Origin of the sequence: Riemerella columbipharyngis (assembly GCF_900101995.1) — a bacterium.
In the GTDB taxonomy this organism is placed as follows: domain Bacteria; phylum Bacteroidota; class Bacteroidia; order Flavobacteriales; family Weeksellaceae; genus Riemerella; species Riemerella columbipharyngis.
The window spans coordinates 1-57,671 of the sequence record NZ_FNAS01000012.1 but is presented as its reverse complement, the minus strand read 5'-3'; the positions used below and the strand labels follow the sequence as shown (position 1 = coordinate 57,671).

The 57,671-nt window shown below is 36.9% G+C and carries 43 protein-coding genes, 1 tRNA gene, 1 pseudogene and 1 CRISPR repeat array (1 of these 46 running past the window's edge); of the genes and pseudogenes, 16 read left to right on the top strand and 29 right to left on the bottom strand.

Annotated elements, in window-relative coordinates; translation table 11 throughout:
• Positions 1-712, top strand: the 3' portion of a protein-coding gene (gene pfkA, locus BLS89_RS07330) for a 6-phosphofructokinase (RefSeq protein WP_092737051.1). It extends 275 nt beyond the left edge of the window; only the last 712 of its 987 coding nucleotides appear in the window; its start codon lies off the left edge, out of view; it ends in the stop codon at positions 710-712.
• 217 nt (positions 713-929) lie between these two features.
• On the opposite strand, the gene BLS89_RS07325 is transcribed toward pfkA, so the two are convergent.
• Positions 930-2,294, bottom strand: coding sequence for a peptidylprolyl isomerase (locus BLS89_RS07325; RefSeq protein ID WP_092737077.1), 1,365 nt, complete (start codon positions 2,292-2,294; stop codon positions 930-932).
• A gap of 99 nt (positions 2,295-2,393) precedes the next feature.
• Positions 2,394-3,314, bottom strand: a complete 921-nt coding sequence (locus BLS89_RS07320) for a PfkB family carbohydrate kinase (protein WP_092737049.1) — start codon at positions 3,312-3,314, stop codon at positions 2,394-2,396.
• 432 nt (positions 3,315-3,746) lie between these two features.
• Between BLS89_RS07320 and BLS89_RS07315 the strand changes: the two genes are divergently transcribed.
• Together BLS89_RS07315 and hemH are read left to right on the top strand one after the other, a co-directional pair.
• Positions 3,747-4,625 carry a NifU family protein gene (locus BLS89_RS07315; protein ID WP_092737047.1) on the top strand — a complete coding sequence of 293 codons (879 nt, stop codon included), beginning with the start codon at positions 3,747-3,749 and terminating at the stop codon, positions 4,623-4,625.
• Between the two features lie 35 nt (positions 4,626-4,660).
• A complete protein-coding gene (gene hemH, locus BLS89_RS07310) occupies positions 4,661-5,671 on the top strand; it encodes a ferrochelatase (protein WP_245688921.1) in 1,011 nt (336 codons plus the stop codon).
• A gap of 138 nt (positions 5,672-5,809) precedes the next feature.
• On the opposite strand, the gene kbl is transcribed toward hemH, so the two are convergent.
• The 9 genes from kbl to fbp all read right to left on the bottom strand — a co-directional run bounded on the left by kbl (position 5,810) and on the right by fbp (position 14,648).
• Positions 5,810-7,003: a glycine C-acetyltransferase gene (gene kbl / locus BLS89_RS07305; protein WP_092737043.1), complete on the bottom strand. Its 1,194-nt coding sequence runs from the start codon at positions 7,001-7,003 to the stop codon at positions 5,810-5,812.
• Between the two features lie 63 nt (positions 7,004-7,066).
• Positions 7,067-8,641, bottom strand: coding sequence for a ribonuclease Y (gene rny, locus BLS89_RS07300; protein WP_394330517.1), 1,575 nt, complete (start codon positions 8,639-8,641; stop codon positions 7,067-7,069).
• Between the two features lie 236 nt (positions 8,642-8,877).
• On the bottom strand, positions 8,878-9,156 hold the full coding sequence (locus tag BLS89_RS07295; protein ID WP_092737039.1) for a cell division protein ZapA: 279 nt from the start codon (positions 9,154-9,156) through the stop codon (positions 8,878-8,880).
• Positions 9,153-9,455 (bottom strand): V-type ATPase subunit a family protein, encoded by a 303-nt coding sequence (locus tag BLS89_RS07290; protein WP_092737037.1) that lies wholly within the window; start codon positions 9,453-9,455, stop codon positions 9,153-9,155. The genes BLS89_RS07295 and BLS89_RS07290 overlap by 4 nt, the downstream gene beginning before the upstream one ends.
• 161 nt (positions 9,456-9,616) lie before the next feature.
• Positions 9,617-10,858, bottom strand: a complete 1,242-nt coding sequence (locus tag BLS89_RS07285) for a DUF1015 domain-containing protein (protein WP_092737035.1) — start codon at positions 10,856-10,858, stop codon at positions 9,617-9,619.
• 4 nt (positions 10,859-10,862) lie between these two features.
• Positions 10,863-11,813 (bottom strand): D-2-hydroxyacid dehydrogenase, encoded by a 951-nt coding sequence (locus BLS89_RS07280; RefSeq protein ID WP_092737034.1) that lies wholly within the window; start codon positions 11,811-11,813, stop codon positions 10,863-10,865.
• 169 nt (positions 11,814-11,982) lie between these two features.
• Positions 11,983-12,501 (bottom strand): TlpA family protein disulfide reductase, encoded by a 519-nt coding sequence (locus tag BLS89_RS07275; RefSeq protein ID WP_092737032.1) that lies wholly within the window; start codon positions 12,499-12,501, stop codon positions 11,983-11,985.
• Positions 12,502-12,594: 93 nt separating this feature from the next.
• Positions 12,595-13,626, bottom strand: a complete 1,032-nt coding sequence (locus BLS89_RS07270) for an o-succinylbenzoate synthase (RefSeq protein WP_176763272.1) — start codon at positions 13,624-13,626, stop codon at positions 12,595-12,597.
• 5 nt (positions 13,627-13,631) lie between these two features.
• The gene (gene fbp, locus BLS89_RS07265; protein ID WP_092737028.1) at positions 13,632-14,648 is read right to left on the bottom strand and encodes a class 1 fructose-bisphosphatase; all 1,017 of its coding nucleotides are present in this window, start codon (positions 14,646-14,648) and stop codon (positions 13,632-13,634) included.
• Between the two features lie 139 nt (positions 14,649-14,787).
• Between fbp and tyrS the strand changes: the two genes are divergently transcribed.
• Positions 14,788-16,083 carry a tyrosine--tRNA ligase gene (gene tyrS / locus BLS89_RS07260; protein WP_092737026.1) on the top strand — a complete coding sequence of 432 codons (1,296 nt, stop codon included), beginning with the start codon at positions 14,788-14,790 and terminating at the stop codon, positions 16,081-16,083.
• Positions 16,084-16,107: 24 nt separating this feature from the next.
• Complete coding sequence (locus BLS89_RS07255) at positions 16,108-17,457, top strand: DEAD/DEAH box helicase (RefSeq protein WP_092737024.1); 1,350 nt, start codon at positions 16,108-16,110, stop codon at positions 17,455-17,457.
• A 2-nt stretch (positions 17,458-17,459) separates the two neighbouring features.
• On the opposite strand, the gene BLS89_RS07250 is transcribed toward BLS89_RS07255, so the two are convergent.
• The 8 genes from BLS89_RS07250 to BLS89_RS07215 all read right to left on the bottom strand — a co-directional run bounded on the left by BLS89_RS07250 (position 17,460) and on the right by BLS89_RS07215 (position 28,645).
• The gene (locus tag BLS89_RS07250; RefSeq protein WP_245688919.1) at positions 17,460-19,811 is read right to left on the bottom strand and encodes an ATP-dependent helicase; all 2,352 of its coding nucleotides are present in this window, start codon (positions 19,809-19,811) and stop codon (positions 17,460-17,462) included.
• A gap of 199 nt (positions 19,812-20,010) precedes the next feature.
• Positions 20,011-23,190 carry a carbamoyl-phosphate synthase large subunit gene (gene carB / locus BLS89_RS07245; RefSeq protein WP_092737020.1) on the bottom strand — a complete coding sequence of 1,060 codons (3,180 nt, stop codon included), beginning with the start codon at positions 23,188-23,190 and terminating at the stop codon, positions 20,011-20,013.
• Positions 23,191-23,203: 13 nt separating this feature from the next.
• On the bottom strand, positions 23,204-23,881 hold the full coding sequence (locus BLS89_RS07240) for a DUF6261 family protein (RefSeq protein ID WP_092737018.1): 678 nt from the start codon (positions 23,879-23,881) through the stop codon (positions 23,204-23,206).
• A 309-nt stretch (positions 23,882-24,190) separates the two neighbouring features.
• Entirely contained in the window at positions 24,191-24,655 is a 465-nt protein-coding gene (locus BLS89_RS07235; protein WP_176763269.1) for a hypothetical protein, read from the bottom strand.
• Between the two features lie 28 nt (positions 24,656-24,683).
• Positions 24,684-25,757 carry a glutamine-hydrolyzing carbamoyl-phosphate synthase small subunit gene (gene carA / locus BLS89_RS07230; RefSeq protein WP_092737014.1) on the bottom strand — a complete coding sequence of 358 codons (1,074 nt, stop codon included), beginning with the start codon at positions 25,755-25,757 and terminating at the stop codon, positions 24,684-24,686.
• A 57-nt stretch (positions 25,758-25,814) separates the two neighbouring features.
• On the bottom strand, positions 25,815-26,717 hold the full coding sequence (locus BLS89_RS07225; protein WP_092737012.1) for an aspartate carbamoyltransferase catalytic subunit: 903 nt from the start codon (positions 26,715-26,717) through the stop codon (positions 25,815-25,817).
• Positions 26,718-26,937: 220 nt separating this feature from the next.
• Complete coding sequence (locus BLS89_RS07220; RefSeq protein ID WP_092737010.1) at positions 26,938-27,663, bottom strand: SDR family NAD(P)-dependent oxidoreductase; 726 nt, start codon at positions 27,661-27,663, stop codon at positions 26,938-26,940.
• Positions 27,664-27,673: 10 nt separating this feature from the next.
• A complete protein-coding gene (locus BLS89_RS07215; RefSeq protein WP_092737009.1) occupies positions 27,674-28,645 on the bottom strand; it encodes a polyprenyl synthetase family protein in 972 nt (323 codons plus the stop codon).
• A gap of 176 nt (positions 28,646-28,821) precedes the next feature.
• Between BLS89_RS07215 and pncA the strand changes: the two genes are divergently transcribed.
• On the top strand, positions 28,822-29,427 hold the full coding sequence (gene pncA, locus BLS89_RS07210) for a bifunctional nicotinamidase/pyrazinamidase (protein ID WP_092737075.1): 606 nt from the start codon (positions 28,822-28,824) through the stop codon (positions 29,425-29,427).
• 77 nt (positions 29,428-29,504) lie between these two features.
• On the opposite strand, the gene BLS89_RS07205 is transcribed toward pncA, so the two are convergent.
• Together BLS89_RS07205 and purB are read right to left on the bottom strand one after the other, a co-directional pair.
• A complete protein-coding gene (locus tag BLS89_RS07205) occupies positions 29,505-33,197 on the bottom strand; it encodes a phosphoribosylformylglycinamidine synthase (RefSeq protein ID WP_092737007.1) in 3,693 nt (1,230 codons plus the stop codon).
• An 85-nt stretch (positions 33,198-33,282) separates the two neighbouring features.
• Positions 33,283-34,710: an adenylosuccinate lyase gene (gene purB, locus BLS89_RS07200; protein WP_092737005.1), complete on the bottom strand. Its 1,428-nt coding sequence runs from the start codon at positions 34,708-34,710 to the stop codon at positions 33,283-33,285.
• Between the two features lie 200 nt (positions 34,711-34,910).
• Between purB and BLS89_RS07195 the strand changes: the two genes are divergently transcribed.
• Positions 34,911-34,984, top strand: a tRNA-Arg gene (locus tag BLS89_RS07195).
• A gap of 813 nt (positions 34,985-35,797) precedes the next feature.
• Here BLS89_RS07195 and BLS89_RS11215 read toward each other — a convergent pair.
• The 5 genes from BLS89_RS11215 to gldD form a co-directional block, all read right to left on the bottom strand.
• A complete protein-coding gene (locus BLS89_RS11215) occupies positions 35,798-35,926 on the bottom strand; it encodes a hypothetical protein (RefSeq protein WP_262501484.1) in 129 nt (42 codons plus the stop codon).
• A gap of 222 nt (positions 35,927-36,148) precedes the next feature.
• The gene (locus BLS89_RS07190; protein ID WP_092737003.1) at positions 36,149-36,688 is read right to left on the bottom strand and encodes a phage virion morphogenesis family protein; all 540 of its coding nucleotides are present in this window, start codon (positions 36,686-36,688) and stop codon (positions 36,149-36,151) included.
• A gap of 115 nt (positions 36,689-36,803) precedes the next feature.
• Positions 36,804-38,021 (bottom strand): phage minor head protein, encoded by a 1,218-nt coding sequence (locus BLS89_RS07185; protein ID WP_092737001.1) that lies wholly within the window; start codon positions 38,019-38,021, stop codon positions 36,804-36,806.
• Positions 38,022-38,134: 113 nt separating this feature from the next.
• The gene (locus BLS89_RS07180; protein ID WP_176763268.1) at positions 38,135-38,782 is read right to left on the bottom strand and encodes a phage portal protein family protein; all 648 of its coding nucleotides are present in this window, start codon (positions 38,780-38,782) and stop codon (positions 38,135-38,137) included.
• Positions 38,783-39,142: 360 nt separating this feature from the next.
• Positions 39,143-39,763, bottom strand: coding sequence for a gliding motility lipoprotein GldD (gene gldD, locus BLS89_RS07170; RefSeq protein ID WP_262501483.1), 621 nt, complete (start codon positions 39,761-39,763; stop codon positions 39,143-39,145).
• Positions 39,764-39,848: 85 nt separating this feature from the next.
• Here gldD and BLS89_RS07165 point away from each other — a divergent pair, with 85 nt between their 5' ends.
• Complete coding sequence (locus BLS89_RS07165) at positions 39,849-40,757, top strand: CorA family divalent cation transporter (protein ID WP_092736995.1); 909 nt, start codon at positions 39,849-39,851, stop codon at positions 40,755-40,757.
• A gap of 576 nt (positions 40,758-41,333) precedes the next feature.
• Here the strand turns inward: BLS89_RS07165 and BLS89_RS07160 are convergent.
• Positions 41,334-42,398, bottom strand: coding sequence for a 3-oxoacyl-ACP synthase III family protein (locus BLS89_RS07160; protein WP_092737073.1), 1,065 nt, complete (start codon positions 42,396-42,398; stop codon positions 41,334-41,336).
• Positions 42,399-42,512: 114 nt separating this feature from the next.
• On the opposite strand from BLS89_RS07160, the gene BLS89_RS07155 reads away from it, so the two are divergent.
• From BLS89_RS07155 to BLS89_RS07140, 4 genes are all read left to right on the top strand, one after another.
• Entirely contained in the window at positions 42,513-43,082 is a 570-nt protein-coding gene (locus tag BLS89_RS07155; protein ID WP_092736993.1) for a hypothetical protein, read from the top strand.
• 18 nt (positions 43,083-43,100) lie between these two features.
• On the top strand, positions 43,101-43,823 hold the full coding sequence (gene ubiE / locus BLS89_RS07150) for a bifunctional demethylmenaquinone methyltransferase/2-methoxy-6-polyprenyl-1,4-benzoquinol methylase UbiE (RefSeq protein ID WP_092736991.1): 723 nt from the start codon (positions 43,101-43,103) through the stop codon (positions 43,821-43,823).
• A 40-nt stretch (positions 43,824-43,863) separates the two neighbouring features.
• Positions 43,864-44,628 carry a type IX secretion/gliding motility protein PorT/SprT gene (gene porT, locus BLS89_RS07145; RefSeq protein WP_092736989.1) on the top strand — a complete coding sequence of 255 codons (765 nt, stop codon included), beginning with the start codon at positions 43,864-43,866 and terminating at the stop codon, positions 44,626-44,628.
• A gap of 573 nt (positions 44,629-45,201) precedes the next feature.
• Positions 45,202-45,558: a hypothetical protein gene (locus BLS89_RS07140; RefSeq protein WP_092736987.1), complete on the top strand. Its 357-nt coding sequence runs from the start codon at positions 45,202-45,204 to the stop codon at positions 45,556-45,558.
• A 139-nt stretch (positions 45,559-45,697) separates the two neighbouring features.
• Here the strand turns inward: BLS89_RS07140 and BLS89_RS07135 are convergent, their stop codons facing one another.
• Entirely contained in the window at positions 45,698-47,680 is a 1,983-nt protein-coding gene (locus BLS89_RS07135) for a heavy metal translocating P-type ATPase (RefSeq protein WP_092736985.1), read from the bottom strand.
• A 47-nt stretch (positions 47,681-47,727) separates the two neighbouring features.
• A complete protein-coding gene (locus BLS89_RS07130; protein ID WP_092736983.1) occupies positions 47,728-48,051 on the bottom strand; it encodes a zinc ribbon domain-containing protein YjdM in 324 nt (107 codons plus the stop codon).
• 255 nt (positions 48,052-48,306) lie between these two features.
• Here BLS89_RS07130 and cas9 point away from each other — a divergent pair, with 255 nt between their 5' ends.
• The 4 genes and pseudogenes from cas9 to BLS89_RS07110 all read left to right on the top strand — a co-directional run.
• A complete protein-coding gene (gene cas9, locus BLS89_RS07125; protein WP_092736981.1) occupies positions 48,307-52,464 on the top strand; it encodes a type II CRISPR RNA-guided endonuclease Cas9 in 4,158 nt (1,385 codons plus the stop codon).
• Between the two features lie 11 nt (positions 52,465-52,475).
• Entirely contained in the window at positions 52,476-53,369 is an 894-nt protein-coding gene (gene cas1, locus BLS89_RS07120; protein ID WP_092736979.1) for a type II CRISPR-associated endonuclease Cas1, read from the top strand.
• Positions 53,366-53,704, top strand: coding sequence for a CRISPR-associated endonuclease Cas2 (gene cas2, locus BLS89_RS07115; RefSeq protein ID WP_092736977.1), 339 nt, complete (start codon positions 53,366-53,368; stop codon positions 53,702-53,704). The genes cas1 and cas2 overlap by 4 nt, the downstream gene beginning before the upstream one ends.
• Positions 53,705-53,823: 119 nt before the next feature.
• A CRISPR array of direct repeats spans positions 53,824-57,332; the repeat unit is 47 nt; unit sequence GTTGCGAACTATCGCAAAGATAGTAAAAATTGAAAGCAATTCACAAC.
• Between the two features lie 76 nt (positions 57,333-57,408).
• Positions 57,409-57,671: pseudogene (locus BLS89_RS07110) on the top strand (hypothetical protein); the annotation flags it as partial.

Here is a 57,671-nt window from a genome sequence, read left to right as displayed (position 1 = left end):
ACAATGTCGGGCACACGGCATCAATGCACTGGTATGTATAGGTGGAGATGGAACTTTTACTGGTGCAAAAGTATTTAGTGAAGAGTATGGTGTACAAGTCATAGGAGTACCTGGAACCATAGACAACGATATTTTTGGAACAGACTTTACCATAGGATACGATACAGCACTTAACACAGCTGTAGAAGCCATTGATAAAATAAGAGATACAGCTACCTCTCACAATCGTGTGTTTTTCGTAGAAGTAATGGGGCGTGATGCCGGATTTATAGCACTAAACAGCGGTATAGCTTCCGGTGCTTTGGATATACTTATTCCCGAACAAAAAGATTCTATCAAAGATTTATTCCAAGTTTTCAGAGATGCCGCAAAAAGAGGCAAAACTTCATCTATTGTAGTAGTGGCAGAGGGCGAGAAAATGGCAACGACTTATGAACTTGCAGAACAAACAAAGAAAGAATTTCCGGATTTCGACATCCGCGTAGCCATATTAGGACATATACAGAGAGGGGGAACACCGAGTTGTGCCGACAGAGTACTTGCCAGCCGTTTGGGGTACGGAGCAGTAGAAGGTCTAAGAAAAGGCTTAACTAATGTAATGGCAGGAATACAAGCTAATCAACTAGTTTTTACTCCTATAGAAGATGCTATCAAAAAGCATAATGAAATTAACCAAGACTTATTGAAAATAGCAGAAATATTAGCTTTATAAAATTTTATTTTGAGAATATAAAAAAGCCACTAAAATATACAGAATAATGAGTAAATAAAATATTAGTCTTCTTAATTAAGCGGCTAAATCTTAAAATAGTTCTATTGCTTAAGTCCTTTATATAAAACATTCGGTAAAAAAGTGTTTTACGCATTTTTTTTACCGAATGTGTATTTTCAATTATTTTGGATATCCACTCAAATAATTATTAAATTGATTATCTCTTATTCCAATTAGTCTTAAACTTACAATCTTGATACCTTTTATTGATAGATATAAAAGTATTAGGAATGGTATTATTAACCCATTTTTCTAACATTTCATTTTTCTTTTGATTGGTAGCATATTGCTTTATTGTTTCATAATCTGTGGTAAGATCCAACTGGTGTGCCGGTATTTCATCAAGGATTTTCACGATTTCTACAGACTTATTATCTTTGTCTGCGGGATCGTCCGAAGTTTCAAAAGGATCTGTGATATCTCCTTTTTTTAGCCCTGCTATTTGGTAGCTGATATCAGCCGGAAGGTTTAATTTTTCTATTTTATCAGATCCTGATGATGCTGTGATAACACCTGCATTATACTTTGTAGTTTTATCATCGGAGTACTTATATGCAGCTTCTTTAAATGTCATTTTATCATCTGTAATTTGTTTCTTAATATCTGCCATTTTTTTTCTTGCTTCCCTTATTTCCTCCGCATTTGGTATAGATTTTAGCAGTATATGTCTTACATCATAGATATTTCCGTTTCTTCTAATCAGCTGAATGAGATGGAAGCCATATTGTGTCTCTACTGGATCCGAAATTTCTCCTTCCTGGAGGTTGAGTGCTGCCGCTTCGAAAGGTTTTACCATAGTTCCTTTAGCTATATTTTTATATACTCCTCCGTTAGATGCAGAGCCAGTATCTTCCGAATATATCCTAGCCATATCTTCAAAACTCTTTCCTGCTTCTATTCCTTTTTTTATCCCTAATAATTTATCGATAAGTTGTTTTTTGTGAGCTTCCGTAAGCTTCGGGTGAATAACAATCCTTGCCAAAGAAACTTCATCTTTTACCATAGGAAGCTGGCTTTTGTAAGCATTGAAAAAATCGGTCACTTCGTTTGGCGAAACATTAGCCCCATCTGTTACCCTTTGGAATTTGGCTTGTCCGTAATATTGGTCTATATCCCTTTGAGCGATAGCGGCTTTCATTTCGTAAGGCGTACGAAATTTGTAAGCATCAAGCATCGCTTTCTCAGAAGGAAACTGAGATGCCATCTGTGTATATTTTTTATCCGCATCTTCCTTTATAGCAGTTGTTCTATTCTCGATAAGGGTATCTTTTTTAGCTTCGTATATCAAGAGTTTATTATTCAGAATATTTTCCAATATTTCACACTTATCTACATCATCAGCCCCCTGTTGTCTGGCATAGTTTACCTCCTGTTCTATATCGGAATCCAAGACAATCTCGTTCCCTACCACCGCTGCTATACCATCTACCAAATCGCCATTTTTAAGCTGTGCTTTTGCTACGCTAATTACCGACAATAGCAATGTCGAAACCAAAAAGGTGAGTTTATAAAATCTATTCATATTCATTACTTATATTTTATACTTATTCTGCAAAGATAAAATTATCTATTCATTTCTTTTGCAAAAAGAATTATAATTATTTCTTAATTTTTTGAAATTTTATAGTTTTATACTGAAAGAAGTAAGGCTACGGAATTGTTGTATTCTGTCTTTCAGCATTGTTTCCGTCACATTTTCCAATTGCCTTGTTCCAAATTTTTCTACTGTAAAAGATGCCATAGCAGAGCCTACTATCAATGCTGTTTTCAAATTATCAAAACTAAAATCCTCTGTTTTTGCAAGGTACGATGCAAAACCTCCGGCAAAAGAATCTCCGGCTCCCGTAGGATCAAAAACTTCTTCTAACGGCAAAGCAGGAATAGCAAAAACCTGATTGTCATTAAATAACAACGCTCCATGCTCTCCTTTCTTTATGATAACAAATTGCGGCCCCATCTCGTGTATTTTCTGTGCTGCCTTTACCAGAGAATACTCGCCTGAAAGCTGTCTTGCTTCCTCGTCATTTATACTGATGATATCTGTTTTTGATATTATTTTCGTTAATAAATCCCAAGTATGATTTATCCAGAAATTCATTGTATCGAGAATGATTACTTCAGGTTTTTTCGCCATTTGCTCTAATACAGAAAGCTGTACCGAAGGATGGAGATTTCCTAATAAAAGAACCTCTGCATTTCGACAATTCTTTGGAATCTTAGGTTCAAAATGCTCTAATACATTAAGCTCTGTGGCAAGGGTATCTCTGCAATTCAAGTCATTATGGTATTTACCGGACCAAAAAAAAGTTTTCTCATTATCAATAATTTCTATTCCCTCAATATTGATGTTTTTCTTCTTCATCATATCAAGATATTCTTTGGGAAAATCCCCTCCTACTACTGAAACGAGATTCACATCTGCATTCATCACAGAAGCCGCAAGCCCTATGTAAGAAGCTGCTCCTCCCAATACTTTATCCGTTTTTCCAAACGGCGTTTCTATAGCATCAAACGCCACAGTTCCTACTGCAAGTAGTTTCATTTTTCAGATTTTATTTTTTCGTTTTTGCAAATTTATGATAATATTTTATTAAGCCATTCGTAGTTCATTGTAAAAAGGCAACCCCATTGTTTATGTTTTACATATTACAATGATTTTCAGATAGGTAAAATCAGTATTATCCTTAAAACAAATTACAAACTAATAAAAAACTATACAAAGTTGGTATTTCTATTGGATAAAATCATATATCGTTCATACTATTTATTCTATGTTTTAATATTTTTTGATTCCGTTCAGTATTTATAAAAAGATATAAAAGTCTAATTTATTAAAAATTTTGAAACTAAAATGATAATGCCTTCTATCAATCACTTTTCGAATATATAATCAACTTGAAGATTACCTACTTTGACAATGAGAGTTAAAAACAATAATTTTTCATAATTTTGCAACTTAAAACAAAACATTAAAATGCAAGAAATCCTTATAGAAACTACAGAAAATCCAAAGGTAATGAAGTTTGTAGCTGGCTACAACCTTATCCCTGGTTCTTTGGAATTGGATAGAGATTCTGATATTTCGGAAATTCCTTTGGCTCAAGAGCTTTTTAATTATCCTTTCGTAGATAAGATTTTCATCACTGCTAATTTTATTGCAGTAGCCAAACAAGATACCGTAGAATGGGAACATGTATCGCAAGGATTAAAAAATGTAATAGAGGATGAGCTATTGGCAAATCCTAGAATTTATCGTCAAAAAAAGAAACAAGTCTATCAAATTTATGCTGAAATGACGCCTAATCCCGCTACAATGAAATTTGTTTCTTCTCAACTGTTAATCAACGGTTTTGTAGAGGTAAAAACAAAAGAAGAGGCAGAAGATGTTCCTTTGGCTAAAACGATTTTTGAACAATATCTTTTTGCTAAGGAAGTTTTTATTTCAGACAATTTTGTTGCCGTTACTAAAGATGATTCGGTACAATGGTACGAGGTAATGGTAGAGATGAGGGCTTTCATCGCCGAGTACTTGCAAGAAGGGAAATCCGTATCTGAAAGAGAGCCGCAAAAACACGAAAATCCGGTAGAAAAAATCATCAAAAGAAATTACACTGATAAAGAAGAAAAAATAAGTGCCATTTTAGCCGAATATATAGCACCGGCAGTAGAAAATGATGGCGGGAAAATTTCCCTGATAGAATACGATGAAGAAACAAAAACCGCAAAAATGCTTCTACAAGGGGCTTGCAGCGGATGTCCAAGCTCTACGGCAACCTTGAAAGGAGGGATAGAAAATGTGCTAAAACAGTTTATCCCGGAATTGGTTCAAAATGTGGAAGCGGTAAATGGATAGAACTAAATATAGTAACAACTTAAATACAAAATAAATTGAAAAATAATACCTCGAAGAAAGGAATCCTATTAGTGAATCTCGGTTCTCCGAAATCTACGGAAGTAAAAGATGTAAGGACCTATTTGGACGAGTTTCTAATGGACGAATATGTCATTGATTACCGTTGGATTTTCCGTGCGTTTTTGGTACAGGGAATCATTTTGAAAACCCGTCCGCCTAAATCTGCTGCTGCTTATAAAACAGTTTGGACAGAGGAAGGCTCTCCACTGATTGTACTTGCCGAAAAACTTAAAAACAAGTTTCAGAAATTAGTAGATATCCCCGTAGAAATGGGTATGAGATACGCCAATCCTTCCATAGAAGAGGGCATAAAATCCCTCATAGATAAAGGCGTTACGGATATTGTTCTTTTCCCACTGTATCCTCAGCATGCTATGAGCACTACAGAAACTGTGATGGATAAAGCCGAAGAGGTGCGTTTAAAAAAGTTTCCTAATGTCAATATAAAATATGTAGAACCATTTTACGACCGAGACTTCTATATCGATTGTCTTGCCCAAAGTCTGAAAGAAAAACTTCCCAAAGATTTTGATATGCTCCAATTTTCTTATCACGGCGTTCCGGAAAGGCACCTCTACAAACTAAAACCAAATGATACGCCTAAAACCTATAGCACTAAAAATATAAAAAACTACCGCGAGCAATGCATTGAAACTACTAATTTGGTAGTAGAAAAAATGGGGCTGCCGAAAGAAAAAACTATTGTAAGTTTTCAATCTCGTTTGGGTAAAGACAAATGGATAGAGCCTTACACAGATGCCACTTTGAAAAGCTTGCCTAATAAAGGAGTTAAAAAGTTGGCAATATGCTGCCCTGCTTTCGTGGCAGACTGCTTGGAAACCTTAGAGGAAATATCCGAAGAGGGCAAAGAAACATTCCTGCATGCTGGTGGGAAAGAGTTTCACTATCTCCCTTGCCTTAATGATGAAGAAAAATGGGTAGAAGTAGTAAAAACACTTTGCGAGGAAAAGCTTAGGGAATTTTAATAAAAAAGGATAAAATCTATATTACAAAAGAAAAACAAATCTAAGTATAATGCCGATATTTATCGCTACGATAATAACATTATAAAAAAACTGATTTAACTTCAAAAAGTTAAATCAGTTTTTTTGTTATGGTTGATACTATATTACGCCCAGTTCTTTACCCACTTTTTCAAATGCTGAAATAGCTCTATCTAAATGTTCGCGAGTATGTGCGGCTGAAAGCTGAACACGGATTCTGGCTTTTCCCTTAGGTACCACCGGATAGAAAAAACCTATAACATAAATCCCTTCATCCATTAGCTTCTCTGACATTTTTTGAGACAGAGGTGCATCATAAAGCATTACCGGAACGATAGCCGCATCTCCATCCGGAATATCAAACCCTTTTGTTTTCATCTGAGAACGAAAATATTGTGCATTTTCCATCACTTTATCTCTTAGTGAAGTATCTTCGGAGATTAAATCCAAAACTTTTATGGCTGCTCCTACAATACCCGGTGCCAAAGAATTAGAGAACAGATAAGGACGAGAACGCTGTCTTAGCATATCTATGATTTCCTTTTTTCCAGAGGTAAATCCTCCCAAAGCACCTCCTAAAGCTTTTCCAAGCGTAGATGTAATGATGTCTACGCGTCCTATCACATCATTGGCCTCGTGTGTTCCACGCCCTGTTTTACCAATAAACCCAGTAGCGTGAGAATCATCTACCATTACCAAAGCGTCGTATTTTTCGGCTAAGTCGCAAACTCCTTTAAGATTTGCAACAATACCATCCATAGAAAAGACTCCGTCTGTAACAATAATTTTAAAACGATGATTTTTTTCCGATGCGGCTTTCAGCTGTGCTTCCAAATCGTTCATATCATTATTTTTATAACGATACCTGCCGGCTTTACAAAGTCTTACCCCATCAATAATAGAAGCGTGGTTCAGTTCATCTGAAATAATAGCATCTTGCTCCGTAAACAGAGGTTCAAAAATACCTCCATTGGCATCAAAACAAGCCGCGTAAAGAATAGTATCTTCCATTCCTAAAAACTTAGAAATTTTTTGTTCTAATTCTTTATGAATATCTTGCGTACCGCAGATAAAACGAACCGAAGACATTCCATAACCATGAGAGACTATCGCTTCTTGAGAAGCTTTCATCACTTCTGGATGATTACTAAGTCCGAGATAATTATTGGCACAGAAATTCAACAGTTTTTTGCCATTTGCTACAATTTCAGCAGACTGCTGAGAGCTAATAATTCGCTCTCTTTTATAAAGTCCTTCATTGTCAATGCTTTTAAGCTCTGACTGAAGATGATCTAAGTATGTTTTAGAAATCATAATAATTAAATTTTTGGTTAATATATTAAAAAAGCCCTCTTATAACGAAGGCTTTTATATAAATTATCTTGCAATATTTACAGCTCTGGTTTCTCTTATCACTGTTATTTTCACTTGCCCAGGATAGGTCAGTTCATTTTGTATTTTTTCGGATATATCGTAAGAAAGCTGAGCGGCTACATCATCATTCACTTTAGCACTCTCCACCATTACCCTAAGCTCTCTACCCGCCTGAATAGCATATGCACTGGATACCCCCTCAAAACTCAAGGCTGCCGCTTCCAAGTCTTTTAATCTTTGGATATAAGACTCCAGCACTTGGCGTCTTGCTCCGGGTCTCGCTCCGGAAATTCCGTCTGCTACTTGTACTATTGGGGAAAGAAGTGAAGTCATTTCTATCTCGTCGTGGTGAGCACCTATGGCATTTACCACTTCAGGATTTTCTCCGAATTTTTCTGCCCACTGCATACCGAGTAACGCGTGAGGAAGCTCTGATTCTTGCTCTGGTACTTTCCCTATATCGTGTAATAGTCCTGCTCTTTTTGCAAGTTTTACATTTAGTCCTAATTCTGCCGCCATCGTCGCTGCAATATTTGCCACCTCGCGAGAGTGTTGCAATAAATTTTGCCCATAAGAAGAGCGGTATTTCATTCGTCCCACTATTTTAACTAACTCGGGGTGAAGACCGTGTATGCCTAAATCTATAATAGTCCTCTTTCCTACTTCTATAATCTCCTCTTCTATCTGTTTGCGGGTCTTTTCTACTACCTCTTCTATTCTTGCAGGGTGTATTCTTCCGTCGGTTACCAATCTATGTAAAGAAAGCCTTGCTATTTCTCTCCTTACAGGGTCGAAGCAAGAAAGTAAAATAGCTTCCGGCGTATCATCTACGATAATCTCCACTCCTGTGGCAGCCTCCAAAGCCCGTATGTTTCTCCCTTCTCTGCCAATTATTCTACCCTTGATATCATCGGATTCTATATTAAATACCGAAACAGAATTTTCAATAGCCTGCTCCGTTCCTATCCTCTGAATGGTTTCTATTACGATTTTTTTGGCTTCATTCTTGGCGTTGAGTTGTGCTTCTTCTATAATGTTTTGCACATATGCCTGTGCCTTGGTTTTCGCCTCTGCTTTCATTGTTTCTACCAATTCTTCCTTGGCTTCCTCGGCAGAATAGCCGGATACCTTTTCCAGTAAATCTATTTTCTTGGCAATGGTTAGATTCAGCTCGTGCTGTTTCTTATCCAAAAGCTCCTCTTTTCTGGAAACATCGGATAATTTTTTGTCCAACTCTTTTTCTAATTTCCCTACCTTGCTAAGCTCGTCGTTAAGCTTCTGTTCTTTATCCTTCGTGCGTTTTTCTATATCTTGCATTTTCTTTTCACGCTGTTGGATATTCTTGTCGTGTTCTACTTTCAGCTCCAAAAATTTCTCTTTAGCCTGAATGTTTTTTTCTTTCTTAATGCTCTCTGCCTGCACATTTGCTTTCTCTACAATATTTTCTGCATTCTTCTTAGCATCTTCCAGCATAAACTTAGCTTTAGAATTAAGAGAACTTTTAGAAAAAGCCATTCCTATTATGGCTCCTATAATGAGACTGACAATGCAGCCAATGATGGTTGTAATCATATCTATATCTATTATTTATATTCCCATTTTTTCAATAAAAAACCTACAATAATCCTTAAAGATTAAAGAGTAAACTCCTAATCAACACGATTTGAGCTGATTTCCACTGTCTGTAATCCGCGATACACGGCACGCCATTCAGAGGACATTCACTCGGTATTTTTTTAGCGTTGAGTTTACCTTTTGTGTTAGAACTATTGTAGGCAATTTTTTAGGAAACAAAACTTAATTTCCGAAGGATATTATTCTTCTAATAACTGACTGAGGTAAGTTACTTGATTACAAATATTTTTAATGTTTTCTTCTCCGCCTTTTCTTGTTAATTCCGCATTAGCACCCAATCTCAAAGCACACATAGCCAAAGCATCTTGCTTATCTTTTAGTTCAAAATTGGCTTCAAAGTTTTTTATCATCTCGTCTATTTGTTTCGCCACCTTTCTCAGGGTTTCCTCTTCGTCTGAGGGTACGCTCAGTGGGTAGCTCCTACCTCCTATCTGCACATTTATATTACGCTTTATCATAGTCCATTGTTTTGCAATTGGGTGATACAGGCGTCTATTTCTTTTATCAATCTATTGATATGTGCCTTCATCAATCTACTATACTCAGGATTACCTGATATTGAAGCTATAAGTTTTGTTTCTTTATTTTCTTCCATTAATTTCTGATTTGCTTTTTTCTCTGCCTCATATTTTGTTTTCAGTTCATCATAATCTTTGGAGAGTTCTTCGTGCGACTGTATTAGATTTTGATAATCTTTTTTCATCTGTCTAATTTTCTTCTCCAAATCTGAAAAACGATTTTCTAACTCATCAAGCATACCAGAAATGTTCTAACCGAACCACAAATTTATAAAAAAAACTCTTGCTGTTAAAGTATTTATAAGATATTTTTTAAGCAAGAGTCTATGCAGTTCTATTATTGTACTTTTAATCAATAGGTTAAAACCCGTCTAAATTCAGCTTAAAAACAATAAAATTTTTATTTCATATCGTACATAATTAAAGCCGTCATTAGTTTTGGAGAGATCAATGTAGATTTTGGCGGCATTTTTTGCTTCAAGTCAGAAACCTTCATCAAATCACTACAACTCACAGGATATAATCCAAAAGCTACTTTGAACTCTCCAGAATCCACTTTTGCTTTGAGCAGTTCTATTCCCTCCAAAGTAGAATTACCCTTAACGAATTTTATTCTATTGGAAGTTTTGGAATCTTCAATTTTCAGAATCGGTTTAAGAATATATTTTTCAAGAAGATAATGGTCTATACAATCTAACCCTTGCTCTTTAGGACGGAGGTCGTGCTTCACATGAAGGCTGTAAAACTCTCCTTCCAAGTACATACTTATATGGTGTTTTTGGGAAGGATAATAAGGTTCGTTTCCTTTTTTATTGATATAAAAATATTTTTCTAATGCTGCAAAAAACTTTTCTTCAGAAAGCCCGTTAAGATCCTTTATCACCCTGTTATAGTCGTATATTTTTATAGACTGGTTTGATACGATAAAGCTATAAACATAATTGTAGCCTTCTGTTCCCAATACTTTTTTTGATTTCTCTCTTTGGTTTTTGGCGTTAAATGCAGCAGACCCCATTCTATGGTGGCCATCTGCGATATAAAACGAATCTACTTGGTCTAATACTTCTTTCAGCTGTTGTAGTTTCAATAAGTTATTGATTTTCCAAATTTTATGCTTTACTCCATCATCACTCGTTACATTTAGTATAGGAATATTTTTTTCTTCATGGTTCATTAGCATTTCAATCTTTGGATTGGCATTATAAGTCAGAAGTACCGGCTCTGCCTGTATATTAACTTTCTGTAAATAGTATGCTAATTTTTCTTTTTTGTGTGTAAGAGTGGACTCGTGCTTTTTGATTTTCCCATTCCAAAAATCATCTACAGAAACTAATCCTAAAAGCCCTCTAAAAGTGGATTTATCGGGCATAGTCTGCTCGTATAAATAGTAAGAAGTTTCATCTCTTATGAGCTGATTTTCGTTCAACAAAACCTCGTAGTTATTCCTTACTTTTCTGAGATTGCGAGCAACATCTTTGGATTTACTACAAACATAAGGTTTTACCATATTCACATAAGAACATTCTTGTTGTGATTTTTTCAATATTTCCTCTCCCGAAAAATTATCCAAAGCTCTTGTAGGGAAAGTCTGAAGAAGACTGTCTTTAGGTCTTACTCCTTTGAATGGCTTAAAAGTCGGCATAGCATTAAAATTTTAGATTAATGATTTGCTCCGCAAGTTCCACACCTATACGCTCTTGTGCTTCCAGAGTATTCCCAGCCAAATGCGGTGTCAGCGAAAGCTGAGGATTCATAAGAACAGAAAGCTCCGGATTAGGCTCATTTTCAAATACATCTAATGCTGCGCCTGCTACTTTACCATTTTCTATAAATTTTAATAATGCTTTTTCATTAAGAACACCTCCTCTCGCTGTATTAGCGATAAATACACCATCTTTCATCATTTCAAATTGAGGCTCATCTATAATGTAACTGTTTGTTTTAGGAGTATTTATACTAATAAAATCAGAATTTCTAAGTACTTCTTCTAAACTTGTAGATGTTACTTCAAAATCAAGGCTTCTACCATCAAAAAAATCCAATTTCAAAGTTTCTGTTTTAGCCTCTTTATTACAAACCAAGACTTTCATACCCAAGGCAATCCCCTTTTTTAACACTTCTTTACCAATGCTTCCAAAACCTATTACGCCTAAAGTTTTTCCGGAAAGCTCTACAGCCTTCGAATAAGATTTTTTCAGTTCTTTAAATTTCGTTTCTCCTTCCAGCGGCATCATTCTATTAGATTCGTGAAGAAATCTCGCCAAGGAAAAGAAATGTGCAAATACCATTTCTGCAACAGACTTGGAAGATGCAGTGGGAGTATTGATGACTTTTATTCCTCTGCTTTTAGCATACTCTACATCTATATTATCCATTCCTACACCTCCTCTCCCTATGATTTTCAGGCTCGGGCAGGCATCTATCAAGTCTTTTCTTACTTTGGTGGCACTTCTTACCAGAAGAACATCCACAGCATTATCATTGATATATTGCACCAATTGTTCCTGAGACACTCTATGGTCTAATACTTCTATTCCCGATTCTTTCAAGGTTTTCTCTCCGGCAGGAGATATACCATCATTTGCTAAAACTCTCATCTTTATTTTTTATTAAAGTATTTTTACTAAAATTTTGGCAAAGTTAAGAAATTTTATACATATCTCCCCACCCACTATTTAGACTAAATCTAATAAACATTCATTAAAACTCTAAAAAATCTTGGAAATAAAGCAATGGAAGTCTTTGTCTCAAAAATTATGATTGTTCTCAGTTTTTAGATAATTGGTCGATAGTCTGCTGAATACTCGGATCATCAGGTGTTATGGCATAGTATTTTGCAATTCCCGAATTCTGATTTACAACAATATATCTCGGAATCCAATTGAGATCTATATCGTTATTAAAATCATTTTTCCACCCTGATGAGAACCAATAATTATACAGATTTTCAATATGATGTTTTTCTATTCCTTTCTTCCATGCTGTTTCGTTTCGGTCCAAAGATAGATATATAAAATCTACATCAGGATTTTTTTGCACTAATTCTTTAGCTTTTGGCATTGCTTTTACACAGTCGCTGCACCAGCTTGCCCAGAAATCTAACACTACGATTTTGCCTTTATGCTTTTCCAGTATATCCTTTATTTGGGTATGTTTTCCTTCTAATGTAGTAACTTTCTGCTCCAAAGCTTTTTTACTGAAAGTTGTTTTCAAAACTTTTGGAGTTTCCTGAGCCATTACCGCCAAAGACATACTTGCTGCCACTGCAAAAAATATTTTTTTCATTGTTTTAATTATATCTGAAAAAGGTTAAAATCATATATCAATAAACATCTATACAGTTTGATATTTTTTATTCAATACCAATATATCTGATTTTCAAAAACAAACTTTGCTACTTTTCTCAAAATAAAGTTTATCTTTTTTTAAGATTAATGATGACTGAAAATTATTTACAAAAAGCATACCAGTACCTAAACCTTGTGGTATCGGATTATTTTTGGTATAAGTATATTGGGCTATGGCATTAAGTCCTATATTACTTTCGAGAGCAGAGGTAATCCACCATCCTATACCAAGAGATTCTGCTACCTCTATCCATTCATCACTCCCCGAAAAGCCACCGACCAAAGAGGGTTTTAATATAATATACTGCGGCTTTATATCTTGTAACAACTGCCTTTTAGACTCCGGCTCTACCACTCCTATTAACTCCTCATCCAGTGCTATAGGTATAGGGCTATTTCTGCACAAATCTGCCATTTGAGAAATATTTCTGGCTTTTATAGGCTGCTCTATAGAATGGACATCTCTAAGTGCCAATTGCTCCAATACCATCTGGGCTTTGTCATAAGAAAAAGCACCATTGGCATCTACCCTAATTTCCAAAACTTTCTTAGGAAAACTAAGTCTAAGCATCCTCAATATATCCAGCTCCGATTCTAAATCTACACCTATTTTGAGCTTTATGCAGCTGTATTTTTGTGCAATTTTCTTCTCTATCTGTCTTATCATTTCCTCTCTATCACTCATCCAGATGAGCCCATTGATAGTAACACTATCTTTACCATCGGTAAAATCAGACGGAAAATAGAGAGCTTCTCCATATAAAAGATTAGCCACAGCCTGTTCATACCCTATCCATATAGACGGAAAATCCCTAAGCTCCTCTTTAAGCGTTTCTTTGTCCAGATTGATATTTTCACAAAGCCATTTGAGTTTCTCTTCGTAGTGTGGTACATCATCAAAGCTAAGTCCTCTAAACACTCCGCACTCTCCTACTCCTCTATTGTTGCCTTTCTCTACTTCTCTTAAATGAAGAAGATAGGTATCTTTGGTAGTAAGGACGCCTCGGGAAGTGCCACTGGGCTTTTCGAATATTAAAGTATATTTTTCAAACTTTGCTTCTATCATAATCACTCTTTGTGACCAGTCATAAATTCTTCTGCCTTTTTCACCATATCTTCGCTACCGCAGAAGAATGGCACACGCTGATGAAGCTCCGTAGGCTCTATCTCCAATATTCTTCTGTAACCGTCTGTAGCCCTGCCTCCGGCTTGTTCCGCCAAGAATGCCATCGGATTGCACTCGTACAACAGGCGAAGTTTCCCATTAGGTGCCTGAGAGTAAGACGGATAAATATAAATTCCTCCTTTTATCATATTCCTATGGAAATCGGACACCAATGAACCTATATATCGAGAAGTGTATGGTCTGTCTTCTTCTTCTTTTTGACAATATTTAAGATAATCTTTCACCCCTTGCGGAAACTTGATATAATTCCCTTCGTTTATGGAATAGATTTTCCCTTTTTTAGGAAATTGCATATTAGGATGAGATAAATAGTAAGTTCCCAAACTCGGGTCTAATGTAAATCCGTTTACGCCATTTCCAGTGGTATAAACAATCATTGTAGAAGAGCCATAAACTACATATCCGGCAGCTACTTGGTTTACGCCTTTTTGTAGAAAGTCTTTAAGCTCCACAGGTTTTCCTGTTTCGGTAATTCTTCTGTATATAGAGAATATAGTTCCTACGGATACATTCACATCAATGTTGGAAGAGCCATCCAATGGGTCTATAAGTACTACATATTTACTAAGAGAACCGTCTCCACTATTACAGCGAATATCTATAAAATTATCATTTTCTTCGGAAGCTATACCGCATACCACTTCTCTCTGAGACAAGGCATTAATGAATATTTCATTAGCCAGCACATCTAATTTTTGCTGAGCTTCTCCTTGTATATTGGTATTTCCTGCATGTCCTATAATGTCTGCTATTCCGGCTTTATTCACCTCTCTATTTACGACCTTAGAGGCTAATCTTATGGCACTCAGAAGCCTTGAAAGCTCCCCTGTGGTATATTGGAAATCGTCCTGCTTATCAATGATAAATTCACCTAATGTTTGTAAAGTTTCTTGAGCCATTTTTTACTTTTTTTTAATGATACAAATATCGGAAATTTTAATTGTAAAACAATATATTTCTACTAAGCTTATTTTCAAAGCTGTATTACTACGCTATTAAAACATAAAATCTTATCTTTGCCGAAATTAACTGGTTAATATGAATTCCTTTATAGAAGAACTTAAATGGCGCGGGCTGCTCCACGATATGATGCCCGGAACAGAAGAATTATTGTCTAAAGAAATGACTAAAGCCTACATAGGATTTGACCCTACGGCAGATTCCCTGCATATCGGCAGTTTGGTACCTATAAAAATTTTGGTGCATTTCCAGCAGCACGGGCATAAGCCTATCGCATTGGTAGGTGGTGCTACGGGAATGATAGGTGATCCTTCCGGCAAATCGGTTGAAAGAAATCTTTTGGACGAAGCTACGCTCAACCATTATGTAGATTGCATAAAAAATCAACTTTCAAGATTCTTGGATTTTGACAGCGATAAAGAAAACAAAGCCGAGCTTGTCAATAATTATGATTGGATGAAATCCATATCGTTTTTGGAATTTGCCAGAGATATCGGAAAGCATATCACCGTCAATTATATGATGGCAAAAGATTCTGTAAAGAAAAGATTCTCAGGCGAAGCCGGCGTAGAAGGAATGAGCTTCACGGAATTTACTTATCAGCTTTTGCAGGGCTACGACTTCCTACACCTCTACCAAAACGAAGGTGTAAAGCTACAAATGGGGGGCTCCGACCAATGGGGAAATATTACTACCGGAACGGAATTGATACGAAGAAAAGCCCAAGGAGAAGCCTTTGCACTAACGGTAACTCTCATTACCAAAGCCGATGGCTCTAAATTCGGAAAATCCGAAAGCGGCGAAAACTATTGGCTGGATATTCGTAAAACTTCGGCATATAAGTTTTACCAATTTTGGCTGAATGCCACAGACGAAGATTCCGAACGCTTCATCAAAATATATACTTTTCTCAGCAAAGAAGAAATCGAACATTTGATAGAAGAGCATAGACAAGCACCTCACCTAAGAACACTCCAGAAGCGTCTTGCCAAGGAAGTAACCATCTGGGTACATGGAGAAGAAGAATACAACAAAGCCGTAAAAGCCTCCGAAATCCTCTTCGGAAAGTCCACTGCGGAAGATTTGGTGCAATTAGACGAAACTACTTTTCTTGAAATCTTCGATGGTGTGCCGCAGAAAGAAGTCCCAAAAAGCGAACTCATAGGCTGCAATATTATAGATCTGCTATCCGACAAATCCGGTTTCCTAAAATCAAAAGGCGATGCTAAGAGAGAACTAAAAGGAAATGCCATCTCTGTAAACAAAGAAAAAGTAAATGAAGATTTTGTAGTTTCGGATAAGGATTTTATCGACCATTCTTTTATCCTTCTGCAAAAAGGAAAGAAAAATTACTTCATCGTAAGAGGTGTATAGATATATTACCCAAAACCATACTTTATGAAACTAACTTTTGCAGACTTCGATTTGCCCGAGAAAATACTTGATACGCTGGCAGATATGGAATTATTCGAGCCTACGCCTATTCAAGAGAAAAGCTTTAGACCTATCCTCTCCGGACGGGACATTATGGGCATAGCCCAGACCGGAACGGGAAAAACTTTGGCGTATCTCCTGCCTGTTCTCAAAAACTGGAAGTATAGCAAAAGCGGCAATCCTACCATTCTCATATTAGTCCCTACGCGAGAGCTGGTGGTTCAGATTGCAGAAATTCTCGGCCGCCTTACGGAAAACCTTACAACGAGGATTATCGGAGTTTATGGGGGTAAAAATATCAATACGCAAAAATTATTATTTGATGAAGGATGCGACATTCTTGTTGGGACACCGGGGCGCGTGATGGATCTCTCCATAGACAATGCCATCTCCTTGAAAGAAGTGCAAAAGTTAGTGATTGACGAGTTTGATGAAATGCTCAATCTGGGATTTAGGCATCAGCTCACTCATATTTTTGAGATGATGAAGGAGAAACGGCAAAATATTCTTTTCTCCGCAACAATGACCGATGCCGTAGATGAGATGCTGGAAGAATACTTTGCCTCTCCGATAGAAATATCATTGGCAAAATCCGGGACGCCTTTGGAAAAGATAGAGCAGATAGGTTGCAAAGTAATAAACTTCAACACCAAAATCAATCTCTTGGAACACCTCCTAAAAACAGACAAAACCTTATCTAAGGTATTGATTTTCTGTAATAATAAAAAAAACGTAGACTATCTTTTCTCAAAGATTAACGAGTTATTTCCTAATGAGTTTGAAGTCATCCATTCTAACAAATCCCAGAATTATAGGCTCAGAGCGATGCAAAAATTTGAGAATGAAAACCTAAGGGGACTTATTACCACCGATGTAATGGCAAGAGGGCTGGACATTTCGGACATTACGCATGTCATTAATTTTGAAATTCCGGAAATTCCCGAGCAATACATTCACAGAATAGGAAGAACAGGGCGTGCCGACAAAGATGGTATTGCCATTTCATTCATTACTCCAAAGGAAGAAACTGCACTTTTAGACATTGAAATTTTGATGAAAAAGGAAATTACACTCTTGGATTTCCCGGACGAAGTGCTCATTAATCCTAAAAAAATAGCCTCCGAAAAAGAAGAGATGAAAATGAAAAACCCTGTAAAGGTAAAACTAAACGAAGGCGGAGGTGCATTCCATGAGAAAAAGGGGAAAAACAAAAAAGAAAACTTAGGCGGGCCAAGCAAGCGGAAACCTCCGAAAAAATACGGAGTCAACCGCGCTCAGCAAAAAGCCAAATCCAAAGCCAAACGAAAAAGATAATGCTATAACTTTATCAGTTTGGCAAACTTAAGGATTAGATTTTTCTCACCTTCGTTCACAAATTTAACCTTAGCTTTCACATTATTGGCATCGGAGCCGTCTAAGAAAATAACTTCACCTACCCCGAAACGCTCGTGACGGACGGTATCCCCTACTTTTATATCCTGTTGTACGCCTGCTTTTGGGGTATTGATTTTCGCTGAAGCCAAAGGCTTTAAGTTTTGTTTTTCAGGTTTTGGGGCCAATGGACTAATGTTTCTGCTTAGTGTTTTTTTCGGCTCTTTTTTCTTAAAATAAACCGGCTCCGAAGACATATCTCCAAAAATATCCGATTTTAATCCGGAACGATTAATGACTTTCTTCTCTATACCCGGATTGACAAATTCTATAAAGTGAGGGTCTATCTCACTCAGAAAACGGCTGGGCTCTGCATCTGTAATTTTGCCCCACTGAAAACGAGATACCGCATAAGTGATAAACGCTTGTTTCTCTGCACGGGTAAGTGCCACATAGAACAGACGCCTCTCCTCCTCCACGCCCTCTCGGGTAGCCGTACTCATAAGGCTCGGAAACAGATTTTCCTCTAATCCCACCATATAAACCACCGGAAATTCCAATCCTTTGGACAAGTGAATGGTCATTAGCGAAACCTTGTTGTCATCATCGTCATTCCCTTTGGTGTCTGATGCCAAAGCTATATTTTCCAAGAAATTAGACAAACTGGCATCACCGTCTTCCAACTGCTGCTGCTCCTCTATAAACCCTTGTATAGAGTTGATAAGCTCCTGAATGTTATCCAATCTGGAAATCCCCTCCGGCGTTTGGTCGCTTTTCAGCGTGTTTATAATTCCGGTCCGTTTTGCCACTTCCATCGCTACGATATAAGCGTTATCCTGTTTTAGAGAAACTCTGAACGCTTTTATCATTTGCCAAAATTCGTCTAACTTCTTTAGCGTAGAATTATTAAGACCAAGGGAAGGGCTATGCTCCAATAAGTGGTCCAACACACTACCGAGAGAGAGTCCCTTAGAGTCGGCATAGACGATTAACTTGTTCTGAGTGGTTTCTCCTATCCCCCTCGCCGGATAATTCATGATTCTAAGGAATGCCTCGTTGTCGTTCTCATTGACCAACAATCTGAGATACGCCATTAAATCCTTTACCTCTTTTCTTTGATAAAAAGATAATCCCCCATACACGCGGTAAGGAATATTCTTCCGCCTCAGAGCATCTTCAAAGGCTCTGGTCTGGGCATTGGTTCGGTATAAAATAGCGAATTTATCAAACTTCATTTGTCGAGAATTATGCAATTCCCAAATATTTGCCGCTACGAAATTCGCTTCCTCCGCATCAGAAAAAGAGCGGTAAACCTTTATTTTGTCTCCCTCCTCATTAGCACTAAAAACATTTTTTTTGAATTGTTGTTCGTTTTTAGCGATAACGGAATTGGCAGCGTTTACGATATTCTGCGTAGAGCGGTAATTTTGTTCCAAAGACACCGTAACGGCATCCGGATAATCTTTTTTGAAATTAAGGATATTATAAATATTAGCCCCTCTAAATGAATAAATAGATTGGGCATCATCTCCCACTACACAAATGTTTTCAAATTTAGACGCTAATGCCTTTACGATAAGATACTGAGAATGATTGGTATCCTGATACTCATCTACGAGGATATACCGAAACTTATCTTGGTATTTGGCTAAAACTTCTGGGAAGCGCGTCAGGATTTCGTTGGTTCTTAGCAATAGGTCGTCAAAGTCCATTGCACCATTTCGGAAACAGGCTTCTACATACTTTTGATAGACTTGCCCCAAATATTTCATATTGGCTCTGGCATCTGCCTCCATTAGCTCAGGATTGTTGTAATACGCCCGTACCGTAATCAGATTATTTTTGAACTCCGAAATCCGCCCTTGTACTTTTTTGGGCTTATAAATATCGGCATCCAAATTCAAATCCTTTATCACTTTTTTTAAAACATTCAGCGAGTCCTGAGTGTCGTAAATCGTAAAATTAGACGGAAAACCAATAATTGGAGCTTCACTCCTAAGAATACGCGCAAATACCGAATGAAAAGTCCCCATCCATATACTTCGGGCATCGCTCTCTCCCACTACTTTAGCGATACGCTCTTTCATTTCTCTGGCGGCTTTATTTGTAAAGGTAAGTGCCAAGATATTGAACGGATCTACTCCATTATTGATAAGGTGTGCGATACGCATAGTGAGCACTCTTGTTTTACCTGAACCTGCTCCTGCAAGCACCATCAGAGGACCTTGCAGAGTAGTCACAGCTTCATATTGAGAAGAATTTAGTCCGCTGAGATAGTCTTTATTTTGGTTCATCATTAGTGGATGGGAAATTGTTTTTAATTGGTTTTCTTTTCGTTAATTATTTTCTGAAAGGTCTATATCTTTCATTTTTTGGAAGGCACAAATATACATATTTTTTTGACCATCTAAAAAACAAAAGACACTGTGGCAAACAAAAAGAATCCCGATTTTTTTTGATTTTTTCGGGATTCTTTTTAACATATTTTATAGTGAATTACATAGACTGCATTTGGAAACTCATACTTTCTATTACTTTTAAAATAGCTTCTACTGTGTCCATAGAGGTAAGGCACGGAACTCCGTTTTCTACCGACATACGGCGAATCTGGAAGCCATCGCGTTCAGATTGTTTTCCTTTCGTCATCGTATTGACCACATATTGCACTTTCCCTTTTTGTATCAAATCAATTAGGTTAACATCTTCCTCACCAATTTTGTACCCTACTTTGCAAGGAATACCATGCGTTTCAAAATATTTAGCTGTTCCCTCCGTTGCCCAAATTCTAAAACCTACTTGGTGGAAACGCTTGGCAAATACAGCGGCTTCTTCTTTATGCTTGTCCGCCACCGTAAATAATATTGAGCCATGTGTTGGCACTTTTCTTCCCGCTGCAATTAATCCTTTGTAAAGTGCTTTTTCTAGCGTAATATCTTTACCCATCACTTCGCCAGTAGATTTCATTTCAGGACCTAAAGAAATATCCACTTTCGTCAGTTTAGAAAATGAGAATACGGGTACTTTTACAAATACACCTTCTTTTTCTGGCACTAATCCATTATCATAGCCTAAATCTTTTAGTTTTTGTCCTAAAATGATTTTCGTAGCGAGGTTTGCCATAGGCACATCGGTAATCTTTGAGAGAAACGGCACCGTTCTAGAGGAACGCGGATTCACTTCTATGACATAAACTTGATTTTCAAATAGCACATACTGAATATTCATCAAGCCTTTTACATTTAAGCCTTTCGCTAAGCGTTCAGTATAGTCTACCAAATCGCGAAGACACTTTTCATTGATATTTTGTGGTGGGTATACCGCAATAGAGTCGCCAGAGTGAACCCCTGCGCGCTCTATATGCTCCATAATACCAGGGATAACCACCGTTTCGCCGTCTGAAATGGCGTCTACTTCTACCTCTTTCCCCACCATATATTTGTCAATTAAAACAGGATGCTCCGGACTGGCTTCTACGGCATTTTCCATATAATGAGCCAATTCTTTTTCATTATATACGATTTCCATCGCTCTACCTCCCAATACATAGCTCGGGCGTACCAGTACGGGATAGCCAATTTCATCGGCAATTTTTACGGCTTCTTCTTTGGAGGTAGATGTTTTACCCTCGGGCTGCGGGATATTGAGGCTTTGCAAAGCTTTTTCAAATTTATCGCGGTTTTCGGCACGGTCTAAATCTTCCAAAGACGTTCCTAATATTTTGACATTGTGTGCTGCGAGTTTATCGGCGAGGTTAATAGCAGTCTGTCCGCCGAACTGCACTACTACCCCCTTAGGTTTTTCCAGCTCTATGATATTCATCACATCTTCCTCCGTAAGAGGTTCGAAGTAGAGCTTATCCGAAATAGAGAAGTCCGTAGATACGGTTTCTGGGTTGTTATTAATGATAATCGCCTCGTAGCCCATTTCTTTAATTGCCCAAACGGAATGCACCGTAGCATAATCAAACTCCACACCTTGTCCAATTCTGATAGGTCCAGAGCCAAGCACAATCACTTTTTCTTTGTCAGAAACTATGCTTTCATTTTCTTCCTCATAAGTTCCATAGAAGTAAGGCGTTTCGCTTTCAAATTCCGCAGCACAAGTATCCACCATTTTGTATACGGGCATGATGTTATTCTCTTTCCTTAGATTAAAGACTTCACGCTGTGTGATGCCCCAATGGTAAGCGATATTAATATCGGAAAAGCCTAAACGCTTCGCCTCTTTTAAAACTTCTAAATCCATCTTGTTCTCGGTGATGGTGGTTTCAAAATCGACTATTTTTTTAAGTTTCCAAATGAAGAATTTATCTATTTTACTCCATTCCATGATTTTCTGCCAATCAAAACCTCTACGCAATGCCTCGCCGATAATAAACAGTCGCTCATCATCACAAACCTTGATGCGTCTTTCTATATCTTCCTCGGTAAGAGCTTCGGCTTGTTTCTTTTTTAATCCCAAATGGCGAATACCCGTTTCTAAGGAACGAATGGCTTTCTGCAATGATTCCTCAAAATTTCTGCCAATGGCCATCACTTCGCCTGTGGCTTTCATTTGGGTTGAGAGACGGCGGTCGGCGGTTTCAAATTTATCAAAAGGGAAACGCGGAATTTTAGTAACTACATAGTCCAACGCAGGTTCAAAACACGCATAAGTTTTACCCGTTACGGGATTCATAATTTCGTCTAAGGTGAGACCTACTGCGATTTTTGCTGCAATTTTTGCGATAGGATACCCCGTTGCCTTACTTGCCAAAGCTGAAGAACGCGATACCCTCGGATTAACTTCTATGACATAATAATTGAAAGAATGAGGGTCTAACGCCAGTTGAACATTACAGCCACCTTCGATGCCCAATGCTCTGATGATTTTCAGGGAAGCGTTCCTTAGTAATTGGTATTCTCTGTCGGATAGCGTCTGAGACGGTGCTACAACGATGGAATCCCCCGTATGCACGCCCACAGGGTCTATATTTTCCATATTGCAGACCACAATGGCGTTGTCATTGGCATCTCTCATCACCTCATACTCTATCTCTTTGTAGCCCGCAATAGATTTTTCAATAAGACATTGTGTAACAGGGGAATATTTAAGCCCCAGCTCAGCAATTTCTTTTAGTTCGGTTTCATTGGCAGCGATACCGCCTCCTGTTCCTCCCATGGTAAAAGCAGGACGAACAATCACTGGATAACCAATCCTTTCGGCAAATTCTAAAGCCCCTTCTACGGTATTGACGATATCGGACTCCGGTACAGGCTCTCCCAAATCTTTCATTAAAGCACGGAATAAATCTCTGTCTTCCGCTTGGTTGATGGCAGAGAGTTTCGTCCCCAATACTTCTACCTTGCACTCCTCCAAAATCCCTGATTTTTGAAGCTCTACAGCTATATTAAGCCCAGTTTGTCCTCCAAGGGTCGGCAGAAGCGCATCAGGTCTTTCTTTCCTAATGATTTGGCTCACAAAATCTAGTGAAATGGGTTCTATATAAACTTTATCTGCAATTTCCTTATCTGTCATTATAGTAGCAGGGTTAGAGTTAATGAGAATTACCCTGTACCCTTCCTCTTTCAGCGATAGACATGCCTGCGTCCCCGAATAATCAAACTCCGCTGCCTGCCCAATAATGATAGGTCCTGAGCCTATCACCAAAATAGTTTTTATATCTGTTCTTTTCATTATACTAATGGCTTTATAGTTTGGCTTTTCTTATAGTTTCGTTAAGATTATTGGCAAGGTTGGTATATCCTGTTTCACCATTGATGAGTGCTAGTGCGTTGATGGTTTTAACAAGGCGAGAAAATACTTGGTTCATTTCCTTTCTTGTTTTCTTAGATTTGCCTACTTCTATAGCGCCACGCTCTTGGTTTCGGCTGTTGTAGAGTTCGGTAAATTTTTGGTTAGAGGCGGTAAGTGCAGTAATCCACTCGGTAGCCCCTATAGTTTTTAGTTCTTCTTTGTAGGGACTCTGTGCAAAGTCTTCCAAAAGATTGGTAATAATTCCAGTCTCTTCTTGTAGTGCTTTGCTTTGTATATTTTTGCCATATTTTTCTACCGCTAAAAGTAAACTTTTTGCGGCTTTACTTTTGGCTTCATTGGGGAAGTTCACAAAGGCTCGGCAGTGCATTTGTAGCCCTACTAAAAGAGTATCTCGGGTTTCATCTTCTTTCTGAAGTGCTTCGGTAAAGGTACTTTTGGTAAGTGGTTTTAGGGCTTCATCTAGGGCGGTTAGTTTGTCATCAAACTCGGTTTTTATATTTTGTAGTTGAAGGGTTTCCAAGTTTTCTTGCTCTAGAAAAGTTTTTACACTTTTCATCACTTGGTAAAACTCCATTAGCCTTACTTTGCTTAAACTTAATTCTTTTATCATTTTTATATTTTTTATTAGTTATTTTTAAATTATAAATACCTTATAAAGTGGCGACAGTTACTCTTTTTTATTTTTAAACCTGTCGCAGTATAGAAATTGTATTCTTCATCATTTTTTAATACCGCCACAGTCTGCAGAGGGATTATTTTTTTGTTTTTGCTCCTATTGCCTTCTGCGATAGGTACTAAAACTAAATTTTAACTCTCTACTTCTATTGCGACAGAATGATTTTAATTTTTTTGAAGTTATTGCCATTTTCAGAAAACTGTTATCTAAGTAAGAGTAGAATATTTTCTACTACCTATAATTCTAAACCTCTATCTTAATAATATCTAATAAGCGTTTTATTTTCTTTAAAATCAAAAATGGCGTTAATATCATACCCACAAAACTTGCCAACACATATTTTACACAAAAATAAATTAACCATCCAATAAGTGGAAGTGCCAAAAACATATTAGGTGTAATATTGCTCAAAAATTTCCAACCATTATAGATAGACAATCCTGCATAAAATGCAGTAAACCATAGAGAAATATAAACATTATCTGTAGAAGGCATAGATGATGTAAGGACATAAGCTAATACCAAAGCAAACATAAACATCCATACAAAATCTTTAATAATTTCTCTTTTTTCTTTCTTTATTCTATTCACATTACAATACCTACAAATAGGGATTGTATAAAGATTGGAGCAATCTACACATAATCCTCTATTACAATCTATACAAGATGCTACACTTATAATTTCAGGATGATTATAACAGTTCATATCATATACTTTATTTGTTAAACCTTATTTACTTTTTCCATTCTTTCATCATCTCCACAAATTCATCAAACAAATAGTTGGCATCTTCTGGACCAGGACTGGCTTCGGGGTGGTATTGTACCGAAAAACATGGGTGGATTTTATGCCTTACCCCCTCGTTGGTTCTATCGTTAAGTGCGATGTGCGTTTCTTCCAACTCTGTATTTTTTAGACTCTCTTGGTCTATCGCATAGCCGTGATTTTGAGAAGTAATAGCCACTTTCTGCGTGCGGAGGTCTAACACAGGGTGGTTTCCTCCACGATGCCCAAATTTAAGCTTAAAAGTCTTAGCGCCACACGCCAAACCGATGACTTGGTGCCCCATACAAATCCCAAAAATAGGGACTTTGCCCAATAGTTTCCTTACCGTTTCGTGGGCATGGGGAATGTCTTGTGGGTCGCCAGGACCGTTGGACAGCATAATGCCATCGGGTGCCATCATAAGAATTTCTTCGGCAGTGGTATCGTGAGAAACCACTGTAATATCGCAGTTTCTTTGTGAGAGTTCTCGGATAATGCCCAGTTTGGCACCAAAGTCCATTAACACCACTTTAAAACCTCTATCAGGTGCTGCAAATGGCGTTTTAGTAGATACTTTTTCTATTTGATTGGTGCTTAGTGGCTGAGTTTTTAGTGCTTCTATAACTTCGCTATCGTGGGCATCGGCATTCACGATTTTACCTTTCGTTACGCCTTTGGTTCTAAGAATTCTGGTGAGTCTTCGGGTATCAACGCCAGAAATTCCTGATAAGCCTTTTTTCGTAAAAAACTCATCTAGCGACATCTGCGAGCGGAAATTGGAAGGTAAATCACAAATCTCCTTTACAATAAGTCCTTTAATAGAGGGCTCTATACACTCGTAATCATCTCGGTTGATGCCATAATTTCCAATTAGTGGATAGGTCATACACACGATTTGATCGCAGTAGGAAGGGTCTGTCAGTAGTTCTTGGTAACCCGTCATCCCAGTATTGAAAACCACTTCGCCCGTTGTATCTTCATCACACCCAAAACCAACGCCATAAAAGACTTCCCCCGACTCTAATATTAACTTTTTTTTCATTTGAATTTTTATCAGATTTTATTAAATTTTTATGTAAGAATGAACTAAATTTCGCAATTATTCTTTTATTTCTTCAAAAGAAACTCCTTTTTGTTCCAAAGCATATTTTAGTATTGCCATTCTGGCAAAGACGCCATTTTGCATTTGCTTAAAAATGCGTGAGCGTTGGCATTCTACCAAATCGGTATCTATTTCTACGCCTCTATTGATGGGTGCTGGGTGCATAATGATGGCATTAGGTTTCATTTTTTGTTCTCTTGCTTTGGTAAGCCCATAGTTTTTATGGTATTTATCTAAAGAAATTTTCATTTTTTCGCCGTGGCGTTCGTGCTGAATTCGTAATAGCATTAGGACATCTACTTCTTTTATCATATCATCAAGAGACATATAATTTCCGTTGATAAACTCCGCCTCGTCAAACCAATATTCGGGTCCCGAAAAATAAACTCGGGCTCCCAATTTCCTGAGTGCTTCGGCATCGGAGTTTGCCACTCGGCTGTGCCTTACATCTCCTACAATTCCTACTTTCAGCCCTTTGAATTTACCAAATTCTTGTTTTATGGTCAATAAATCCAACAAGCACTGGGAGGGATGGTTGCCGGCACCGTCTCCGCCGTTGATTATCGGTATTTTTATTCCTTTCAAATCTTTGTAATAGGCATCTTTCTTATGACGGATAACGACTAAATCTACGCCAATGCTTTCAACCGTTTTTACCGTATCATAGAGGCTTTCTCCTTTGTTGACAGAACTCGTAGTTACATCAAATGGAACTACATTGAGCCCCAATCTACGCTCTGCAACATCAAAACTGGTTTTAGTTCTGGTGCTATTTTCAAAAAATAAATTAGAGACATAGATTTCCTGCTCGGCTTTTAGAGTTTTTCCGTTTGCGAAGTCTTCGGCTTCTTTAATAAGTTTGTTTAGTTTTGCAACACTCAAATCTGAAATTGTAAGCATATCTTGTTAATTTTTAGCAAAAAAAAACGAAACCCAAAGGCTTCGTTTAAATAAAAAAAAATTATTCTGTTTAGAGAGGCACCCTCTAATGTTGTCATTATAAAAAATATATTCTTATCCGCGAGATACATTGTTGCAAATTTAATGTATATTTTTCAAATCACAAAAACACTTTTTTATTTTGTGAATAACTTTTGACAAAATATTGATTATTAAAGTTTTATAATTTCAATTTCTTAAAAATAAATTCCGGAATATTTCGTATAATAAGCATTATCGCCCACCATATCGGCAGCACATAGATTTCATTTTTCTGTCTCTTATATCCTTTGTAAATACAGTTTGCAGCTTGTTTCGGCGAAGCTGTGAGTTTAGGATTCAGGGGCATTCCTTCTGTCATTTTTGTATCCATAAATCCCGGTTTTACCGTTATTACATGGACTTTTTTATCAAAGAGATAATTCCTAAGTCCGCCTAAATAAGCCGTAAGCCCAGCCTTGGCACTGCCGTAAATAAAATTACTCTGCCGTCCTCTGTCTCCTGCTACTGAAGATAATACAATCATCGTCCCGTTTCTGCGTTCCTCCATTTTCTTAGCAAAAAAATTAAGAACAGGGACTAGCTTAGAATAATTTATACTAATAATCTTCTCAGTATTTTTTAGATTGTAAAGCCCGTCTTCCACACTCATTCCCAAATAACCTGTAGCACAAAAAAGCAAATCTGAATCCACAGACTCCAATTCTAAAAAATCGACAGAGTTCATTAAATCCAGTTCCATTACCTTGCTCTGCTGAAGATATTTTACCTCTATATGCTGTGCAAATCTTTTTGTACTCTCTGCATCCGAAGTCAGGAGATAAAGCATTTCATACCTCTTTCCTTCGGATAATATTTTTTCCACAAAAGCTTGTGCTACTTCAGAATTACTTCCTAATACTATCATATTTTCGATATTAAGATTCTCTTTTTAGTAAATAATTTGCTAATTCTACAAAAGAGTGTTTTTTGTTTTCCGGCAGATTGATTTCTTTCAAGCAATCTTGTCCAAGCTTATTGTGTCTTTGTATAAGCCTTAATACTCTTTCATCTACCTTTGTCCTTCTGAAGATTTTTTCTACTCCATAGACTTTATCCACATTATCTGTTTTTTTGGAATACCAATAATGAAGTTCCTTTTCTTCTTCTTCGGTAGCATTTTCTAAGGCAAGGAAGTAGAGTGCTGTTTTTTTGTTTTCGTAAATATCTCCTGCGTGTTTTTTTCCAAACTGCTCCATATTCCCAAAGACATCCAAATAATCATCCATAATCTGGAAAGCAATACCTATATGCTTACCGAAGTTATACAAGGCCTCCGCTTCTTTGTCCGACGCACCGGCAATCATCGCTCCTATTTTAAGAGATGCCGCACTCAGCACTCCGGTTTTATAGGTAATCATTTTGATATAATCTTCATAAGTTACCTTCTCGTCTGTTTCAAAATTGACATCCATCTGCTGGCCTTCACAAAGAACAGCTCCCGTTTCGGAAAACAGCTGAATACATTTTTTAAAAAGCTCCGGCTCCAAATCCTCAAAAAACTGATAGGCTTTTATAAGTAACGCATCTCCCGAAAGTATCCCCACATTGATGCCATGCAAAGTGTGGATTGTAGGTTTGTTTCGGCGTAGAGGAGCTTCATCCATAATGTCATCGTGTATCAAAGTGAAATTATGGAAAAATTCTATTGCAAGAGCCGGTTTCATCGCCTTGTTCATATCACCATCGAAAAGCTCGCATCCCATAAGAACCATTATTGGTCTGAGGCGTTTCCCTCCGTGAGAAATGATATAATTCATCGGTTCGTAGAGTTCTTTCGGCTGATTCTTGAAAGTATATCTTTCTATCGCCTCTGCTACAATATTTTGATAGTCATCTAAAAAGTTCATATATAAAAGGATGATTTATTTGGGACAAAAGTAAGTTTTTATAAGCTATTATACAAAAAAACTCAATACAACCATATTCTATCGGTAGTACCCAAGCTGCTTTTTTTATATTCCCTTTTGAAAAAAGTATTTTTATGTTATTTTTACCTCCGGATATTATATTAAAATTACAGAAGATGAAAAAAGCCCTTATCGTGGTAGATGTGCAAAATGATTTTTGTCAAGACGGAGCCTTAGAAGTTCCTTATGCCAATGAAATAATCCCTTATATCAACGAACTTACCAACGGAAACAGCTATGACGAGATTATATTTACCCAGGACTGGCACCCCTCCGGACACAAGTCTTTTGCTTCTAACAACAGAAGAAACGTAGGAGAAAATATCATCCTAAATGGCATTCCCCAGTTTATGTGGCCAGATCATTGCATCCAAAACACCTTTGGAGCAGCATTTCACAAGGATTTAGATATCAGTAAAGGTACACATTTCATTAAAAAAGGGACTAACATAGAATTTGATAGTTATAGTGCATTCCAAGACAATAATGCCTTTGTCAAAACAGGATTAGATGTTTTTCTAAAAGACAGAGGAATAGAATTAGTAGAAATATGCGGCTTGGCTTTAGAATACTGCGTAAAATACACTTGTTTGGATGCCGCTAAATTAGGGTTCGTAGTCTGCCTGCATTTCCAAGGAACAAGAGCTGTAAATGTACGCCCGAATAATGGCAGAGACACTATATATGAACTTTTAGAGAATAAAGTTTCAATATTAGGATAAAGCCCTAATAAAATCTATTTTTCATCAGAAAAAACACCACTTTATGTGGTGTTTTAATATTTTTAATAAACTTTTTATCACATAAAGTATTCTACGCCGTTGCGGAAAATATTATGATAGTTGGCTTCCGGTATGTTTTTCATCAAGCCGTTAGCAAATCGCTCGGGGTGCCCCATTCGTCCGAATATTTTTCCACAAGGGCTCGTAATTCCTTCTATTCCAAATAGAGAATTATTAGGATTGAAAGGCATTCCGTGTGCTACTCTTCCCTCCAAATCTATGTACTGCGTAGCAATTTGCCCTCTATTGTACAAAGAAGCAATGACCTTTTCAGATGCCATAAACCGTCCCTCTCCGTGCGAAATAGGAATGTTATAAATTTCTCCTTTCATACCTTTGAGCCAAGGGCTTTGGTCGCTAACTACCTTAACCCTAACCATCTGTGAAATATGTCTGCCAATAGCATTATGGGCTAATGTAGGGGAATTTTCGTCCAAATCTCTGATTTCTCCATACGGCAGAAGTCCCGATTTCACTAATGCTTGAAAGCCGTTGCATATCCCTATAATCATTCCATCTCGCTCCAAAAGACGATGCACAGCTTCCCTCATAATTTCGTTTTTCAGCACATTGACAATGAACTTTGCAGAGCCGTCAGGTTCATCTCCTGCCGAGAATCCTCCTGAGAACGCCAATATTTGAGATTGGTCTATTTCCTTAGCCCAAGTCTCTATACTCTCTTGTAAATAGTTGTGGTCAAGATTTACCAAAGGCTTCATTGCCACTTCTGCTCCCTCTTTTCTAAAAGCATTCAGCGTTTCATATTCACAGTTTGTACCGGGAAATACAGGTGTAAATACGCGAGGTTTAGCAATACTATGTTTTTTAATAACGACCGCCTGAGGATTTACCATATTTTCTTTTTCATCAATGTCAATCACTATTTTCTCCCTTTCAATAGTCGGAAACAATCCTTCAAAAGTACCCGTCCAAGCAGATTTTAATTCATCAATATCAAAAATATGGTCATTTATTTTTAAGAAAGAATTATCGATAACTTCACCTATTTTAGTTAAATGAGGATGAGAAAGCTCCGATGAAGTTTCAAGAACCAACGCTCCTATATTATTCCAAAACAGCTCGTTTTCATCTACTTCAATATCTACCCCTAAGCCGTTTCCGAAGCTCATTTTTGCCAATGCTACGGCGATACCGCCTTCTTTTATGGTTTTAGCAGATACAATATTTTGATTTTTAATGTTTTGATGGATAAAATCAAATACAAATTTTAAGGTTTCATAGTCCGGCATTCCCTCCTTATTCGGCTGGTGGCGGTAATAATAGATATAATTGCCGGCTTTCTTTAGTTCCGGCGAGATGATATGTTCTTTCTTGCCATCAGCACACGCAAAAGAGATAAGCGTTGGCGGCACATTAATGTCTTTGTAAGTTCCGCTCATAGAATCTTTGCCCCCGATAGCTGCTAAACCTAAATTCATTTGAGCATCATAAGCTCCTAATAATGAAGCCAATGGCTTACCCCATTTCTGAGGATTAGTTCCTAATTTCTCAAAATATTCCTGAAAACTCAAGCGGATATTTTGATAATCGCCTCCCATTGCGACTATTTTGGCAACGCTTTCTACTACAGCATAAGAAGCGCCGATAAGCGAATTTTGCTCTGACTTAAAAGCATCAAAGCCCCAAGATGCCAACGATACCGTTTTCACATCTTCAGCCCCCAGTATAGGAAGCGTCTGCACACTGCCCTCCATAGGAGTCAGCTGGTATTTACCACCTAATGGCAATGCCACGGTAGTCCCTCCCACAGTAGAATCAAACATTTCTATCAATCCTTTTTGAGAGGCTATATTTTTATCTTTAAGAAGATTTATAAAATTCTCTTTATTGAAAGGTATTACTTCATCATTCGGCGTCCTAAGATGCTCCACAGAAACTTTCTGGGATTTCGGACAACCATTAGTATCTAAGAATTCACGACTTAAATCTACTATTTTTTGTCCTCGCCAAAACATTTGCATACGACCGGAATCTGTAACCTTAGCCACCTCCACAGCTTTAATATTCTCCTCTTCGCAAAATTGGATAAAAGCCGTTTTATCCTCCTCGGAAATAACTACCGCCATACGCTCCTGAGACTCCGAAATGGCGAGCTCCGTACCATTGAGCCCCTCATATTTAAGCGGCAAGACATCTAAGTTTACCTCTATGCTGTCAGCTATTTCTCCGATGGCAACAGATACCCCTCCTGCCCCGAAGTCATTAGATTTTTTGATCAATCTTGTTGCCTCCGGATTTCGGAATAAGCGTTGTATTTTGCGTTCTTCCACTGCATTTCCCTTTTGTACTTCTGTAGAAAGCGTGTGGATAGAGGTTTCGTCTTGCTCCTTAGAGCTTCCTGTAGCACCTCCTACACCATCTCTACCCGTAGCACCCCCCAATATCATCACAACATCTCCCTGCTTGGGCTGCTCCCTTTTTACCCAATTTTCAGGGACTGCTCCCACTACAAAGCCTACTTCCATTCGTTTAGCTTTGTATCCTTCGTGATAAATTTCAGAAACCTGAGTCGTTGCCAAACCGATTTGATTACCATAGGAAGAATAGCCGTTGGCAGCTTGTTTGGTAATGGTTCTCTGCGGTAATTTTCCCGAAATAGTCTGTTCTATCGGTTCTAATACATCTGCCGCTCCGGTAAGTCTCATTGCCTGATAAACAAAAGAACGCCCGGACAAAGGATCTCGGATAGCTCCTCCCAAACAAGTGGAAGCCCCTCCGAAAGGCTCTATTTCCGTAGGGTGATTGTGGGTTTCGTTTTTGAACAAAAGATACCAAGGCTCTGTTTTTCCATCAAATTCAGCTTCTATCTTTATGGTACAAGCGTTGATTTCATCAGAGATTACGAGGTTTTCTAATTTTCCTGTTTTGTGGAAATATTTAGCACATACCGTCGCTAAATCCATTAGCGAAATAGGTTTTTGTTCCCTTCCTAAAAATTTTCTTTTTTCGATATAATCCTTAAAAATTCGGTCTAAGGTTTCCTGAAACGCTCCATTGAATTTAATGTCTGTAAGGGCTGTCTCAAAAGTGGTATGCCTACAATGATCACTCCAATAAGTATCCAAAACTTTCAGCTCTGTTTCTGTAGGACACCGCCCCTCCGATATGAAGTAGCTCTGAATATGCTGTAAATCATCTAATCCAAAAGAAAAGCCATGACGATTATAGAATTGAGCCAATTCTCCTTCGTTCAGTTCATTAAAATCATTATAGGTGATTATTTCATCAGGAACCTCCTCTTTTGGAATTTCAAGAACGGACAAATCTTTCTCCTGAGACTCCACTTTATTGATGAGCAAATGTTTCACCTTTTCCATATCTGCCTTATCGATGCCTTTCAGCTCTATAAGCTTTCCGCTTCTCACTTTGGTATTATCCTTTCCTGTAAGTAAAGCAATGCATTGTCTGGCAGAATCGGCCCTTTGGTCGTACTGTCCCGGTAAAAATTCTGTTGCAAACCACTCGTTTTTTGCAGGGTTCTGATAATGCAATACATCCGTAACAGGATCCGAAAAGGTATTATTTACTACTTTGGTAAAATCATCATCACTCAACCCGAAAACATCATATATATTGTAGACTTTTACTTCTTGAATATGAGCCACCACGCTTTTAATTTCATCAAAAACTTTAGGGCTTTCAATATCAAAGATTCCTTTCTTTTCTACGAAAATTCTTTTATTAGACATTAATTTACAATTTGAATATTAAATAATTGGTAAATAATTTGTTTCAGCATATAATAAAAATGCAGCCCGTGAAGACTGCACAAATTTATACTTTTAAATCTGATTCTAAGCCTATAAGCTCCGAATATTTATCCACAATAGGTTGAGCTTCATTTTTCACAAATTCCTCTATCTGGATTGGTGCAAAACCAATGAAGTTTTTAGGGTTAAGCACTTCCGCTAATTTTGATTTGTCAAGTTTAAGAGAATTATCATTCATAATTCGCTCTATCAGGTCATTTTCTTTGCCTTCCATTTTCACTTTTTTACTTGCCTCCATAGAGTGAACTCGGATGGTTTCGTGAATTTCTTGGCGGTCGCCCCCAGCTTTTACTTCTTCCATGATGATATACTCGGTCGCCATAAACGGCAATTCCTCCATAATATGCTTATTGATACGATTTTCGTAAACAACCAATCCATTCATTATATTATTCCAAATAAGCAATATCGCATCTACAGCTAAAAATGCCTGCGGTATTGCCAATCTTTTGTTTGCAGAGTCGTCCAAAGTTCTCTCAAACCATTGTGTAGCTGCTACCATAGCAGGGCTGGAAGCCAGAGATATCACAAATTTGGAGAGTGCTCCTATTCTTTCGGACCGCATAGGATTTCTCTTATAAGCCATAGCCGAAGAGCCTATTTGATTTTTTTCAAAAGGTTCTTCTATTTCTTTAAGATTTTGCAAAAGCCTTAGGTCATTCGTAAACTTATGTGCCGACTGAGCAATGTTTGACAATAACGCCAAGACCTTAGCATCTACCTTTCTATCATAGGTTTGCCCCGATACGCCAAATACATTATCAAAACCAAAACGCTTAGACAATTCTTTATCCAAGGTCTTTACTTTGGTGTAATCTCCGTTAAACAATTCCAAGAAACTCGCGGCTGTACCGGTAGTTCCTTTCACCCCTCTAAACCTTAGGGTATCCAAAAAAAACTCTAATTCTTCAAAATCTAAGATTAAACTCTGTAACCATAGCGTAGCCCTTTTCCCAACTGTCGTGAGCTGTGCCGGCTGAAAATGCGTAAACCCGAGCGTTGGCATATCTTTATATTTCAGGGCGAAATCAGACAATGCCTTAATTACATTTACAAGTTTTTTTCTAAGAATTAAAAGCCCGTCTCTCATCTGGATAAGGTCTGTGTTATCCCCTACAAATGCAGAAGTAGCACCTAGATGGATAATAGCCTTAGCCGCAGGTGCCACATCTCCGTAAGTATGGACATGTGCCATCACATCGTGCCTGAATTTCTTTTCATACTCGGCAGCCTTTTCGTAATCTATATTGGTAAGATTATCTTTCAGTTGCTGGATTTGTTCATTTGTAATATTTAGTCCGAGTTTTTTTTCTATTTCAGCAAGTGCTATCCATAGTTTTCTCCAATTTTGAAACTTATTGTCTGGCGAAAAATTATAGAGCATTTCCGAGCTGGAATAGCGTTCTTCCAAAGGATTTTTGTAAGTTTTCATTTTATACTTTTTAATGATGCACAAAAATAAGGATTTTTAGTCAATAATAAAACCTTATTTTTCCTTTTATATACCTACTACAACAAAACCATAACCAGCTGATATATTTAATGTTAAAAAATCCCAAATATTTTTACTCAAAAAAAAGTAAAATTATAGAGATAATAAATAAAATTTTGTTATATTTGCAGTCCGAAAACGGACGCGTAGCTCAATTGGATAGAGCGTCAGATTACGGCTCTGAAGGTTGAGGGTTCGACTCCTTCCGCGTTCACAAAAGCGAGAATTCTTTTTATAACATAAAGATTCTCGCTTTTTTTTAATCAAAGATATTCAAAGCATTAGGGGATAATACTGATAAAATCAGTAAACAAAAAACAATATACTTTGTCTCCATTTTTGTCCCCAATAAAATTTTCTGGGACAAATAATACTTCTGCCATTCAAAAAGGAATGGTATGATAAGAATTCAAAACGCATATTTAAAGGAGTTTCATAGTGCTACTAAATCAAACATAGCAATGAAACATTCTTTTTTCTTAAGGATTATAAAGATAAGTCGGGCAAACATCAAATTTACTTAAATCTTTACACAGCATATAAAGAAAAGATGGTTAATCTTAAATATTGACATCTAAAGAATTAAAATAAAACAACATCATTCACACAGAATAAATTTATCTCTGAATGAAGTGGAATTGATGAAAGAATATTATAAATTGTAAGGAAAGGATGATACCCACCAATTTTAGTGAATACGTCAGATGTTACAACGAATATGAATAGTAATGTATTGTCAATGAGCTTCTAAAAATGAGTAAACAGTTAAGTGAAGTAAAAATACACAATGAAATCCAAGCTATAATCTGTCCAATACGAGGGAATAGCTACAAAGTATCTTCAGAATTATTTGAATCAGTTTTTAGTCTTGGAAAAGATTAGGTATTGTACACAACTGTAATAGTCACTACTTAGTGATCGATAGCGTTAAAAAATAACTAATAAATATTTTCAAAAAAAACTTTATTTCCTCTTTTTTAATTTTCAACAAGTGTTTCTAAATGTTTTTCTTTTACCATTCATTGGGTTACTGTCCAAAAAAGTCTTCATTGGGGTTTTCTCTTAGCAATATTTTTCTGTATACGTTCTCCTCAAAATTATAGTAATTCGGCCAGCTATTGAAATCTAACTCCAATTCTTCAATAGTTTTATTCACTAAATTCCTTTATTACAAGTTTTCTTCTATAAATCTCTTATAATGGTTATTCTACTCCTTGCTCTTAAAGTTCTTTAAACCTGAAGAAGCTATCTCGGAAATATACCATTACTTTACCCTAAATATTGTACTAATTCTAATATACCTTTGTTCTTGATAATTTTTTATTGTGTTGTCATATTTTTTAATCTGCTTTAAAGTTAATATTTTTTATCTCAACCGTCAGAGTAAGTCTTGACTAATCCAGTTTAATTGTTTTCCCGCTTGTTTGATTTGTCTAATGATAATACTCCGTATCTTTCTGCCCAATGCCGCACTATTGCCAATGTATTGGCGTTTTGGAATATGCACACTTAAAAAATCTTTTTTTGTGAGTGCCATATTCTTGTAAAATTCCTCACCTGTTTTTTTGTGCATTGCCCAGAAGTATTTACGCATTTTGGGGGTTACGGGTATGGTGATATTACCACCCTCGTTATGTATAGCAGCATAGGGAATACCCTCGCCTGCGGAAATAATAACCTGCTCAAAATCTGCACGGCTTATTTTAATGCTATTTTTGAGGGTATAGGAAAGCGAGAGCATTTTATGGGGGAGAGTATCTTTTCGCTTAGGCCAAGCGATAAAAGAATTAGCCGTAAACCCCTCCTTGATAAAGCTTTTCATAAAGTGATTGCGTGCTTGTTCCGCTACCCTTTGGGGTAGACCTTGCAGCATTTCTTCTGCCATTTTCATAAAATCCGGTACTTGATTTTCTTCCATTTTAAAAAGTTTTTAATGGTATTTTAAAAATTATTTGTATATTTGTAGCGTAATGCGAAGCGATTCGCGACGTAAAATGCAAGAACCCCGCCTACCGCATTATAAAAAGACAGATTTATTCTGTCTTTTTCTTTTTAAAATCTTCACGCTTATATATTACAGCTTTTCCATTTTTATCTATCAATATAATTTCTTTTATGGTTGGGAAATTCGCATCAAATCTAAATCTTGATTTTAAATCATTTAAAATCTCCTCCTTGTCGGCTTTACTATTTTTAATATTCAATACAACTTTCTCACAAGCTTGCTTTTGTGCTTTCCTCAATAGATTTTTTGTATTGGCATTCTCTGGAGCTTTTCTATCTGCAATAACTCCATTTATCCTGTATTCCGGATTTTTATGGTCTAAAATTACACGACTGTCTAAATGGGCTTCAATATCTATAGAGTATTTTAGCTGGTCTGCCATCCGTTTAGCATCTATAAAATTATCCTCAAAATCGGCTGGGTCTGCAAAAGGGCTTACCTTTACCTGTGCACCATTTTCAGCGGTGTATGCTATTTCTTTGGCAGCTGCAAGTTTGCTATATTCAAAGGCTTTTTTGGTTTCGCTACCGGCGTTTTTAAAGAGTGCAAAATATGGGTGCGGTTTGCCTTTGTTTTCGGCGGTTTCCTTAAATATTTCGCCACTTATACCTACATTGCCCCTAAATTCTTTGGGCATTTCCTTTTCGTTTAGCGTAGGTATATCGTTCTCATTGGTTGGTTTCTCCGCTGTCTGCACCACATAACAACGGCAACGCCAGCCATTGGGTGGGTAATGCGTTTTCCAAAAATCGCTATCCAAAGGAGCTATAATACCATTTAACAAGCGGTGCGGTTCTCTTACCCTATTATCACCTTGCGTTTTGTACTTCAAATTTGGATACAAATCTTTGTTATTTTGATACTCGTCCCAATTGGCCGCATGGTAGCCTGCTTGCTTGGCGGTTTGCCACTCTGCCTGTAGGTAGTTTTTGTTGTATCGTGGGTTGAGTTTCAATACCTCGTTTTTGAAGCTGTCAAAGGTTTCGCCTTTATTGGAGTTTAATATTTGGTTAATTTCTTCCAGCAGGGTATAAGTTTTCGCACCAGAGAATTTAAACAGATTTTGCCGCATTTTCAGCGTTTCCGGACTAATGCCATTGGTTGCGCCGTGTACCTTGAAATTAGAGCTGTCAAATCCCTCTGTAAAACCGCCTTTCAATTCTTCGTAAGTGTTTAAAATGTAGGCATTGTCCAGCTCTCCGGCTTTGAGTTTCCCCTCGTACCTGTCCTGTGCTATTTTAGCCATCACTTTTAGCCAATCCGACAAATCCAAAGCGGCGTTAAAGCGGTCAATATCGCTCTGGCATGTATCACAATCGCAATGCTCTCCGTGATAAAGATTGGCTAAAGCTCGGTGAGTTAATTTGAGTTGCCACTGGGCGTTTTTGTCATTTTTTTTTTAGGCTCTCCCCCCTCAAAGGCTGGAAAAGAATTGTTTTTGATGCCTAAAATTTTAAGCCCTGTTATCTCCTCAATTTGCTCGGGGTCAAATTCAAATTGATTGCCTAATTTTTGCACCATTTCGCAGACTTTATCGGCGGTTAGGGTTTCCTCTTCATCCCAGTCAAAATAAAGATTTTCTAAGGGTTTATATACTGGAGATAGTTTTACCAATAACGGAATCAGCTGTTTATTGACAATAGATTTAACCCAAATCCTATCCGAAGTAAAACGGGCATTCGCCAGCTCGTACTGCACTTCCACAGAACCTACAAAGCCTTTTTCATCGGTCAAACCTGTGCCACCAAGATAGCGTTTGGATATTTCGTTATCGGCCCTTTTGATTAAAGTATCGAAAGTCTCCCCACTATTGGCGTTGGAGAGGTTAGGAATATCAAATTTTTCACCCCCACGCGCAATCATAAAGCCATTGCGCTTGAAATGCGTTGCCATCTCAAAAAGTTCCATCATACGGCTGTCGTCCTCTCGGTCAGTGGTTATAAATAAAGGCGGAACACCGTATTTGTCTATAAAATCCAGCCAAGAACCCAAACCTTTTGACACCATCAATTTTATTGAGCATTTAATAGAAGAGAAAACATGTAATAAAGACGATATAGTAATCTATATCGGGGACAGTTTAACAGAAAATGGATATGATTTTTTTTAAATGATTTAGTAAAGATTATTCTTTTTTGGTAATTAAAATCCCCCAATATTATTATCTATTGTTCAAAAATTTCAAGAGAATTATTTATATATATCATTTAAAAACGAAATAGAGTATGGTGAAACATTTTAATAGAGGAACTATATTTATAAGAAAAAAAATGATTTATCAATAAAAAAACACCAAATAAAAATAGAAATTTATACACAATATTGACTTTCAAATAGTCTTTTTTTTAACATCTGTTCGGATTAAATCTACTGCTGTTTCCATTGAAAAGTATCTATCAAATGCTGAAGATCATTTTTAATGTAATCTACCGCTGGTGCCAAAGAATCTGGTTTGGGTCTGGTATTAAAACTCAAATCTCCGGTAACGAAATATTTTGTACTATCCGTAATATAAAACTGTACATTAGAGGCAGTAGGACCACTTAGTATATAAAAATTACCATAAACTTTTTTCTTGGGAAAACTAAAAGATTGCGTTTGTATGGAAGTTGCTTTTATTGTGTGTTTATAGACCATTTTTTCGGACTCTTTAATGTGTGCCTCCAAATCATTTTTCAGATTAAAAAAAGTCATAAAAACATAAGCATTCATTTTAGGATAAGAAATATTATACCAGCCGGTATTTTTACCTTTCGCTACTTTAGCAAAATGAGAATATTCAAAAACAAAAGGCAATTCTCCGTCAAAAACCTGATATTCCGGTTTTGGATACTCCAGCCTAAGCTCACCTTTAGGCTTCGGAAAGGGCTTTTCGGAACACCCCGCCACCAAAAACATAAATAGTAAAAAAGCACCATACTTTAGCATTTTGCAAAGATAACGAATACCGTGATATATACCAACGGCATAATATAAAAAGAATTTCATTTATGTTTCCTAATTCCCATCTGTTTTCATCAACATAAACAGCATATAATATCTTCCTTATTTATATAATTTATATTTTTGTGGTATGGCAATAAAAATACTTTTCCAAACAGAATCCGTAGAATGGATAGATGTGAAAGCTCCTACCAGAGAAGACCTCCACACACTACATTCTAAATACAACATAAATAGGATGTTACTGGAGGATACCATCGACCCCAATCACTTTCCAAAATATGAAGAAGTAGACGGCATAAAATTTTTCCTCACCCGAGAAAATGTGCGATTAGAGCGAAAAACACTGAACGGCATTAACGACATCAGCACAAAATTGGGCTTTTTTTTGGTAGAAAAAACCATCATTACCGTTCATAGAATCAAAAGCAAAAGCATATCGGAGCTTCAAGGAGAAATTGCACAAAAACAAAATTTGTACAAAACCATCACTCCTGAAAAACTTGCACTGAAACTCGCACTGAAAGTAATGAAATCATACGATGATGAGAGCAAGAAACTAATGTCTAATATAGATAAAATAGAAACCGATATATTCCTTAAAAATAAATCTCAATATAACCCCATTAGACCTCTTTATAAAATAAAAAGAAAGGCAGGTCTCAATATGAGGATTCTCAGTATGTCTTCCGGCTGGATTAGCAGCTTCCGAAAACTGAATTTGGAAGATGTAGAAATAATGGACCTAATAGACAAACAAAATGATGTAATACAAGACTTTGACCATATTAACAACCAAACAGCCAACCTCATTTCTATGTATATTGCACTATCTGACCAGAAAGCCAATCAGGTAATGAAGCTGCTCGCGATATACTCTGTTTATTTTCTTCCTATTACCTTTATAGCAGGAGTATACGGAATGAATTTTGAGATAATGCCAGAGCTTCATACCCGATATGGTTATTTTATCACTCTGGGAGGTATGCTGCTAATTGTTTTAGCAACATTTATCTATATTAGACGAAAAAAATTTTGATATTCTAAGTTCTCTTTTATAGCTTGTTTAAAAATTAAATTCTAATAATTTGTATAATATAAGATTTTATTAAAAACTGATTACCAGTTTTTCAATATTGATTTTTCATAGCCACATATAAATCAATAAACCAAACTGTAGCAACAACAAAAAAATACCCAATAAATATTACTAAGATATGGTAGTATTTATATAATAATATACTTTGAATTTTAACAATAGAAAATAAAAAAACATCTGGAATATCATTATACATATCGTAAAAACAGCCTTGGCGGATACTCCTAAATGATTTTTCAAATTGAAAACTCGTTTATTACTACAAGTAAATGTAAAAAAGTTTGATTTATTCAAAATTAAAAAAAAGATTACAAAGCGTATTTTTTAATGATTTGATAAAGACAGAATACTATCCAGTAATTACGAGCTTATGATAAAAAATTCAGAAAATAAAGATAAATTATCTTGAACTCAAAATTTAAACAGGCTCTTAGTTTTTTTGAAATCATATAAAAATAAAGACTTTATCAATAAGATAAAGCCCTTCTATTTTCAATATTTATATCAAATCAAGTATTAATATCTATACACAATGGCATTGATATTCATTCCTGCTCCTACAGAAGCAAATACGATATTATCTCCTTTCTTGAAACTATGCCCTTCCATTTTCCCTCTTTTGATAAGGTCAAACATTGTAGGAATAGTTGCTACTGAAGAATTTCCAAACTCCTGAACCGTCATAGGAGATATATTCTGGTCGTAAGATTTAATTCCATAGAGCCTGTGCAGGCGGTTGATAATCGCGTGATCCATTTTTGCATTTGCCTGATGGATAAGGATTTTGCTAATATCGCTGATGGTAAGTCCCGCTTTGTCTATCGTATTTTTGATGGCATTGGGAACATATTTGAGTGCAAATTCATATATCTTGCGTCCCCTCATTCTAACAAATTGGCGTTCCACACAATGGTTCAAGTTAAGAGAAGGTCCTGTCTCTAGGTATGAAAGTTCCTCTCCATTGAAACAGATTGTACTCTCGGAAATAATGCCGTTGTCACTATCCTCAGAAGCCGTAACTACTACCGCACCCGCTCCGTCTGCAAAAATCATTCTGTCCCGATCATAAGGATCCACCGTTCTGGAAAGTACCTCCCCTCCTACTACCAAAATGGTTTTTGCTTTACAGGCTTTGATTAAAGTATCGGCTAAGCTCATTCCCTCTACCCAGCCCGGGCATCCAAAAATCATATCATAGGTGATACAATTTAGGTTTTTGATACCTAATTTATTTTTAAGTCTTGCCGCAGTATTAGGCATAAAGCTCGGTATTCCATTTGAGGTAACCTCTCCAAAATTAGTCGCATAGATAATATAATCTATCTTTTCTCTGTCTATGCCCGCATCCGAAATAGCAGCCTCCGAAGCCTTTGCTCCCAAATCAGAATTAGATTCAAAATCTTCGGCATAGCGTCGTTTTTTTATTTCTGTTATTTCTATAAATTTATTTACAATTTCATCATTCGGCTTATCTATACGCTGATGATTATCATCATAAAAAACAGCATCCATAAACGACGAAGCATCTATCACCCGCTGCGGAACATAGCTTCCGGTACCTATTATTACAGTATTTGGCATATTCATTCTAAATTGATGTGCAAATTTAATCATTTTAATATTAATATATAAAATCATCTCTACTTTCATTTTGCTTACCTCGTCCTTTTCGTTTACCTTTGCAAAAATTTTTGTATGAAAATGTCAGCTTCACAAAAAGGTCTTTTCATTGCTATTTTAGCTTTTATAATGGCTTTTGCAATCTATTTTTTATTCCTAAAAAAGAAAAACGATTACTTAGTGGACAATCCCACGCCGAACACCTATTATTTCAAAATCAATAACGGTGGAGAAATAGTAATCGCCGGCGGACAGTCTGTAAAAGTGAACCTAAAAAACGGAAAAAATAATATCGCCGTATTTAACGAACAGAAAAAACGTCTTTATGATTCTTCCTTTGATGTAAGCTCCGTGAGAGGGCTACTCAATATAGCACATCAAGATTACTATGTAAATCGCCAGTACTATGGATACGGTCTCAACAAAGACTCTCTGATAATGTCTATGAACAAAGTAATAATAGACGGAAAACCCTATCACAGTGACGTGAAACATTACAACAAACTCTATATAGAAGATTTTTACTATAATGTGAACGAAGACTATGATGCCGTTATAAAAAATATACAAAAAATAGAGTCCCGAACTAAAATATTCAGGAAACAAGACTTCATAGACTACTACAAAGAAAATATTAACCTATAAAATAAAAAAACATTTATTTTGAAACAGCAAATAACTCCCTATAATACAGATGCCGGAAAAAAAAGAGAGGTAGAAAATATGTTTGACAACATCGCACCTAAGTACGATATGCTCAACCATCTTTTCTCTATGAAAATAGACACCCTATGGCGGAAAAACCTCGTAAAATGGATGGAACAAGACCACCCGAAAGAAATATTAGATGTGGCTACCGGTACAGGTGATCTAGCTTTAGCCCTTTGCAAAGGACTGAAAACAAAGGTAGTAGGACTGGATTTATCCAAAAAAATGCTGGATATAGGAGTAGAAAAAGTAAAAAAACAAAAACTGGAAGACAGCATCACGATGATAAAAGGCGATGCCGAAAATCTGAGTTTTGAAGATAATAGGTTTGATGCGGTATCATCGGCTTTCGGCGTAAGAAATTTCGAAGACCTGGAAAAAGGTCTGTCCGAGCTTAGGCGTGTGGTAAAGCCAGGCGGTAGCGTCTATATCTTAGAGTTTTCAAAGGTAGAGGGTATCCTCAGTCCGTTCTATATGTTTTATTTCAAAAACATTCTTCCTGCCATAGGAAGAGCTGTATCTAAGGACAGCCGTGCCTATACTTATCTTCCGGATTCTGTGAACGCATTCCCTTACGGCGAAGGATTTAAAGAAATACTACTATCCTTAGGTTTCAAAAAAGTAGAATACAAAAAACAAAGTTTCGGCATTGCTACAATCTACAAGGCTACAAAATAAAATAAATAAAACGTAGTTATTAGAATCAAAAAGAAGTGTTATGAAAAAAATATTTGTTTTAATATCATTGGCAGGTTCTTTCTATGCCTCGGCACAGCTGTTCAATATAAAAGACCGTATGGACAATTTAGAAAATTTTGACAATCAAAAACTAAGCTGGGGATTTTTTCTAAATTTTGGACAAAATGATTATAAAATAGTACTCGACCCTAAATATGGAAGCCGAGGTAATAAAAACTTAGTTTCTTCTAAACCTACCTATAGCTTTGGAGCCGGACTAATGGGGAAAATGAGAATCAATGATAATTTTGATTTAAGATTGGAACCTGGTCTGCAATTCATCGAAAGAGAACTAAAATTTGACACTCAAAGCAATGACCAATACGCCGCCAATGATTCTTTCGAAACAAGAGTTTTATCCAAAGAGGATATGGAAAAACGCGTAAAAGCCACTACTATAGATGTCCCACTATTATTAGAATATCATATAGACAGGTGGTACAACTCCCGCCCATATATGGCCGCAGGATTGAACTGGATGGTCAATCTGCAATCCAACGAAAAAGATGAAGACGACAACCAAACAGCTTCTGTATTTCGAAGTACTACACAAAACTTTGGGTATTCTGCAGAGATAGGTGTTCAATTTTATTTTGATAAATTTAAGCTCACTCCTGCATTTAGAGGTACTTTTACTATCAATAACGAACTGGTGAAAGACAACCCTGGTACGCCGCCTTATTGGGCATCAGCCATCAATACAGCCAAGGGAAGAAGCTTTATGTTTATCTTAAAATTTGAATAAAAAAACAGCAGCTTTCGTATAGTCTATATTTTAATTTCATCGGATATAAATAATAGAAAACAATACGCTGAAGGTGAGGCTTATACCTGATAGAAAAATAAATAGGTATCTCTAAATATTTCTTGTCTCTATCGTTTCGTAATATTATTTATCTACCACAGAAACAACGACTTGGAAACCTCAGAAGAAATCGCAAAAAGGAATATTATCTAAATATTTCCCTGACTATTAGCCATCATAATTTTCTATTTGTTTAAGCTAAAAACAATTTAACTTTTATTTTCATTAATAATAAAATTGTATATTTGCATAGATAACATAAAAATTATATTTAACCTTATTATTAAAATTATGAAATCAAAAGTTAAAATTTTTGCCTTAGGCATTTCATTAGCTTCCTTGACGAGCTGTGCTTTAACAAATTCTGTAAAAACAGATTAATTATCAACCAAATTTAAAAATTGACAACAAATTATCCCATAGTAAGATTATTGATGTCCAAGAAATTAAAGATGCAAGAGGCTATTCAGATGAAAAAGTAATTTTTTACAAAAAAACCTTTATAACCAAACAATGTCCGGCGCATATGTAGCTGAAAAACCAGTTGCTGAAATTTTGACAGAAGCTATAAAAAAAGGATTTAAAGAAAAAAACATTTCTGTTGGCAATAATAATGATTATATTTTAAAATCTGAGTTAGAAAAACTAGACTATGAAGCTATTTCTGGATTTTCTACCGTTCAGTTAATTCCACAAATTACTGTTAAATTTCAACTTGTTGACAAAGATGGAAAAGTTGTTTGGACTGATATAATAACTGGAAAAGCAAATACTAAAAGTATTAAATTTGAAAAATTTCTACCTCCAGCAATTGATAATCTTATAGAACAACTTGTAAACAATCCCGAATTTTTGAATGCTATAAAATAATTCACTTAAAAGACAATTTTATTTAACCTCAGTTTTTGATAAGCGTATTCTATATATTTTTCAAGGACTGAGGTTATATATTGAATCTTTATATCAGTAAATAAGAACACTTATAACAAAATGATTAAAATGGGACGGGCTATCTAAACCTTACCATTTGTATTCTGCATGCATTGAAAACGGCTAACAAAGCTACGCCTACATCTGCAAACACAGCCTCCCAAAGTGTAGCCTCTCCAAATGTTCCCAGCGTAAGGATTATAATCTTGACACCAAAAGCTAGTCCTATATTCTCCCAGATTATATTTCGGGTTGTTTTTCCTATTTTCATAGCGGTTGCCAGTTTAGAAGGCTCATCATTCTGTATCACCACATCTGCCGTTTCTACTGCCACATCACTGCCCAATGCCCCCATAGAAATACCTATGTCTGCCGAAGCTATCACAGGAGCATCATTTATCCCATCCCCCATATAGGCTGTATTTCCGGCAGATTGAGCTTTTATTGTTTCAAATTCTTTGAGTTTGTCCTCTGGCAATAGATTACCTATGGCTTTCTCTATGTGGAGTTCTTTAGCTATTTTATTTGTTACTTGATGATTATCTCCGGACAACATTACAAAATGCTTAATCCCTATCCTGCGAAGCTTTGTGATACTTTCCTTTGCATCCGGTTTTATTTTATCTGCTATCGTGATATACCCTACATAGCTTCCGTCATAAGCGATAAATACTATTGTTTCTACCATTTTTTCAAAAAAAGATGGCGTAGCCACTCCTTGCTTGGAGAGCAAGTCCTTATTTCCTATACAAAGAAGCTTCCCTTCTATCATTCCCAAAAGCCCGCTTCCGGGAATTTCTTTAACCTCGTCTGCCATAGGGATATTCCACTCTTTTGTTTGTACGAAAGCTGTTATAGCCTTCGCAATCGGATGAGTAGACTTCTCCTCTATTCCGGCTATCATTCCCATCATCTTTGCTTTATCATATTCTGATGAGATTTCTATTTTGTTAATCGCAAAAACTCCCTTAGTAAGGGTTCCCGTCTTATCCACTACCAAAGTGTCTACATTTACAATTTTCTCTAAATATGAAGCTCCCTTGAACAATATCCCATTCTTTGAAGCCGCTCCCAATCCCCCAAAATACCCCAATGGAATAGATATAACCAAAGCACAAGGACAAGATATAACCAAAAAAATCAAAGATCTGTAAAACCATTCCGAAAACTGATAATTGCTAACCAAAAACAAAGGAACAATACTAATCATTACCGCCAAAGCAAAAACTATAGGAGTATATATTTTAGCTAACTTTCTCACCATAAGCTCCGTACCTGCCTTTCTATGAGATGCGTCTTCTACTATCTTTAATATTCTTTGTACGGAAGAATCTTCATAAGCTGTCGTAGCCTCCATCTGAATGACATTCTCCAGATTGATTACTCCGGAAAATATTTTTTCGCCCTTTCCTACAGAGATTGGTTTACTTTCTCCCGTAATGGCAGCCGTATTCAGCCTTGCCTTATCTGATACTAATTTGCCATCGATAGGAATTTTTTCCCCTACCCTTACCTCCAAAATATCTCCTATGTTCACTTCTTTGGGCGGAATACTTTGCCACCCTCCATCACGCCAAACTCTTGCCTGAGTAATTTTAACACTCAATAAATCTTTAATGCTCTTCCTCGCCCTTTTTACAGCAATACTTTGCAAATATTCTCCACAAGTATAAAACAGCATTACTCCTAATGCTTCGGAATATTCTCCGAGAGCAAAAGCACCTATACAGGCTACGGACATCAGCGTAAATTCATTAAAGAAATTTTTATTTTTAATTTCTTCTATTGAGGATTTCATAACCGGATAAGCAACCGGCAGCGTAGCTATAAAATAAAATAAAAACCTCAATAGTCCATAGAAAACAGAAACACTAATGTGTTGACTAACAAAACCTTCTACCTCTTCGTAATAAGGAAGATTTATAGTATAAAACTTAGAATAATAATCAATGAACACTCCAAACCCTAAAAGGACAAAAGAAAATATAATCCAATTATTAAATGCGTGTGTGTTATTCTGATGCTGCCCTGTTGAACAGCAATGTTCTTCATTTTGGCACATAGAAACTTATTTTATGATAAAAATATCGTAAAGCAAAACAACTATCACTAAGACTTCCGCACAAATTCTGATTTCAGAGCCATAGAGCCAAATCCATCTATCTTACAATCTATATTATGGTCGTTATCAAAATTGAGTCTGATATTTTTGACTTTGGTTCCTGCTTTTATAGGTTTAGGAGCACCTTTTACAGGCAAGTCTTTGATTACAACTACAGAATCTCCATTCTGAAGCTCGTTGCCGTTAGCATCTAAAATTTTCTGTACATCATCTTGCTCTTCTTGCGGATTCCATTCGTAGAAACACTGTGTGCAAACCATCAATGCTCCGTTTTCGTAAGTATATTCGGAATGACATTTAGGACAATTCATAATCTTTTATTTTTTTTGCAAAAATAATTATTTATTTACGAAACAGCATCATCCGTACCTCAAAATAAAATGCAATACTCCCTTAAATAAAAAAGCCCCGAAGAATAGTCGAGGCACTAAATGTTTTCACAACGGAATAATCCTTATTGTGAATTGCTTTCAATTGGGACAAATGTACATATTTTTTTCTAAATTGACAAAAATATTTTTTGTATATTTGTAAAGTGTTAATCAATTTAAACCTAAACACCTATTATGAAACCCAAAAGAATCCTTGGATTAGATTTAGGCACCAACTCCATTGGTTGGGCTTTGGTAGAAGAATCTGCAAGTATAGAACAACCTTCTAAAATAGTCAAATTAGGCGTCCGGGTAAATCCGCTCACTACGGACGAAAAAAATAATTTTGAGGCAGGAAAACCGCTTTCCACGAATGCCGACAGAACAACGAAAAGAGGGGCTAGACGCAATTTGCAACGCTATAAACTCAGAAGAGAGAACCTAATCCAACTTTTGATTGAACATCATCTAATTAACAAAAACACGCCTCTGACCGAAATCGGCAAGGGCTCCACCTATGAAACCCTTTCTTTAAGAGCGAAAGCCACGAAAGAGAAAATTTCATTGGAAGAGTTTGCCCGTGTTTTACTCGCCATCAATAAAAAAAGAGGATACAAAAGCAGCCGAAAAGTGAATAATGAAGAGGAAGGACAAGCCATTGACGGTATGGCGGTGGCGAAAAAACTCTATGACGAGCAGCTTACGCCCGGGCAGTATGTCTATTCGCTTTTGAGCCAAAATAAAAAATATGTTCCCGACTTCTACCGTTCCGACTTAAAAACGGAATTTGATAAAGTATGGCATTTTCAGAAACAATTTTATCCCGAAATATTATCGGACGAGCTATACAAAGCATTGCAAGACAAAAACAAGACGCAGACTTGGGCGATCTGCAAACATCCCTTTCAAATAGAAGGCATTACCCTGAAAGAAAAAGGAGCAGAACTGAAAAAGAAAAAATATGAACTTAGAAGTCTGGCGTTATCCGAGCAATTTGACTTGGAACGATTAGCCATTGTTTTGCAGGAAATTAACAACAATCTCAATCAGTCCAGCGGCTATCTGGGGGCTATTTCGGACAGAAGTAAGGAATTGTATTTCAATAAAGAAACCGTGGGGGAATATTTATGGAAACAAATTCAAAAGAATCCGCATACTTCGCTGAAAAACCAAGTATTTTATCGTCAGGATTATTTAGATGAATTTGAGCAAATATGGGCGACACAAGCGAAATTCCATTCACAACTTACCGATGAATTAAAGGAACAGGTCCGCGATGTGGTGATTTTTTATCAAAGGAAATTAAAGTCCCAAAAAGGATTGCTCAGCTTCTGCCAATTTGAAAGTCAAATACAGAAATACACAGACCCCGAAACCGGAAAAGAGAAAAAAAGAACCATCGGAAGACGCGTGGCACCTAAGTCTTCGCCCCTATTCCAAGAGTTTAAAATATGGCAAAATTTAGCCAACTTAACTTTTGAAAAAACTAAGGCTTCTGATGAGAAATCGCCTTTGGCACAAAAAGAAAAAAATATTTATGTACTGAATGAAGAAGACCGCCAAGCACTCTTTGAAGAATTGAACTTACGCGGAAATCTAAGCCAAAAAGAAGTGTTTAAATTTCTGGGGCTGAGAGAAAAAGAGTGGCGGACAAATTTCCCGCAAGGCATACAAGGCAATCGTACCAATGCAGTGCTGATGAATGCTTATAAAAATATTTTGGAGGCAGAAGGCTATGCTTTTGATTGGGAGAAAAAAACAGCTCCTGAGATTAAAGAAGAAATAAAATCCATTTTTTCATCGGTGGGAATCAATCCCGAAATCATTTATTTTAAAGCTTCTTTGGAAGATACGGCGTTTGAAATGCAGCCAGCGTACCAACTTTGGCATCTGCTCTACGCTACCGAAGAGGATGACAAAATCAGCGAAGAAGACAAACTCGTCTATGGAAACAGTGCCGTAAGGCTTAAAAAAAAATTAGTGGAAAAATTCGGCTTCACACCGGAGCAGGCTAAATGGGTGGCGAATGTCCCTTTGCAAGATGATTACGGAAATCTTTCCACCAAAGCGATGCGTAATATTATTCCGTATTTGGAAGCCGGACACGAGTATTCCGATGCCTGTGAGTTAGCAGGATACAATCATTCTAACAGCCTTACCAAAGAAGAAAATGAGAACCGCGAGCTAAAAGAGGCGTTGGAGCTTTTACCGAAGAACAGCCTTAGAAATCCGGTGGTAGAGAAAATTCTCAATCAGATGGCCAATGTCGTCAACCAAATCATCGCAGCATACGGAAAGCCGGATAAAGTCCGCATAGAATTAGCCCGAGAGCTTAAAAAAAGCGCCCAAGAGCGTGAAAAAATGACCAAGCAAATCAATGCGGCGACCAAACAAAACGAAGAATACCGAAAAATATTAACCAAAGAATTCGGCATTCCGAACCCGACACGGAACGATGTTATCCGCTACCGCCTCTGGCTGGAGCTTGAAAACAATGCTTTCAAGGATATTTTCAGCAATAAGCAAATCAAAAAAGAGGATTTGTTCTCTTCAAAGATCGACATTGAGCATATCATTCCAAAAGCCTTGTTGTACGACGACTCTTTCTCGAACAAAACTTTAGCATTCAAGGACATTAACCTAAAAAAAGCCAACCGTACGGGCTATGATTTCATTTCCGAAGATTACCATGAAAATCTCGACGATTATGTGCAGCGTGTGGAAATGCTTTACAATGGGGGAGCTATCTCAAGAGCCAAGAAAGAAAAGCTGCTGAAACCTCAAAAAGATTTGAGTGAAGGATTTATTGAAAGGGATTTAAGAAATACGCAATACATCGCCAAAAAGGCAAAAAATATGCTTTTAGAAGCGTTCAGAGAGGTGGAGGCCACTTCGGGAAGTGTTACCGACAAGCTAAGAGAAGACTGGGGGCTTATCAATGTAATGAAAGAACTGAATCTGCCCAAATACAAGGCTTTGGGCTTAACCCAAAAGGAACAGCGATTTGACATAGGCAGAGGAGAAACCAAAGAGGTAGAAGTCATCACCGATTGGACCAAGAGAAACGACCACCGACACCACGCAATGGACGCTCTCACGGTTGCCTTTACCAAGCTAAACCACACCCAATACCTTAACCGCGTAAATACCGCCAATGACGATTCCATAGACAACGAAAAAATCATAGAACGGGTAAATGGCAAAAAACAGTTCATTCCACCAATGCCTCACTTCCGAAGCGAAGCGAAGAAGCATTTAGAAGAGGTTTTGGTTTCTATAAAAAATAAAAACAAAGTCTTTACAATTAATAAAAACCACACCAAAGGCGGCAAGAACGAACCGCAAAAAGTGAAAACCCCTCGCGGACAATTGCATAAAGAAACTGTTTACGGCAAGGCGAAAGTTCCGATGTCAAAACCAACTAAAATCAGCAAAAAGTTTCCTTTGGAACAAGCAAAATTGATCATTAATCCAAAAGAAAAAGAAGCCGTACTAAAGCATCTGGCTTTGTACGACAATGATCCTCAAATCGCTTTTGACACCAAAACACTTAAGAAAAATCCTTTGCTCTTGAGCGATGAACCCTTAAAAGAGGTGCTTTGTTTTGAAGAAATATTTACCATCAGAAAAGAAATCTCTCCAGATCTGAAGATAGACAAGGTGATGGATGAGAAAATCCGACAGATTTTAAAAAAGCGTTTATCGGCTTATGACAACGACGCTAAAAAAGCTTTTTCGGACTTAGACAAAAATCCGATTTGGCTCAACGAAGAAAAAGGCATCTGCATCAAGCGGGTTACCATTACCGGAGTGAGCAACGCCGAAGCACTGCATTATCAAAAAGATCACTTGGGGCAAGAAATTTTAGATGAAAAAGGCAATAGAAAGCCTATTGATTTTGTCAGCACCGGAAACAACCACCACATTGCCATTTACGAAGATACCGAAGGTAAATTACAAGAAAAAGTAGTTTCGTTCTTTGAAGCCATTGCAAAGGCCAATCAAGGATTGCCTGTCATTGATAAGGAGTTCAACAAAGACTTAGGCTGGAAGTTCTTATTCACAATGAAACAAAACGAAATGTTTGTCTTCCCTAATGATGATTTTGACATCAACGAAATAGATTTACTGGACGACAAAAACGCTTCTTTGATTAGTAAGCATTTATTTAGAGTACAGAAGATTGGCTCTAAAGACTATACATTCAGACACCATTTGGAAACAACAGTAGATGCTAAAAGCGAATTAAAAGATATTGCTTATAAAAGAATCAATAGTTTAGAGCCATTACACAATATCAAAAAAGTTCGCATCAATCATATCGGCAAAATAGTACAAGTAGGAGAATATTAAAACTATGCATTATGCTCTACCGCTCTATCTACATTGGCAATCCTGCCTATTTGAAGTTAAAAGACGAGCAGATGAAAATCATTTGCCCCGAAACAAAAGCAGAAAAAGGGAGCATTCCGGTGGAAGATATCGGTTTGGTGATGCTGGACCATTTTCAAATCACTGTTTCCCATCAGCTTATTCAGAAGTTGATGGGAAATAATGTGGTGCTCATCAGCTGCGATGCATTCCACTTGCCGCACGGCGTAATGCTTCCCCTAAGCGGACATTCCGAGTATTCCGAAAGGGTAAAATACCAACTCGAAGCCAGCGAGCCACTCAAGAAAAATCTTTGGAAACAAGTGGTAGAGGCAAAAATTGAAAATCAAACAGAGGTACTGAAACAGCGGAATTGCTTTTTCGAACCGATGCTTCAATATAAAAAAGAGGTCAAAAGCGGAGATGCTACCAACATGGAAGGCATTGCGGCACAGCACTATTGGAAGTATTTGATTTCAACGGACTTCCTTCGCGAACGCTTTGGCGAATCGCCCAATCCCTTTTTTAATTTCGGCTATGCCATGCTGAGGAGCATCGTTGCCAGAGCTATTGTGGAAACGGGATTGATGCCTGTATTGGGAATTTTCCACCGAAATAAATACAATGCCTATTGTCTGGCAGATGATATGATGGAGCCGTACCGTCCTTGGGTGGACCAGCTGGTTATGCAGTGGATTGACGAGCATCCGCAAGATGACGAGTTGAGTAAGGATTTTAAAGCCTTTATGCTGAATATAGCCACGACCGATGTCCGAATCGAAAACAAGAACCGCCCGCTCATCGTAGCGGTAAAAACAACGATTGTTTCGCTTTACAAATGCTACACCGGCGAAAAACGACAACTTGCTCTGCCTGAAATGTTATGAACTCAGACCGATTTAATGCCTACAGAGTTATGTGGATAATGGTATTATACGACTTGCCCACCGAAACCAAGACCATGCGGAAAGCCGCACAGCTGTTCAGAAAACGCTTGGAAGACGATGGTTTCGGACTGTTTCAATTTTCCGCTTACATCCGCCATTGCCCGAGCAGAGAGAATGCAGAAGTACATATCAAACGGGTAAAATCCATTCTGCCCAAATACGGAAAAGTTGCCATCATGTGCATTACCGATAAGCAGTTTGGCAACATTGAAATTTTCTTTTCGCAGCAAAAAGAAGCACCGCCACCCACCTATCAGCAGTTGGAGCTATTTTAGACTGAGCTTTTACAAGCAGAAAATCATTAGGAATAAGGCTAAGCTATTCTTGTTTCTGCTAAAAATTGTAATTCTAAAGAACGCAAAACCCGCTGAAAAATAGCGAGTTAAATTTTGAGGTTGCGAACTATCGCAAAGATAGTAAAAATTGAAAGCAATTCACAACATCGGTCAAGCCCTGCAATGGTTTTCTGCAGTTGCGAACTATCGCAAAGATAGTAAAAATTGAAAGCAATTCACAACACAAACTAAAATAATATTATGTACAGAGTAGTTGCGAACTATCGCAAAGATAGTAAAAATTGAAAGCAATTCACAACATATATTTGATAATGGTTTTAAGCATACCAGTTGCGAACTATCGCAAAGATAGTAAAAATTGAAAGCAATTCACAACTATCCGACCAAACAACGATATAAAAGCGGTGTTGCGAACTATCGCAAAGATAGTAAAAATTGAAAGCAATTCACAACTAAAGATGTTTTAATTTTTCCATAATGTTTGTTGCGAACTATCGCAAAGATAGTAAAAATTGAAAGCAATTCACAACAATCTATATTATACCAAATATCCCCATCTAGTTGCGAACTATCGCAAAGATAGTAAAAATTGAAAGCAATTCACAACATCCACCTTGATAATATTCATTACAGCTCTGTTGCGAACTATCGCAAAGATAGTAAAAATTGAAAGCAATTCACAACAGCTCTATGTATATGGGTTTTTTTTACAATGTTGCGAACTATCGCAAAGATAGTAAAAATTGAAAGCAATTCACAACAAATCTTTGCTTGCAAATCCGTGCATATTTGTTGCGAACTATCGCAAAGATAGTAAAAATTGAAAGCAATTCACAACAACTTGCAATTTCATCAATAGATAAGGACTGTTGCGAACTATCGCAAAGATAGTAAAAATTGAAAGCAATTCACAACTACCTGAAGGCGATAAACAAAAAGTTTGTAGTTGCGAACTATCGCAAAGATAGTAAAAATTGAAAGCAATTCACAACAGCTTTTGTATATCAGATATCCTCAATGAAGTTGCGAACTATCGCAAAGATAGTAAAAATTGAAAGCAATTCACAACCTGCCATGGTAGCTCTTCGTACTGAATAACGTTGCGAACTATCGCAAAGATAGTAAAAATTGAAAGCAATTCACAACGGTCTTCTTGATTGGGAACACCGTACTCCGGTTGCGAACTATCGCAAAGATAGTAAAAATTGAAAGCAATTCACAACATATTCTTTTTTCATTCCGTACACTTTGCCGTTGCGAACTATCGCAAAGATAGTAAAAATTGAAAGCAATTCACAACAGCGAAGTAGCTCCGAAGAAACTCCGCTCGGTTGCGAACTATCGCAAAGATAGTAAAAATTGAAAGCAATTCACAACAGCAGTATGCTTATTTACTATCGCTTGTTTGTTGCGAACTATCGCAAAGATAGTAAAAATTGAAAGCAATTCACAACGGCTTCCGTGCAGTAGTACGCTCCGTTTTTGTTGCGAACTATCGCAAAGATAGTAAAAATTGAAAGCAATTCACAACGGCTTCCGTGCAGTAGTACGCTCCGTTTTTGTTGCGAACTATCGCAAAGATAGTAAAAATTGAAAGCAATTCACAACGGCTTCCGTGCAGTAGTACGCTCCGTTTTTGTTGCGAACTATCGCAAAGATAGTAAAAATTGAAAGCAATTCACAACGAATGGTGCCAACGCCGTGAATATGCCGTAGTTGCGAACTATCGCAAAGATAGTAAAAATTGAAAGCAATTCACAACTGCATTATAAATAGTGATAACCTTTTCTCCGTTGCGAACTATCGCAAAGATAGTAAAAATTGAAAGCAATTCACAACAACAGCTTCTGGATTATCGGATACTAATTTGTTGCGAACTATCGCAAAGATAGTAAAAATTGAAAGCAATTCACAACAGCTTGATGTATATGGGTTTTTTTTACAATGTTGCGAACTATCGCAAAGATAGTAAAAATTGAAAGCAATTCACAACGCTACCTGCACCATTACCACCAATAAAATGTTGCGAACTATCGCAAAGATAGTAAAAATTGAAAGCAATTCACAACCAGGTTTATTCAAGAATCTTCCCACTGCCTGTTGCGAACTATCGCAAAGATAGTAAAAATTGAAAGCAATTCACAACAAGACAATCCGAAAGACTTTCCCCACTTGAGTTGCGAACTATCGCAAAGATAGTAAAAATTGAAAGCAATTCACAACCGTGCCGTTACAAAAAATGCAGGCGTAAAGGTTGCGAACTATCGCAAAGATAGTAAAAATTGAAAGCAATTCACAACTTTAGATGCCCAAAAGGAGGGGTACACAGTGTTGCGAACTATCGCAAAGATAGTAAAAATTGAAAGCAATTCACAACAATAATATAATAAAACAACAATACAATTATGTTGCGAACTATCGCAAAGATAGTAAAAATTGAAAGCAATTCACAACGCGTGGCTTTGGACGATAGACCCCACGATGTTGCGAACTATCGCAAAGATAGTAAAAATTGAAAGCAATTCACAACATAATAAAATTTACCCTATCAATTCCAGCCGTTGCGAACTATCGCAAAGATAGTAAAAATTGAAAGCAATTCACAACGGAATCTTCATTCTCTTGACCAAATAAGTAGTTGCGAACTATCGCAAAGATAGTAAAAATTGAAAGCAATTCACAACGTAGCTTTTGTTGCTTTTTTTGTCATATAAGTTGCGAACTATCGCAAAGATAGTAAAAATTGAAAGCAATTCACAACCTAATTTCTTTAATTTAAAACCCTCTAAATGTTGCGAACTATCGCAAAGATAGTAAAAATTGAAAGCAATTCACAACAATGGTGTAGTAATACCGTTCGGAAGCTGAGTTGCGAACTATCGCAAAGATAGTAAAAATTGAAAGCAATTCACAACATACTGGCTATTACATTTAGTATTATATCAGTTGCGAACTATCGCAAAGATAGTAAAAATTGAAAGCAATTCACAACTTATCTTAAACAAAGGTGCATCTGGAGTGGGTTGCGAACTATCGCAAAGATAGTAAAAATTGAAAGCAATTCACAACAGATATCAGAGCTGTTGGAGGTTTCTCCGGGTTGCGAACTATCGCAAAGATAGTAAAAATTGAAAGCAATTCACAACCTGAAGCCTCGTGTTAAGCCTCATAATCTCGTTGCGAACTATCGCAAAGATAGTAAAAATTGAAAGCAATTCACAACGGGTGAGATGTCTTGAAATAAGTAGGATAAGTTGCGAACTATCGCAAAGATAGTAAAAATTGAAAGCAATTCACAACAATAATATAATAAAACAACAATACAATTATGTTGCGAACTATCGCAAAGATAGTAAAAATTGAAAGCAATTCACAACGCGTGGCTTTGGACGATAGACCCCACGATGTTGCGAACTATCGCAAAGATAGTAAAAATTGAAAGCAATTCACAACATAATAAAATTTACCCTATCAATTCCAGCCGTTGCGAACTATCGCAAAGATAGTAAAAATTGAAAGCAATTCACAACCTTTGGAGGAAAGCCTTAAATCGGCAGAGAGTTGCGAACTATCGCAAAGATAGTAAAAATTGAAAGCAATTCACAATCGACATCGTTGATAAAAAGTGGGCGTGGTTTGAAAAAGCATTATATGCTACACGTTCGGTCTCCGAGCCACTAACAGTGCTATTCAATGGAAATATCATTGCAGACTATTGTTGTATCAAAAAAGCCATTGAAAGAGCGGACCATGCTGATATTATAAACATTAGAGATAAAAACGAAAAGTCTACCTGGCCAGCCAAAAACAGCGAGGAGCATATAAATAGGGTACTTTCTAAAATCTCCACTCAAGCAATACAGGGGGAATATTTTAATAATCCGGTCAGTATAGGAAAAGTCTTTAAATCACTGAAATATGCTAAATTACAAGACTTAAAAAAATA

Coding starts and splice junctions, on each gene's coding strand:
- BLS89_RS07325 (WP_092737077.1), bottom strand. CDS start 2,294: ATGAATAGATTTTATAAACTCACCTTTTTGGTTTCGACATTGCTATTG.
- BLS89_RS07320 (WP_092737049.1), bottom strand. CDS start 3,314: ATGAAACTACTTGCAGTAGGAACTGTGGCGTTTGATGCTATAGAAACG.
- BLS89_RS07315 (WP_092737047.1), top strand. CDS start 3,747: ATGCAAGAAATCCTTATAGAAACTACAGAAAATCCAAAGGTAATGAAG.
- kbl (WP_092737043.1), bottom strand. CDS start 7,003: ATGATTTCTAAAACATACTTAGATCATCTTCAGTCAGAGCTTAAAAGC.
- BLS89_RS07295 (WP_092737039.1), bottom strand. CDS start 9,156: ATGATAAAGCGTAATATAAATGTGCAGATAGGAGGTAGGAGCTACCCA.
- BLS89_RS07290 (WP_092737037.1), bottom strand. CDS start 9,455: ATGCTTGATGAGTTAGAAAATCGTTTTTCAGATTTGGAGAAGAAAATT.
- BLS89_RS07285 (WP_092737035.1), bottom strand. CDS start 10,858: ATGCCGACTTTTAAGCCATTCAAAGGAGTAAGACCTAAAGACAGTCTT.
- BLS89_RS07280 (WP_092737034.1), bottom strand. CDS start 11,813: ATGAGAGTTTTAGCAAATGATGGTATATCTCCTGCCGGAGAGAAAACC.
- BLS89_RS07275 (WP_092737032.1), bottom strand. CDS start 12,501: ATGAAAAAAATATTTTTTGCAGTGGCAGCAAGTATGTCTTTGGCGGTA.
- fbp (WP_092737028.1), bottom strand. CDS start 14,648: ATGGCTCAAGAAACTTTACAAACATTAGGTGAATTTATCATTGATAAG.
- tyrS (WP_092737026.1), top strand. CDS start 14,788: ATGAATTCCTTTATAGAAGAACTTAAATGGCGCGGGCTGCTCCACGAT.
- BLS89_RS07255 (WP_092737024.1), top strand. CDS start 16,108: ATGAAACTAACTTTTGCAGACTTCGATTTGCCCGAGAAAATACTTGAT.
- BLS89_RS07250 (WP_245688919.1), bottom strand. CDS start 19,811: ATGATGAACCAAAATAAAGACTATCTCAGCGGACTAAATTCTTCTCAA.
- carB (WP_092737020.1), bottom strand. CDS start 23,190: ATGAAAAGAACAGATATAAAAACTATTTTGGTGATAGGCTCAGGACCT.
- BLS89_RS07240 (WP_092737018.1), bottom strand. CDS start 23,881: ATGATAAAAGAATTAAGTTTAAGCAAAGTAAGGCTAATGGAGTTTTAC.
- BLS89_RS07235 (WP_176763269.1), bottom strand. CDS start 24,655: ATGAACTGTTATAATCATCCTGAAATTATAAGTGTAGCATCTTGTATA.
- carA (WP_092737014.1), bottom strand. CDS start 25,757: ATGAAAAAAAAGTTAATATTAGAGTCGGGGGAAGTCTTTTATGGCGTT.
- BLS89_RS07225 (WP_092737012.1), bottom strand. CDS start 26,717: ATGCTTACAATTTCAGATTTGAGTGTTGCAAAACTAAACAAACTTATT.
- BLS89_RS07220 (WP_092737010.1), bottom strand. CDS start 27,663: ATGATAGTATTAGGAAGTAATTCTGAAGTAGCACAAGCTTTTGTGGAA.
- BLS89_RS07215 (WP_092737009.1), bottom strand. CDS start 28,645: ATGAACTTTTTAGATGACTATCAAAATATTGTAGCAGAGGCGATAGAA.
- pncA (WP_092737075.1), top strand. CDS start 28,822: ATGAAAAAAGCCCTTATCGTGGTAGATGTGCAAAATGATTTTTGTCAA.
- BLS89_RS07205 (WP_092737007.1), bottom strand. CDS start 33,197: ATGTCTAATAAAAGAATTTTCGTAGAAAAGAAAGGAATCTTTGATATT.
- purB (WP_092737005.1), bottom strand. CDS start 34,710: ATGAAAACTTACAAAAATCCTTTGGAAGAACGCTATTCCAGCTCGGAA.
- BLS89_RS07190 (WP_092737003.1), bottom strand. CDS start 36,688: ATGGAAGAAAATCAAGTACCGGATTTTATGAAAATGGCAGAAGAAATG.
- BLS89_RS07185 (WP_092737001.1), bottom strand. CDS start 38,021: ATGGCTAAAATAGCACAGGACAGGTACGAGGGGAAACTCAAAGCCGGA.
- BLS89_RS07180 (WP_176763268.1), bottom strand. CDS start 38,782: ATGGTGTCAAAAGGTTTGGGTTCTTGGCTGGATTTTATAGACAAATAC.
- gldD (WP_262501483.1), bottom strand. CDS start 39,763: ATGAAATTCTTTTTATATTATGCCGTTGGTATATATCACGGTATTCGT.
- BLS89_RS07165 (WP_092736995.1), top strand. CDS start 39,849: ATGGCAATAAAAATACTTTTCCAAACAGAATCCGTAGAATGGATAGAT.
- BLS89_RS07160 (WP_092737073.1), bottom strand. CDS start 42,398: ATGCCAAATACTGTAATAATAGGTACCGGAAGCTATGTTCCGCAGCGG.
- BLS89_RS07155 (WP_092736993.1), top strand. CDS start 42,513: ATGAAAATGTCAGCTTCACAAAAAGGTCTTTTCATTGCTATTTTAGCT.
- porT (WP_092736989.1), top strand. CDS start 43,864: ATGAAAAAAATATTTGTTTTAATATCATTGGCAGGTTCTTTCTATGCC.
- BLS89_RS07140 (WP_092736987.1), top strand. CDS start 45,202: ATGTCCGGCGCATATGTAGCTGAAAAACCAGTTGCTGAAATTTTGACA.
- BLS89_RS07135 (WP_092736985.1), bottom strand. CDS start 47,680: ATGTGCCAAAATGAAGAACATTGCTGTTCAACAGGGCAGCATCAGAAT.
- BLS89_RS07130 (WP_092736983.1), bottom strand. CDS start 48,051: ATGAATTGTCCTAAATGTCATTCCGAATATACTTACGAAAACGGAGCA.
- cas9 (WP_092736981.1), top strand. CDS start 48,307: ATGAAACCCAAAAGAATCCTTGGATTAGATTTAGGCACCAACTCCATT.
- cas1 (WP_092736979.1), top strand. CDS start 52,476: ATGCTCTACCGCTCTATCTACATTGGCAATCCTGCCTATTTGAAGTTA.
- cas2 (WP_092736977.1), top strand. CDS start 53,366: ATGAACTCAGACCGATTTAATGCCTACAGAGTTATGTGGATAATGGTA.